The 57671-nt window shown below is 48.1% G+C and carries 54 protein-coding genes and 1 tRNA gene (1 of these 55 running past the window's edge); 26 read left to right on the top strand and 29 right to left on the bottom strand.

The window, feature by feature from the left end:
* From M3080_RS06740 to M3080_RS06695, 10 genes are all read left to right on the top strand, one after another.
* On the top strand, positions 1–222 hold the 3' end of the coding sequence (locus M3080_RS06740; RefSeq protein WP_249092460.1) for a DUF3261 domain-containing protein. It extends 381 nt beyond the left edge of the window; the window shows 222 of its 603 coding nt (coding positions 382–603); the start codon falls outside the window, past its left edge; the stop codon is at positions 220–222.
* The gene (locus M3080_RS06735; protein ID WP_249092437.1) at positions 219–1409 is read left to right on the top strand and encodes a beta-ketoacyl synthase N-terminal-like domain-containing protein; all 1191 of its coding nucleotides are present in this window, start codon (positions 219–221) and stop codon (positions 1407–1409) included. Before M3080_RS06740 ends, M3080_RS06735 begins: the two co-directional genes overlap by 4 nt.
* Complete coding sequence (locus tag M3080_RS06730) at positions 1396–1851, top strand: hotdog family protein (protein ID WP_249092436.1); 456 nt, start codon at positions 1396–1398, stop codon at positions 1849–1851. The genes M3080_RS06735 and M3080_RS06730 overlap by 14 nt, the downstream gene beginning before the upstream one ends.
* Positions 1852–2592 carry a 3-oxoacyl-ACP reductase FabG gene (fabG, locus tag M3080_RS06725; RefSeq protein ID WP_249092435.1) on the top strand — a complete coding sequence of 247 codons (741 nt, stop codon included), beginning with the start codon at positions 1852–1854 and terminating at the stop codon, positions 2590–2592.
* On the top strand, positions 2589–3824 hold the full coding sequence (locus M3080_RS06720) for a beta-ketoacyl-ACP synthase (protein WP_249092434.1): 1236 nt from the start codon (positions 2589–2591) through the stop codon (positions 3822–3824). Before fabG ends, M3080_RS06720 begins: the two co-directional genes overlap by 4 nt.
* Complete coding sequence (locus M3080_RS06715) at positions 3825–4433, top strand: 4'-phosphopantetheinyl transferase family protein (RefSeq protein ID WP_249092433.1); 609 nt, start codon at positions 3825–3827, stop codon at positions 4431–4433.
* Positions 4430–5497, top strand: a complete 1068-nt coding sequence (locus tag M3080_RS06710) for a methyltransferase (RefSeq protein ID WP_249092432.1) — start codon at positions 4430–4432, stop codon at positions 5495–5497. Before M3080_RS06715 ends, M3080_RS06710 begins: the two co-directional genes overlap by 4 nt.
* 138 nt (positions 5498–5635) lie before the next feature.
* Positions 5636–6916, top strand: coding sequence for an amidohydrolase (locus M3080_RS06705; protein WP_249092431.1), 1281 nt, complete (start codon positions 5636–5638; stop codon positions 6914–6916).
* A 58-nt stretch (positions 6917–6974) separates the two neighbouring features.
* A complete protein-coding gene (locus M3080_RS06700; protein ID WP_249092430.1) occupies positions 6975–7358 on the top strand; it encodes an allophanate hydrolase-related protein in 384 nt (127 codons plus the stop codon).
* A 128-nt stretch (positions 7359–7486) separates the two neighbouring features.
* The gene (locus M3080_RS06695) at positions 7487–8671 is read left to right on the top strand and encodes a hypothetical protein (protein ID WP_249092429.1); all 1185 of its coding nucleotides are present in this window, start codon (positions 7487–7489) and stop codon (positions 8669–8671) included.
* 393 nt (positions 8672–9064) lie between these two features.
* On the opposite strand, the gene M3080_RS06690 is transcribed toward M3080_RS06695, so the two are convergent.
* Entirely contained in the window at positions 9065–9529 is a 465-nt protein-coding gene (locus M3080_RS06690) for a hypothetical protein (RefSeq protein ID WP_022473357.1), read from the bottom strand.
* A gap of 147 nt (positions 9530–9676) precedes the next feature.
* On the opposite strand from M3080_RS06690, the gene M3080_RS06685 reads away from it, so the two are divergent.
* Positions 9677–10129, top strand: a complete 453-nt coding sequence (locus M3080_RS06685; RefSeq protein ID WP_249092428.1) for a hypothetical protein — start codon at positions 9677–9679, stop codon at positions 10127–10129.
* Positions 10130–10143: 14 nt separating this feature from the next.
* A complete protein-coding gene (locus tag M3080_RS06680) occupies positions 10144–11175 on the top strand; it encodes a tetratricopeptide repeat protein (RefSeq protein ID WP_249092427.1) in 1032 nt (343 codons plus the stop codon).
* Positions 11176–11233: 58 nt separating this feature from the next.
* Here M3080_RS06680 and rlmB read toward each other — a convergent pair whose 3' ends face one another.
* Complete coding sequence (gene rlmB / locus M3080_RS06675; RefSeq protein WP_249092426.1) at positions 11234–11986, bottom strand: 23S rRNA (guanosine(2251)-2'-O)-methyltransferase RlmB; 753 nt, start codon at positions 11984–11986, stop codon at positions 11234–11236.
* A gap of 43 nt (positions 11987–12029) precedes the next feature.
* Positions 12030–14444: a ribonuclease R family protein gene (locus tag M3080_RS06670; RefSeq protein ID WP_249092425.1), complete on the bottom strand. Its 2415-nt coding sequence runs from the start codon at positions 14442–14444 to the stop codon at positions 12030–12032.
* A gap of 16 nt (positions 14445–14460) precedes the next feature.
* Here M3080_RS06670 and M3080_RS06665 point away from each other — a divergent pair.
* Positions 14461–14545, top strand: a tRNA-Leu gene (locus tag M3080_RS06665).
* A 288-nt stretch (positions 14546–14833) separates the two neighbouring features.
* Here M3080_RS06665 and M3080_RS06660 read toward each other — a convergent pair.
* On the bottom strand, positions 14834–15796 hold the full coding sequence (locus M3080_RS06660; protein WP_249092424.1) for a DMT family transporter: 963 nt from the start codon (positions 15794–15796) through the stop codon (positions 14834–14836).
* A 190-nt stretch (positions 15797–15986) separates the two neighbouring features.
* Here M3080_RS06660 and M3080_RS06655 point away from each other — a divergent pair, with 190 nt between their 5' ends.
* The 11 genes from M3080_RS06655 (at position 15987) to M3080_RS06605 (ending at position 30523) form a co-directional block, all read left to right on the top strand.
* Entirely contained in the window at positions 15987–16883 is an 897-nt protein-coding gene (locus tag M3080_RS06655; protein WP_249092423.1) for a DMT family transporter, read from the top strand.
* 27 nt (positions 16884–16910) lie between these two features.
* Complete coding sequence (locus M3080_RS06650; protein ID WP_249092422.1) at positions 16911–17249, top strand: hypothetical protein; 339 nt, start codon at positions 16911–16913, stop codon at positions 17247–17249.
* A 218-nt stretch (positions 17250–17467) separates the two neighbouring features.
* On the top strand, positions 17468–18670 hold the full coding sequence (locus M3080_RS06645) for an amino acid aminotransferase (RefSeq protein ID WP_249092421.1): 1203 nt from the start codon (positions 17468–17470) through the stop codon (positions 18668–18670).
* 258 nt (positions 18671–18928) lie between these two features.
* The gene (locus M3080_RS06640; protein WP_249092420.1) at positions 18929–21058 is read left to right on the top strand and encodes an autotransporter outer membrane beta-barrel domain-containing protein; all 2130 of its coding nucleotides are present in this window, start codon (positions 18929–18931) and stop codon (positions 21056–21058) included.
* Positions 21059–21436: 378 nt separating this feature from the next.
* The gene (locus tag M3080_RS06635; RefSeq protein ID WP_249092419.1) at positions 21437–21784 is read left to right on the top strand and encodes an autotransporter outer membrane beta-barrel domain-containing protein; all 348 of its coding nucleotides are present in this window, start codon (positions 21437–21439) and stop codon (positions 21782–21784) included.
* A 219-nt stretch (positions 21785–22003) separates the two neighbouring features.
* Entirely contained in the window at positions 22004–23257 is a 1254-nt protein-coding gene (locus tag M3080_RS06630; RefSeq protein WP_249092418.1) for an MFS transporter, read from the top strand.
* Between the two features lie 95 nt (positions 23258–23352).
* Positions 23353–24255, top strand: coding sequence for a 50S ribosomal protein L3 N(5)-glutamine methyltransferase (gene prmB / locus M3080_RS06625; RefSeq protein WP_249092417.1), 903 nt, complete (start codon positions 23353–23355; stop codon positions 24253–24255).
* Complete coding sequence (locus tag M3080_RS06620) at positions 24255–26153, top strand: ABC-F family ATP-binding cassette domain-containing protein (protein WP_249092416.1); 1899 nt, start codon at positions 24255–24257, stop codon at positions 26151–26153. The genes prmB and M3080_RS06620 overlap by 1 nt, the downstream gene beginning before the upstream one ends.
* Positions 26154–26187: 34 nt before the next feature.
* Positions 26188–26988: an LTA synthase family protein gene (locus tag M3080_RS06615; RefSeq protein WP_249092415.1), complete on the top strand. Its 801-nt coding sequence runs from the start codon at positions 26188–26190 to the stop codon at positions 26986–26988.
* An 87-nt stretch (positions 26989–27075) separates the two neighbouring features.
* Complete coding sequence (locus M3080_RS06610; RefSeq protein ID WP_249092414.1) at positions 27076–29145, top strand: LTA synthase family protein; 2070 nt, start codon at positions 27076–27078, stop codon at positions 29143–29145.
* Positions 29146–29245: 100 nt separating this feature from the next.
* Positions 29246–30523 carry a M20/M25/M40 family metallo-hydrolase gene (locus M3080_RS06605; RefSeq protein ID WP_249092413.1) on the top strand — a complete coding sequence of 426 codons (1278 nt, stop codon included), beginning with the start codon at positions 29246–29248 and terminating at the stop codon, positions 30521–30523.
* 48 nt (positions 30524–30571) lie between these two features.
* On the opposite strand, the gene M3080_RS06600 is transcribed toward M3080_RS06605, so the two are convergent.
* From M3080_RS06600 to rpsB, 19 genes are all read right to left on the bottom strand, one after another.
* Positions 30572–30784, bottom strand: a complete 213-nt coding sequence (locus M3080_RS06600; protein WP_249092412.1) for a hypothetical protein — start codon at positions 30782–30784, stop codon at positions 30572–30574.
* 3 nt (positions 30785–30787) lie between these two features.
* Positions 30788–31285: a hypothetical protein gene (locus M3080_RS06595; protein WP_249092411.1), complete on the bottom strand. Its 498-nt coding sequence runs from the start codon at positions 31283–31285 to the stop codon at positions 30788–30790.
* 17 nt (positions 31286–31302) lie between these two features.
* A complete protein-coding gene (locus M3080_RS06590; RefSeq protein WP_249092410.1) occupies positions 31303–31731 on the bottom strand; it encodes a DUF1178 family protein in 429 nt (142 codons plus the stop codon).
* Positions 31732–31759: 28 nt separating this feature from the next.
* Positions 31760–32569 (bottom strand): TrmH family RNA methyltransferase, encoded by an 810-nt coding sequence (locus tag M3080_RS06585; RefSeq protein WP_249092409.1) that lies wholly within the window; start codon positions 32567–32569, stop codon positions 31760–31762.
* Entirely contained in the window at positions 32544–33167 is a 624-nt protein-coding gene (gene rnhB / locus M3080_RS06580; protein ID WP_249092408.1) for a ribonuclease HII, read from the bottom strand. The genes M3080_RS06585 and rnhB overlap by 26 nt, the downstream gene beginning before the upstream one ends.
* Before the next feature lie 3 nt (positions 33168–33170).
* Entirely contained in the window at positions 33171–34310 is a 1140-nt protein-coding gene (lpxB, locus tag M3080_RS06575; protein ID WP_249092407.1) for a lipid-A-disaccharide synthase, read from the bottom strand.
* Between the two features lie 7 nt (positions 34311–34317).
* On the bottom strand, positions 34318–35115 hold the full coding sequence (lpxA, locus tag M3080_RS06570) for an acyl-ACP--UDP-N-acetylglucosamine O-acyltransferase (protein WP_022473335.1): 798 nt from the start codon (positions 35113–35115) through the stop codon (positions 34318–34320).
* 83 nt (positions 35116–35198) lie between these two features.
* A complete protein-coding gene (gene fabZ, locus M3080_RS06565; RefSeq protein WP_022473334.1) occupies positions 35199–35648 on the bottom strand; it encodes a 3-hydroxyacyl-ACP dehydratase FabZ in 450 nt (149 codons plus the stop codon).
* A gap of 4 nt (positions 35649–35652) precedes the next feature.
* Positions 35653–36750, bottom strand: coding sequence for a UDP-3-O-(3-hydroxymyristoyl)glucosamine N-acyltransferase (lpxD, locus tag M3080_RS06560; protein ID WP_022473333.1), 1098 nt, complete (start codon positions 36748–36750; stop codon positions 35653–35655).
* A 3-nt stretch (positions 36751–36753) separates the two neighbouring features.
* Positions 36754–37248: an OmpH/Skp family outer membrane protein gene (locus M3080_RS06555; protein ID WP_249092406.1), complete on the bottom strand. Its 495-nt coding sequence runs from the start codon at positions 37246–37248 to the stop codon at positions 36754–36756.
* Between the two features lie 97 nt (positions 37249–37345).
* The gene (gene bamA / locus M3080_RS06550) at positions 37346–39676 is read right to left on the bottom strand and encodes an outer membrane protein assembly factor BamA (protein WP_249092405.1); all 2331 of its coding nucleotides are present in this window, start codon (positions 39674–39676) and stop codon (positions 37346–37348) included.
* A 26-nt stretch (positions 39677–39702) separates the two neighbouring features.
* Positions 39703–41055, bottom strand: a complete 1353-nt coding sequence (gene rseP / locus M3080_RS06545) for an RIP metalloprotease RseP (protein ID WP_249092404.1) — start codon at positions 41053–41055, stop codon at positions 39703–39705.
* Positions 41049–42212, bottom strand: a complete 1164-nt coding sequence (locus tag M3080_RS06540; protein WP_249092403.1) for a 1-deoxy-D-xylulose-5-phosphate reductoisomerase — start codon at positions 42210–42212, stop codon at positions 41049–41051. Before M3080_RS06540 ends, rseP begins: the two co-directional genes overlap by 7 nt.
* Before the next feature lie 27 nt (positions 42213–42239).
* A complete protein-coding gene (locus M3080_RS06535) occupies positions 42240–43139 on the bottom strand; it encodes a phosphatidate cytidylyltransferase (protein ID WP_249092402.1) in 900 nt (299 codons plus the stop codon).
* 2 nt (positions 43140–43141) lie between these two features.
* Entirely contained in the window at positions 43142–43897 is a 756-nt protein-coding gene (uppS, locus tag M3080_RS06530; RefSeq protein WP_249092401.1) for a polyprenyl diphosphate synthase, read from the bottom strand.
* A gap of 15 nt (positions 43898–43912) precedes the next feature.
* Complete coding sequence (gene frr, locus M3080_RS06525) at positions 43913–44473, bottom strand: ribosome recycling factor (RefSeq protein ID WP_249092400.1); 561 nt, start codon at positions 44471–44473, stop codon at positions 43913–43915.
* Positions 44474–44506: 33 nt separating this feature from the next.
* Entirely contained in the window at positions 44507–45235 is a 729-nt protein-coding gene (gene pyrH, locus M3080_RS06520; protein WP_249092399.1) for a UMP kinase, read from the bottom strand.
* A gap of 250 nt (positions 45236–45485) precedes the next feature.
* Positions 45486–46376, bottom strand: a complete 891-nt coding sequence (gene tsf, locus M3080_RS06515) for a translation elongation factor Ts (RefSeq protein WP_249092398.1) — start codon at positions 46374–46376, stop codon at positions 45486–45488.
* Between the two features lie 96 nt (positions 46377–46472).
* Positions 46473–47213, bottom strand: a complete 741-nt coding sequence (rpsB, locus tag M3080_RS06510; protein ID WP_022472493.1) for a 30S ribosomal protein S2 — start codon at positions 47211–47213, stop codon at positions 46473–46475.
* A gap of 289 nt (positions 47214–47502) precedes the next feature.
* Here rpsB and map point away from each other — a divergent pair, with 289 nt between their 5' ends.
* The gene (map, locus tag M3080_RS06505; protein WP_249092397.1) at positions 47503–48306 is read left to right on the top strand and encodes a type I methionyl aminopeptidase; all 804 of its coding nucleotides are present in this window, start codon (positions 47503–47505) and stop codon (positions 48304–48306) included.
* Positions 48307–48375: 69 nt separating this feature from the next.
* Here the strand turns inward: map and fabF are convergent, their stop codons facing one another.
* Positions 48376–49605 (bottom strand): beta-ketoacyl-ACP synthase II, encoded by a 1230-nt coding sequence (gene fabF, locus M3080_RS06500; RefSeq protein ID WP_022472491.1) that lies wholly within the window; start codon positions 49603–49605, stop codon positions 48376–48378.
* Between the two features lie 159 nt (positions 49606–49764).
* Between fabF and M3080_RS06495 the strand changes: the two genes are divergently transcribed.
* Positions 49765–52314, top strand: coding sequence for a [protein-PII] uridylyltransferase (locus M3080_RS06495; protein ID WP_249092396.1), 2550 nt, complete (start codon positions 49765–49767; stop codon positions 52312–52314).
* A gap of 39 nt (positions 52315–52353) precedes the next feature.
* On the opposite strand, the gene M3080_RS06490 is transcribed toward M3080_RS06495, so the two are convergent.
* The 5 genes from M3080_RS06490 to M3080_RS06470 all read right to left on the bottom strand — a co-directional run.
* Positions 52354–52752, bottom strand: coding sequence for a PepSY-like domain-containing protein (locus M3080_RS06490; RefSeq protein WP_249092395.1), 399 nt, complete (start codon positions 52750–52752; stop codon positions 52354–52356).
* Positions 52753–52782: 30 nt separating this feature from the next.
* Positions 52783–53514 carry an S-methyl-5'-thioinosine phosphorylase gene (locus tag M3080_RS06485; protein WP_249092394.1) on the bottom strand — a complete coding sequence of 244 codons (732 nt, stop codon included), beginning with the start codon at positions 53512–53514 and terminating at the stop codon, positions 52783–52785.
* A gap of 2 nt (positions 53515–53516) precedes the next feature.
* Positions 53517–55607, bottom strand: coding sequence for an NAD-dependent DNA ligase LigA (ligA, locus tag M3080_RS06480; protein ID WP_428982293.1), 2091 nt, complete (start codon positions 55605–55607; stop codon positions 53517–53519).
* 47 nt (positions 55608–55654) lie between these two features.
* Positions 55655–56974, bottom strand: a complete 1320-nt coding sequence (locus tag M3080_RS06475) for a hypothetical protein (RefSeq protein ID WP_249092392.1) — start codon at positions 56972–56974, stop codon at positions 55655–55657.
* A 131-nt stretch (positions 56975–57105) separates the two neighbouring features.
* The coding region (locus M3080_RS06470; RefSeq protein ID WP_249092391.1) for a YczE/YyaS/YitT family protein at positions 57106–57671 on the bottom strand (566 nt) is incomplete at its 5' end.

The raw sequence follows: 57671 nt of genomic DNA, 5'->3' as shown, positions 1-57671 counted from the left end.
TTGGCTTATTGGCCCAGTCGTGATCTCAAAGCTCAATTGAAAGACTGGATTTTGATCGAGAACGAGCAGACACGATTAATCTACGCGCCCGGAGAAGAAAAACCGATCATATCCATTGAGTATCGTAAAGGCGCTGCCCCCTTGTCTGCAGACGGGGAAGTCATTTTTGAAAATCACCTTCACCACTATCGGCTCACGATTCAATCCAGTCGCTTGAAATGACAACAAAAGTTTACATCCACCAATTTTCAAGTTTAAGCGCTGCCGGTGACAACGCCGGCTACCGCGAGTCGATCTTTGCTGAAAAAAGACCGGCTTTGACATGGATTGACGATTTTGCGGGCAACCGTATTCGCTTCGGTCAGATTGACGAGCACTATCTGATTTCAGAAAAAACGATTAAAGAGCGCTTTCCCCACGTTTTAAATGACACTACTCTTCGATGGGGGCGCGGCAATCGCCTGGCCGCCTCTCTTGCCTCCCCTTTGCTTGAAAACGTCAATCAACTAATTGAAAAATATGGGGCCGACAGAGTTGCTTTGGTCATCGGAGCCTCCGTTGCCGGTATGACCGAGACGGAAAGATTCTTTTTTGAGGGCAAAAATGATCCCGCGTATCGGGACACGGACCTTGAAATGTACAACCCGGCCCGTGCCCTTAAAGCCATTTTTAAACTGAAAGGACCGGTATACACCATTTCAACGGCCTGCACGTCTTCGACAAAGGCCATGATCAGCGCCGCGCGCCTTATTCAGTCCGGAGCGGTTGACGCGGCTATCTGCGGCGGCTTGGACGCAAAAAGCCTTTTTACGATCGCGGGTTTTGAATCCTTAGGCGCCGTCTCCTCTGACCTTACTCAACCTTTCGGTGAACATCGCGATGGAATCAATTTAGGCGAAGGCGGCGCTCTTTTCATTTTGGATAAAGACTCCTCGCCTTATGAATTAGCCGGATGGGGTGAGTCCAGTGACGCTTATCACATCTCTTCTCCCGAGCCCGAAGCCAATGCGGTTCAAAAAGCGATTAAACACGCGCTTCAAATGAGTGAAATGATGGCACCTGACTTTGTTTGCGCTCACGGCACCGGCACGCGCAAAAACGATGAAATGGAAGCTTTAGCCATTCACAATCTGATGCCCAACACTTCTGTCTGCTCAACCAAAACGATAACCGGTCATACCCTGGGAGGCGCCGGAGCGCTTTGTGCGGTCGCAGCCCTTTTGGCTCTTGACGCACAAAAGTTTCCCGGACACCTTATCGAAGACAATGTCGACCCGCTTATCGCTACAATTAAGCTCAATGCGAAAGCAACAACAGGTGCTGTCACAAGCGTTTTGTGCAACAGCTTTGCTTTCGGCGGCAACAACGCTGTCATCGTCATTAAGAAGAAAACCAATGCAGACCATTGACCTCTTAGCCAGTGAATTGCTCCCCCATCGAGCAGGGATGCTCTTTTTAGATCGTGCACTTGAAGGCGACGACAACTGTATTACGGCTTGCGCGCAGATTAAAGAAAATCATCTCTTTGCCCAAGACGGAAGAGTCGGCAGTTGGGTCTTATTGGAATACATGGCTCAGACAATGGCGATGTGGACTAGTTGGAACGCCCGTAAAAAAGGCCTTCCAGTCCCAGTCGGCTTTCTGTTGGGCACGCGGCAAATGAAGCTGTACGTTGATTCAATCCCGGTAGGGACTGAACTTTACTGTAAAGCAAACCGCATTTACGTGAGCGAAACCGACGGCGTTGCCCAATTTCAATGTGAGGTCTACGCCGATGGGCAACTTCTGGGCGAAGCGGCACTAAACGCATTTGAACCGAAAAATCCGGAAACTTTTTTGGCTGAACATTAAATGTCTATCCATCCATCCAAATCCGTCTTTATCTCAGGATCTTCAAGAGGAATCGGCAGAGCCTGTGCCCTATACCTGGCAGGCCAAGGCTACGACATCGTTCTTCATGGCAAAAGCCCGAGCCAAGCACTTGAGCAAACAATTGCCGATGTTAAGGCAATGGGGGTCAACGTACGGGCATTGAGTTTTGACGTATGCGATCGTGAGGCGGCTCGCCAAGCGCTTTTAAAAGATATTGAAGAAAACGGCATGTACTGGGGCATAGTGGCCAACGCCGGCATATCTCGGGATGTCACCTTTGCGGGAATGGAGCCACAGGTTTGGGACTCGGTGCTTAAAACTAATCTTGATGGTTTTTATAACGTGGTTCAGCCGCTTGTGATGCCGATGGTGCACACAAGACGCGGTGGCCGCATTGTGGTTATCGCCTCGATTTCGGGGGTTATGGGAAATCGCGGACAGGTGAATTACTCGGCTGCTAAAGCCGGTCTGATCGGAGCGGCCAAAGCCTTGGCTTTGGAGTTAGCCAGTCGGAAAATCACGGTCAACGCGGTGGCGCCCGGTTTGATTGAAACCGATATGGTTGATGAAAGTGTCACCGAGCGCGCTTTACCTTTTATACCGATGAAACGAGTCGGAAAACCCGAAGAAGTGGCCGCCACCGTCGGCTTTTTAATCTCCGACGATGCCGCCTACATCACCCGATCAGTTATTGAAATTGATGGAGGACTGCACGGATGAGTCATCGTGTCGTAGTTACCGGTATGGCTGGCATCAGCCCTCTCGGGTGTGACTGGCCCACCGTCCTGGCGAAACTGAAAAGCTATCGCAATGCTGTGCAGGTTATGCCCGGTTGGGAGCAATTGGATGGCCTAAATTCCCTATTGGCTTGTCCTGCCGCCCCCTTTGAGTTAGGTGAACGCTTCACACGAAGGGCCACGCGAAGCATGTCGCGCAATAGCCTCATGGCCTGCTGCGCCACACAGTGGGCGCTTGAAGATGCGGGACTGATTGATTGCGACTGGATTCATGAGGGCGGCATGGGAATTGCCTACGGCTCTTGCGCCGGCGACCCGCATTCACTCATGGAAATTGCCGCGCTTGGGGTAGAAAAGACAACTCGTAAATTAAACGCCACGACTTATGTCCGGTTTATGGCCCACACCTGCGCGGTCAATATCGGCGTCTTTTTCTCCATTACCGGTCGTGTCATTACGACCACCAGTGCCTGCACATCGGGCAGCCAGGCTATAGGCTACGCCTACGAAACCATCAAAAACGGCTACCAAAGGGCAATGATCGCCGGCGGCGCAGAAGAATGTTCCGTGGCCAACACGGCTATTTTTGACACCCTTTTTGCCACTTCAACCCAATTTAACGATAAGCCCCAACTGACTCCCCGCCCCTTTGATGCGCAAAGGGATGGACTGGTTCTGGGTGAAGGCGCCTGCACACTGATTCTGGAAAGTCTTGACAGCGCCCTCGAGCGCGACGCGCCGATTTACGCAGAAGTTGTCGGTTTTTCCACCAATTCAGACGGCAAGCACATCACCAATCCCGATTCGCTCAAAATGGCCGAAGTCATGACAGAAGCGTTGCGCGATGCAAACTTAAAACCTGAAGATATCGGTTACATCAACGCCCACGGCACGGCCACGTTATCGGGAGACAGGGCTGAAAGCCTTGCCACCGCAACTGTATTCGGTGACAAGACCCCGGTTTCAACGCTCAAAAGCTACATGGGGCATACTCTGGGCGCCTGCGGCGCGCTCGAAGCCTGGATGAGCATTGAAATGATGCGTGAAGGATGGTTTGCCCCGACAATCAATCTCACCGAACCCGACCCGAACTGCGCTGCGCTTGACTACATTATGGGCGAAGGCAGAAACATTTCGTGCGAGGCTGTTATGAGCAATAACTTTGCCTTCGGTGGCATTAACACCTCTTTAATTTTTAAGCGTTTTAGAGCCTAAATGCTTATCTGGTTCTGTGAGATTGCCCTTGAAAATAACAATGAGAGTCTGATTCATCAGCTCTCAACGCGGCAGCTTACCCGTTATCGACGTTTCTGCCGCCCTATCCGAGCCACACAGTACCTCTACTCGCGCCTTTTCTATAAAAGAGTTTTAGCGGCCTTAAAGGCCGACGGGCACTTCGATGATTTCCCGATAGGTCAACCCCATCCCCCTATCGATACAGAGTACGGTCGTTTTTATACGAGTTTGACCCACAGCGGTCGGTATTTCGCTCTCTCCTTTTCTCATTTCCCCCATGCAGTCGATGCTGAAGTGATGGTTCAGAGAGACTTCTTGCAACTAGCCGATTGGTTTGGCAATGAGCTAACAATCTCAACGATTAAGGAAAGTTCTGACAGAACCCTAGAGTTTTACCGCTTTTGGTGCCGTCACGAGTGTCAGATTAAAGTGGGCAATAGCCATCTCAATGATTATGGATTTACTGAAGAAGTGATAAATAAAGATAGCCTGCCCGTCATGCTGAGTTGTTTGCACCGAAAAGCGGACAATCCGACAATCCGACATATCCGCGACGTTCTGAGAGACCCCTTGGAGCTTAGATTATGACCTTAAATGAACACAAAAAAGAACTTCTGAGTGCATACGAAGATGCTCAGAAAATCGCTTTTGCTCCATTTATTTTTCAGGCGACGGCAGCCGCCAAAGAAACCGGCTTACTGGACGCTTTGGGACAAAGCGACACGGGCCTCAATATTGAAGAGTTGGCGAAAAAAAGCGGTCTTACCCTTTACGCAGTCAAAATTTTGACCGATATTCTGCTTACAGCCAAAGTTATAAAAAAAGAAAATCAAAAGTACAGCTTAAGTTTGGTTGGTCAATGCTTAATTTATGACCGTATGACGGAAGTTAATTTTGATTTTACCCATCATGTCAATTACAAAGCGCTAAGTCATACCAAAGAAGCTTTAAAAACAGGGCGCCCTTGTGGACTTCAGGAATTTGATCGCTCTTGGAGCACCATTTACCCACATTTAAAAGACTTGCCCGAAGAGGTTCAGAAAGCCTGGTTTGCCTTTGATCATTTTCATTCAGACAGCGCCGATCAGGCCGCCATCGATCTTTTGAAGAACAGAGAAATCCGATATTTTTTGGATATCGGCGGCAACACCGGACGATTTATCCATAAAGCTCTCTTGAATTGGACCAAGGCTCGCGCCTGTTTGGTCGATTTGCCTCAACAAATTAGCTTAATGCGCGCCAACACGGAACTGAAAGCGTTTCAGGACCGAATCGATGATTACCCGATTGACTGGCTTAATGATGAAGCTTCCCTTCACATTGATACCGATATTGATTTGATTTGGATGAGTCAGTTTTTGGATTGTTTCAGTCATTCGCAAGCCGTCAGCATTCTCAAGCGTGTCCGCTTATTATCGAGAAAGTATGCTTGCCCTATCGCTATTTTGGAACCAATAGTTGACAAGCAGCGAAACGCCGCGGCGACTTTGAGCGTCGCAAGCTGCTCGCTTTATTTCAGTTGCCTAGCCAACGGTAACTCTAAATTTTTCTCTTCTGACGAATTAAAAAGCATTATTGACGAAGCGGGACTCATAATCGACTCGGTTCACGAACCGCTTGGTGTTGGGCATTCTTTGTACTTATGCAGATAACTTATTGAAAAATTAGTGAATTGACTACTTTAATTAGCCATGCATTTTGCATGGTTTTCCATTCTTATGTTTACTTATTTTTACGGTCGCAATAAGTGTCATAATTTCCTTAATGTCTGATCGCTAAGGAGAAGTGTCATGAATGATCTATCGGCTTATATTCCTGAAATGATTGAAACACGGCGTTATCTACATCGGATCCCGGAAATTGCCTGGACCGAATTTTTAACGTCGGAATTGGTGATTAAGCGTGTACGAGAATTAGGCTTTAAGACTATTATCGGCAAAGCATTGTTTAACGAAGAATACGCCTATGGCCGAGAAGATGATGTCATTGAAAAGGCTCAAAAAAGGGCCTTGTCAATGGGTATGGATCCTAAGCTTTTAGAAGAAATGCAAGGCTATACCGGGTGTATGGCGATTTGGGAGACCGGACGCGATGGTCCTGTAACGGCTTTTCGATTTGACATGGATTGCATTGCCGTTGAAGAAAATCATGACGAAACAAACGAAGCTTATGTGGGAGGATTCGATTCAACATTCCCCGGCCTGATGCATGCCTGCGGACATGATGGTCATACAGCCATGGGGCTGGCCTTTGCCCGTTGGATTAAAGACCATGCCGATAGTCTCAAGGGAACGATTAAATTGGTTTTTCAGCCCGCCGAAGAAGGAACAAAAGGCGCAAGCGGTATTGCTGAATCCGGTCTTTTGGATGATGTGGATTACTTTATTGGCGGGCACGTCGGTATGGACCCCAAACTGCACGAATTGGGCATTATTACTAAAGGCTTCCTTTCGACAACCAAGATTAATGTTGGCTTTACCGGTAAACCCGCTCACGCCGGCGCTGCCGGTCAGGAAGGACGCAATGCCTTGATGGCCGCCTGCTCAGCCTCTATGCAAATCATGGGAATTGCCCGTCATGGTCAAGGAAACACAGCTGTCAATATCGGCACTCTGCATGCCGGCGAAGGACGAAATGTTGTGCCTGTGCATGCAAAGATGGAGTTAGAAGTACGCGGTGCCAATGACGAAATCTGCAAGTACATGCAAGAGCGTGCCTTAAAAATGATTAAAGGCAGCGCCGAGAGTTACGAAGTCGGATGTGATATCAAGATTATGGGACGCGCGACCAACGTCGTGTCTGATCCTGAAATGTGTGACCTTATCCGAGAAGTTGCAACAGCAGTGCCGGGAATTAATCGTGTGTTTGACTACGACACAATCACCTCCAGCGAAGACTGTTCGCTTTTAATTCAAAAAGTCCAGTCCCATGGCGGCAAGGCCGTTTTCTTCTATTATGGATGCAACCACAACGGTCACCACAAATCAGACTTTGAAATCCAGGACACGGAAAGTTTGCCGTTAGGATTGGCTGTGTTTGTGGGAGCCCTGAAAAAGACAAACGGTCAATAATGCTGTTATAAACCCGAAGGCGCAACCTTCGGGTTTTAATTAACGTAGGGAAAAAAGAATGGACAAGAAAATCCTTTTAGCTGTGAACGGGACGCTCATGAGAGGCCTAAAACTTAACGGCAACATGATTGAAGCGGGCGCAGAGTTTGTGAAAGAGGCTAAAACGGAAAAACATTATCGTTGCTGGAGTATCGAGGATGACCACCCAGTGATGATTAAAACGGTTGAAAACGGCGCTGAGATTGAACTAGAGGTTTGGGCGGTTCCAGCCGAGGGATTGGCCTCAATTTTATTAAAAGAACCCGCCGGCCTTTGCATCGGCAAAGTTAAGCTCGATGATGGTTCCGAGGTTTTGGGAGTGTTGGGAGAACCTTGGTCTGTTGTTGGACAAAAAGAAATTACTCAATACGGTGGGTGGCGAAAATACATCGCTAGCAAGTAGTGACTATTGCTCCATTGTTTAAACCTACTACAGCTTTCAATCGGAGCCTTATAAGAAGGACATATTCAAGCTTTCTTAGAAACTATAATCAGGCCTAAAACATCTTCTCTTTAAAACTGAGGTCCACCATGCCCGCTTTACCGCGATTGTCAGTTATTTCCGCCGCTTTAATTTGCGCCGTCATGCTTTCCGGATGCTCCGAAGAAAGCAAAATGATCGATTTAGTTAAAAATTCAAGATCGCAATTGGATGGCTTGGAAATGGGACCCATGTTAGAAAACACAAAAGTCTGCTCAAAACCCAAGTGGAGTTATCAAGAAACCAAACGCGGTGAACAATATGTCCTATTTGAATGCACTCCGAACGCTGATTTATCCGTTATCAGCAAAAAAGTTAAGAGCTTAAACGATCAGAGTCAGAATGAATGTTTAGCCAGTATCAAACGGTACGAGGAAAGTATTGCAAAGTATCAGAAAGAAGTCGATACCATTTCTGGAAAACTACAGGAACTCAATACAAAGTTTGAAGCGTTTAAAAAGACAGACTTTACGAATTCCATGCCTATTTTCTATTACACACGTATGGAAGGCGGACAAAATAAGATCCTGTTTATCTTAACGTTATTTAATCTTTCTCCCGATCAATGGAATGATGTTTTTCAAAACGTTAAAAATTATCGCTACGATTACCAGAAGCTCTTTGATTACGTCCAAGAACTACGCAAAACGAACTCCATTTACGCTATGTCGGTAGAGTCAAGCTGGGATAGTGAGGAAATTGACGCTTATGAAACTTTATTTGATCTTCCAAAAGATCAATGTTTTGATGCATGGAAAAATCAAGTTTTACCCAAGTTGCAGCAATATCGTTTGGTCGAACCAGCGTTACGTTCGACCTATCGGGAGTTAACGGCTAATTTTGAAAAGGCAATTGATCGCTATAAATGGGATTTAGAAAAACCGCTACGAGAGGTCGAAAAATTCAATCAGTACCTTGATAAGGAAAAGAAAAATTTAGCTAACCTGAAAAATACCCATTGGACTCAATTAAAAGACGCTACCTTATACGTCAGGTTTAACGTCAACCCGGACAAAGAAGAAATTATTAAACCGAACGGCTCGCGCAGCGGATATGTTTTAAGATGGAAAGACGGAACGGAAATTAACCAATACAGTTTCTACACTATGGTTCCGATGAATCTTGAAAGAGCCGCTGAACAAGATGATGTGAGAAGCCTGCAGTATTGGATGGAAGGACTTTCCAACCCCATGACATTAAAAACCTTCTATCAGCAAGGGATTAAATCGGAATAACCTATTCAAAATTAGGCTTTCCGGACCACTCCATTCCCCATCCCCCAAAAAAAAGCCCACTGCGACGATCAGATCACAGTGGGCAGTTAAATTGGAAAGGTAGCTAGGCTCGTCGCCTGCGCTTTCCCCGAACGAAACCGATCTCCCTCAAACGATTCCGTCCACCCGATGAAACGGATGCGACCAGCGCATCCCCCTCGTTTCACCCGGCTCGAGCACCCGTAAGCGAAGAACCAAGCGCTCGGTGAGCATCAAAACCACAATTCCGTTCCGATCCTCACGCCTTTATTGTCATCCTTTTTCATGACAATGAGAACTAGGACTTTCCTTACCCCTAAAGAGGCATTAAATCCAATAGATTAAATAACAAACTGATTTTCTAGTGAAAGAATATTACCGCCAAGGTATATCTCCGGGGAATAATCGATCCACGAGTTCACGAAATTCAACCGATGCGTCGTCAACCTTATCTAAAAGCGTTGGTTTCCCACTACGTTCGTCCCATTGAACAGTGTAGACATTATTGTGGCGGCCGACTTCAGTTAATTCCAACTTGGCATAACGAAGAGATGAATGACTCCAGGATGAGCCGTAGACAGCTTCGTAACGAAGCGTTTGCGGGCAGGATAGAAGCGTTTTCGTATCATCGCTTTTAACGCGAATAACTTTTAAACCCTTATCCATCAAGGCTCGTCTCAAAGTCAAAAAAGCTTGAGGACGTACGGAAGGATTGTCCACTAAGCAAAGACTTTTCTGACCGGCCCCGTGCCAATCGTCAGAGGCGGGCGTTCCCGCACAACCTGAAAGAGTCAGAACTGCAACGCCCATACAGGCCGCGAACAACAAAGACAAACGCATGATGGTTACCTTAAATATTTGCCCTGATTTTACTAGTCATCCGAGAAAAAACAATAGAGTTAGACACTTAGTCATAAAGCTGTAAGGAATAATTAATCTATCGGTCATACAATGCGAAGATTCGATTGAGAACTGTGTGCAAAAAAGATGTCTGAAAAAAATACCCCTTCTCCCGCGCCTGCTCTTTGGAATCCAATGTGGGCCATCTTGTTGAGTTTTATTTTCACACCGGTCTTCGGCGGCATCGTCTGCGGGATGAATTGGCGCGCAATGGGCAAAGAAGAAATGAGTGTGCGCTCATTTAGCTTTATGCGTTCGACCATTTTCATCATGGTTCTCTATATTTTCGCCGAACCGATGCTTCGTGGCATCCCCTACACACAATACGTGCTGCTTGCTCTGATGGTTGGTCTGTGGTTGGTTTGGACCTTTATGGACGGACTCAAGCAGTTACGCTACGTCAACGACACCTACGGCGAAGATTACGAACATAAATTCTGGGCCAAATGCATCACCTGGGGTGTGGGCGGCTGGGTGGCCTACTATGCCTTGGCCATTACTTACGTTATCGGCCTGCACCTTTTAGGCACCGCCGTTTAGAATCCGACGACACCATGGCTGCACGAGCAAAAAAAGCTGAAGTCAACCGAAACGCCAGAGCCAACTATGTGCTCGGGCTTTTGGGCGGCGTTGCGCTCTCCCCGCCTCAAGCTTCCAAAGAAGCCATGCAGTACTACGCTCGCGCTGCCGCTGAAGGCAACCCTGACGCTCAGTACCAACTCGCCAAATTACTGGTGGAAGGCCAAACGCTCTCAACCAACAACCGTGCGGCCTTAAAGTGGCTCAAAAAAGCCGTTGAAAAAGACCATGCGGCCAGTCAACATCTTTTGGGCGTTATGTACTTAAAAGGCCAAGGCGTCACGCGAGATGCCCAGCGCGCATTGGAACTCTTTCGTCAAGCGGCCATTTCCGGCAACGCAGAAGCTGAATACGATCTGGGTTGCGCCTTAATGGATGGCATTGCAGGCGAAAAAGATGACTACCAAGCTTTGCGCTGGTTTAGGCTTGCCGGAGCCCAAGGTCATGTTAAAAGTCAATACCGGGTGGGATACACGCTGGCTCACGGCGCCGGCTGCCAGATTGATCTTCAGCAGGCTTCCACGTGGCTCAGAAAAGCGGCGGTAAACGGAGATCCCAAAGGACAGTACGAATTCGGACTTTTATTTATCCATCCGGACTACCCTAAGCGAAACGAAGAGGAAGCCTTTCGGTGGATCAGACTTTCAGCCATCGCCGGTTTTGCGCCCGCTCAGTACCAGCTTGCGCTTTTTTATCAGGCTGGAGAAGGGACACTTGCCTCTTACGAAGAAGCCTTCACTTGGGCAAGACGCGCGGCCGCCCAAGGCGAAGAAAAAGCCCTCTTGCTTTTAGCCAGTCTCTACCGTTTTGGCGCAGGCACTTCTGCCAACATCACAGCCGCCTACGCGATTGCTTCTTATCTTTCAGGCACTGAAAACCCCAATGCCACGGCGCTTTTACAGACGCTTGAACCTCAAATTGCGGCCGGTGACCGTGCTCGAGTTCAGAAAATGCTCTCTTCAACAAAAAGCGCTCTAGAGCTTATCGAAAATATCTCTACACTTTAGGCAAATAAAAAGGCAAGCTCCTCAACCAGAACTTGCCCTCTCACTGAAAACGGAAAAATTATCGACCGTTTTTCAAATAACGTTGACGCACGCTTTCAAAAAGACAGATACCCGTGGCAACGGAGACATTCAGACTTTCCACTGAACCCGTTAAAGGGATCTTAGCCAAATCGTCACAGCGTTTACGTGTTAACTGACGCAAGCCCGGGCCTTCGGCGCCCATCACCCAGGCAAAGGCACCGGTCTGATCAAAGTCATAAATCGTCTTCGTGGCTTCGCCTGCAGCCCCCACCACCGTCACGCCGGCATCGCGCAATTCAACAATGGCGCTGGCCAAATTCGTCAGGGTTACAACAGGGACCGTTTCAGCTGCTCCTGCCGCAGCCTTGGCCGCCGCCGGCGTAACAGTTGCCGAGCGGTCTTTCGGAATAATCACAGCGTGAACGCCTGCCGCATCCGCAGAGCGCAAACAAGCTCCGAAATTCCTCGGGTCGGTAATGCCATCGAGAATTAAGAATAGAGAGTCCGAACGAATCTCATCCATCAATTCATCAAATGTCAGGCTCACTTCCAAAGGTTTGGCCATGGCCACAATACCCTGATGGGGAATGTCTCCGGAAACCATACCGTTTAAGCGGTCGTGTCCGGCTTGCATGACACGCACGCCCAAACTTTCCAGTTCAGCGCGCATCTGACTCATGCGCTTGTCACGCCTTTGCGGATCAACATACACACATACGATTGAATCCGGATCTTTTCTCAGGCGGGCTCCCACAGCGTGAAAACCTGCCAAAATAATGTTCTTTGCCATACAAAAATTAAATTACTTTATTAATCAAACCTGCTCATTGTAATCAATGACGCGACCGACTGATACGAAAATCAATCCGTCTGCGATCTTCATCGACTTCAATCAAACTCACCGTTACCACGTCACCCACGGCATACACCTCACCGAACGATTGTCCCAGCAGGGTACCTTCGGGTGTGTAGACATAGTAGTCAAAACCAATATTGGAAATATGCACAAAGCCTTCAACAAAGATTTCCTGAAGCTGCACATAAAGACCAAATGAAGTAATCGCCGTAATTCGGGCTTTAAATTTTTGCTTATCCGAAGCAATAGTCTTCATGTAGCGGCACTTGAGCCAAGCGGTGACATCGCGACTCGCATCATCGGCCCGTCGTTCACAGGCGCTCGTGATCTTGCCGAGTTCCACCCAGGCACCGCGAGACGGATCCGTTGCTCCCGCCGCCTCTGTTTTTTCAGGCTGCGGCATCGCCAATAGTGTGCGCTTAAGGTTCATGCCGCTTAAGCTATTGAGCACCGAGGTACTGCCCGGATAGACAGTCGGTCTGTAGGTACGCCTTGAGAGAATGCCTCGAATCGTTCGATGAACCAAAAGGTCCGGATAGCGACGAATGGGTGAGGTAAAGTGCGTGTAGCCTTCGTAACCCAAGCCATAGTGGCCGATATTGTCCGGGGAATAAACAGCGCGCTGCATCGAACGCAAAAGCGCCGTTTGAATGACGTCACTATAGGGTTTGCCTTCAACCGCTTCGACGACTTTTTCATAATCGGCTGCCGTCGGCTTATTGCCTCCCAATAGCGTTAGGCCGAAGCCAGAGAGCGTACGGCGCAATTCCAAAAGCTTATCCACCGAGGGTGAATCATGCACACGGTACAAACTGAGCTTTTTATGGCGACTGATAAAGTCCGCGGCGCAGGTATTAGCTGCCAACATACACTCTTCGATCAGTCGGTGCGCATCGTTTGATTCGCGAGCCACGATGGCAATAATGTCACCCTTTTCATCGGTCTTAACCAATGTCTCTTGTGTTGCAAAATCAATGGCCCCACGGATACTGCGAGCCCGTCGAAGAACTTTATAGAGATCATATAAAGTATCAAGACCCGTTCTCACCGCCTGCGGCACTTTTTCATCCGTTACAGCTTCGTTAGAAAGGTACTTCCAGGCATTGGTGTAGGTCAAACGGGCGTGAGAATGGATAACGGCCGGATAGAACTGATAAGCCTTCACCGTTCCGAGCGAATCAATCACCATATCGCAAACCATGGATAAGCGATCAACGCCGGGATTTAATGAGCAAAGACCATTACAGAGCTTTTCGGGCAACATCGGAATCACTCGGCGCGGGAAATAAACCGAAGTGCTTCTGAGCTGAGCATCACGGTCAATGTCCGAATTGGGTTTGACGTAATAGCTCACATCGGCAATGGCCACGAGCAACCGATAGGCACCTTTCCCTTCGGGTTGAGCGTATACCGCATCGTCAAAGTCTCTCGCGTCTTCACCGTCAATAGTGCAAAACGGAACGTCACGCAAATCCACCCGGCGCGCTCTGTCTTTGGCCAATACCTTATTGGGGAGTTTTTCAGCTTCCAGAACCGTTGCCGGTGAAAACTCATGCGGAAGGTTAAATTGACGAACGGCCAACTCAATTTCCAAATCGGCATCGCTATCCACATCAAGTTCGCGATCCATGCGAACGTAGACTCGCGGATCATCTTTAGAGGGGTAACGATCAATGACGGCAATCGCCTTCTTATCAACCCAAGACTCTAAAACCGTGTCAGGATCTAAGAACTTCACACTTAAATTGCACAGTCTCGGATCGTATTTCTTGAAGTGATACGTCACCTTGCCGTGTTTAGAGGTTGTTTTCTTAACTTCACCGACAATTTCCGAGATGGAATGCTCGACCACCTCAGTGACATTAGCGTAAAGATAAGGATCATCCCAAGGCTCGGAAGAATGTGCGGAGCGGAAAATAACCGCATCACCGGGCAAATAAAGTTTGGCTGATTCCTGAGCGATAGAAAAACGCTCACCGGTATCATCATCGACTACATAAGGCGTGCTTTGCGCGGGCGATACAACAATCCCTGTGTGTTCCTTTTTAACCTTATGAGTAAAACACTTTTTCTGGGAATCAAACCGCACACGGCTATCTCCCATCAAGCGATCCAACACTTGAGCAAAAAGCCCTTCATTTAATTTTCTGTATTGACGGGATAAAAGCACATAGAGTTCTGACGTATCCAGATCCGCTGCTGATTGATTAAGAATATCAACAGCCTTTTGGACAAGCTCGGTTATGACGTAATTTTTTACTCGTCCCTGAGAGCCCTTGGATTTCTTGGATGACGCTCTTTTTTCTTTAACAATTTTAGGACGCGGGGTTTTCTTTAAATTTGGCAACTTCGTTTCTCTTTCGTATATAATTGCGATTCTTGTTTCAGGCATTATGCCTGATCCATAAGCCCGGGTGGCGAAATTGGTAGACGCACCAGCTTCAGGTGCTGGCGTTGCGAGACGTATCGGTTCGAGTCCGATCCCGGGCACCAAAAACGCTTAAATAATCATGACAAATGGTTATTTAAGCGTTTTTCTTTTTGTCCCTTCAATCACGCCTGTTATATTTTCTCTACCTGCTTTTCCTAGTATATCGGAGAATTGTGACAGGTCAACAATATATTCTTAACTGGAAGAAAACAGGTGACTTTCGGTTCTCTTTCAAGTGTTTTTTTACTAATACGTTGGACTCAATTCAATTGTCTTCGATTTCGTTACTGACAAACTACCTTAATGTATTAATAGAATTGTTTTAATATTAAATTAATATCATTTCAAATTTATTTTAATTGGCGTTTTTGTAAAACTTCCAATTGCTTCTTCTGAATTGCCGCCTGTTCTTTCGCACTCACACTATGCGTAACCAAATAAACACCGACAAAAATAAAGACAACGGCAAACGCCTTTGACCATGACAGAGAATCCAGTCCCATCGCAACAGCGGCTAAGCACCCTACAACAGGCTGTACATAGTTATACATGGCTGCAACGGTAGGCTTTAGATTTCGCTGGCCGACGACAATCAAGAGGTAAGAGAAAAAGGTACCGCCGACGACCACATAGGCGACACTTAGCCATTCGTTTAGGCTAAGAGAAAACCAAGGAGTCGAGGTTAATGATGAAAATGAAAACGGAAAAATACAAAGTGAAGCGAATGTAAACATCCACTTCATCGTTGTAAATAGGTTGTAGCGAGTCACCAAATCTTTAAAGCGCACAACGTAAAAAGCAAAACTCAATTGGGCGCTGGCTACGAGCAAATCGCCCCAAATATTACTTTCGATGGCGGGATTAGCCGCGACATCCGTTTTGGACATAATAAGCGTCAAAGCACCGACAGCTCCCATCAGAATGCCAACGAGCTTTTTCAAAGTGATTGGATCTTTTAAAACAATCGCGGCGAGCACCATCGCCCACAAGGGCATCGTCGAAGTCAGAATGGTGGCGTTACCCGGTGTCGTCAGACCAACGCCAAAAACATAACTGCCCTGATTAAAAATAATGGCGAAAAGGCTAGCCAGAAAAAGTCTGAATAAGTCCGCTTTAGCCACCTTTTCATACGGTGCAAAAAAGGACGCAAGCCAAAACAAAACCGCCGCCCCGAAAATTCTTAAGTCGGTTAAAACAAGTGGCGTCACCAGGCCGCCGACCATCACCACTTTGGCAATCGGCGCCATCATGCCCCAAATAATATTGGCGCCTGCCGCACAGCTGTGTCCTAAAAGAGCCGACTGTCTGATCATGAAAGACCTGCCTTTCTTTTTGCTTTATTTTTGAAGAAGCCAAAATTATAGAGAGGCAATCCAGTGCTGAAAGAAGAAATCAGTCTAAAACTAATTAAAACATCCGAGCAAACACTACCTTTCGGTAAAGACATAACAGGCATACAATGTCAGGACTTAACTGCGCAAAAAAGAAAAGGATTCTTTATTTATGATGAAACAATCGCTTTGGGCGCTGGCGGCGGCCGCCTGTTTTTCCTTTATGGCGGTTTTTGTAAAACTCTGCAGCGGCCATTTCGGATCCCTTGAACTCGTGTTCTACCGGTCGCTCATTGGCATTGTCACCATTTCCATGTTTGTGCGCTCACAGGGCCTGTCGCTTCGTACGGAACATTTTGGCGGACACATCAAACGCGCAGTCTTAGGCACTATTTCTGTCGGTCTGTGGTTCTTCACCATCGGCGAAATGCCGCTTGGTACCAACATGACCTTGATCTACACCACCCCGCTATTTATGGCGGCCAATTTCATCATTCTGGCTTTTATTAAAAAGGAATCAGCCCCCTGGGGTGTTATTCTGGCTATCCTTTTTGGCTTTGCGGGTGTTTCCACCGTGCTTCAGCCCACGTTTGATGAAGGCTACCTCATCCCCGCATTGATTTGTCTTTTTGTTGCCTTCATTGACTTGGTTGTTTACTGGCAAATTAAAGAATTGGGCAATCTCAAGGAGCCTTCCTGGCGCATCGTGTTTTACTTTTCCATGTTCGGTGCGGTTTTCGGCGTATTGGGAAGTTATATTTTTGAAGACGGCATGCATATGCCGACGCTGGAGTCCGGTGCCTACTTGGTCGGCATGGGCATCTGCGCTACCCTGGGCCAAATTTGTACCACCCGCTCTTACGCTTACGGCAACATGCTCTTGAGTTCTTGCCTTGGCTTTTCCGCCATTCCCTTCTCGGCCCTGGTCAGTTTCGCCCTCTTTAGTGAAACGGTCACCATGTTGGGCTTAGTCGGCATGGCCATGATTATTATTTCCGGCGTTTGCGCTACTATTTACACTAAACGGACGGAAGCGGCGAACAAAGCTCGCAAGGCCGCTGCTTCTTAAACTTTTCTATCAATCATGAGGTTAAAAATGGATAAGAAAGAACCCCAAAAGGAACAAACCGTCCAACAACAGGAACCGAATGTTTGGGTTTGTGACGCTGTGGCCGTCACGCACTGTGACGTGAGCGACAAGGGTGTGGTTTACACAGTGACCTGGACGGACTTCATGGGCCTGCAACACTCCGCCAAGGTTAAGCGCGAAGATTGCTATTTTGACTTTGCGAATGTTTTAAAGACGCTGGTCAAGGGCGGCTATCGCTACAACACCATGATTGCCCAAGCTCCGGCTATCATTCAACAACGCCTCACGGCTTTCCGTCCGACACAAGAAAGCGTGAAAAAAGCCATAGAAGCGATGAAGAAATAATCTCAAAACCTCTTAACGTTTTGTGCCCGGGCGAAGTCATCACGGCTTCGCCATTTTTGTAAATGAAGAATTCAATCCTTACCTTTATTTAGTGAAAAGCACGTAGATGGCGGTAAATTTTCAACCTTAATTACCGCTTTTTACTTAGAAAATTCAATCACGCACTTCACAAGCCTGATTTATATTGGAGAAAGTAAACTTTTGTGAAAGGAATGCCGATGAATGAATCCATTTTTTCTACTGTGAGTGCGGTTCCCGATGATCCCATCTTAAGTCTTACAGGTAAATTTCTTGCCGATCCCCGCGACTGTAAGGTCAATCTTGGTGTCGGAATGTATTTGGATGAAAACGGCGTCACGCCGGTTCTTGATGTCGTCCGTGAAGCTGAACTAGCCATTGCCGCAGAACACCGCCCCCACACTTATATTCCTCAAACAGGTCTTCCCCTCTACGACCGATTGGTTCAGGAACTGATTTTCGGGAAAGATAGTGAGATCGTTTCCTCCAAACGCGCCTGCACCGTGCAAACGCTCGGTGGCACAGGAGCCCTTAAACTCGGTGTTGATTTAATGCATTGGGCCTGCGGTCTTAATGTCGGAGCGACTTCAAAGCCCACTTGGACCAATCACAATGACATTCTTCGGCTTGCCGGCTATTCCGTGACGGGTTACCGCTATTACGATGCATCAAGCAACAGCGTGGACTTTTGCGCAATGGCACAAGACTTAAAGGCATTGCCTGAAAAAACACTCGTTATTTTGCACGCCTGCTGCCACAACCCGACGGGCTATGACTTGTCCGTTGATCAATGGATGGAAGTCATAGACATTTGCCGCGCCCGTCACCTGATCCCGTTTTTGGACATGGCCTATCAGGGATTTAAAAAAGGCTTGGACGAGGATGCTCAAACCATCCGCCTTTTTGCAGACTCAGGACTTAATTTCCTGGCGGCTTCCTCATTTTCCAAATCGTTTAATCTCTATGGAGAAAGAATCGGCGCTTTGACAGTCGTGACGCAATCTGAAGATGAAGCCCTACGGGTCACCACTCATCTAAAAACCTGCGCACGGGCCAATTACTCCAATCCGCCGACGTTCGGAGGCCGCATTGTAGAAAGCGTCTTAGCGGATCCTGAAAAATTTAAGCGTTGGGAATCGGAATTGGCCGACATGAGAAACCGCATTCTTTCGATGCGACAAGCTCTAGCCGATGAAATGAAAGCCATTGGTGCTAAGCGGGATTTTTCATTTGTGACACAACAAGCCGGTATGTTCTCGTTTACGGGACTAACGCCTGAGCAAGTTGATCGTCTCGCCACTGAATTTGGAATTTATGCGGTGAGAAATGGACGGATCTGCGTTTGCGGATTAAATGAAAAGAATGTGAAGTACGTGGCAAGTAGTTTTGCTTCTGTTCTCTAAATAGTCATCATTCAGTCATTTTTTCAAATCGGCGATTTTCGGTTGAAAGTCGCCGATTTTGCGTTTGATCAAAATTTAAAATTGTCGACTTTTTTTTATAAATAACTTTTTCGTTTTTTTATAGAAGAATCAAAATGTTATTGATTGGTAATGCAAAATTATTAAGGGTTAATACTAAATACCGATTTTCTTGATGGTTATTTTTTGTTTTGAGAAAATTCCAAGTCACAATTTTTTAAGTTAAAGATAGGGATAATTATGCGATATACCCCCCCCCAATTTTTAAGTCCTAAATATCCACTGACCATAGCTGTGCTAGCGTGTTTTGCGGTAACAAGTGATGCTCAAGACTTTAACTATATCGGAGATGTTAATATACACGGCAACCCCAATCAGGGTATTTCTAACGGTACTTATGACAACATAAACGTTCAAATCACAGGTGTTTCAAGTGGTTACTATACAGATACGACTGAAGCCGTAGTTATTCAAAAAAATACCTTAACGGCCACAAAAACGGTTTCTATTGTAAACACAGCTCAACACGACAACATAGACAATAATGGTGCTGTTTACGCAAGAGACAGTGCCACCATCAACTTTAAGGATCTTGACTCTATTTACATTGCCTCAATTGGAGGACAAGAAGGTCGAAACGACAGCACAGCAATCAGCGCTAAAACGCCATATAAAGGAGGAATATCGGGTTTATTTGATACATATACTCAGAATAATAATGTAACAATATCAGGTAAATCCGTTCAGATAATTGGTTCAATAGATGTCACAACCACCATGTTCCATAAAGGAACTAATAAGGTAACGGTTGAACTTTCAAACAAGGATTCATTTTGGTTTGGCAGTGCGATTGGAGAAGGTAATGATTCAATTGTTGACTTGACACTCAAAAATGGTGCCACATGGATTTTTAATGCTTCTGGTTCACTACTCAGCGGTAATGGTAAATTAAGCAATTTAACACTTGAAGATGGCGTCGTAATGCTTGCAGATGATCAGATCTGGAAGACTTACGAAGAAACAATTATCAAAAATACGAATTACAACCTTTCCAACTATAGAAATAAAGATGCTGTTTACGCTACAGTTAAACTGGATAATCTCAAGGGTAGTGGTGGAACTTTTGTAATGGACTTAAATTGGCTCTCTAATCAAGGGCAGAAAACGTACGCTAACGACGGAACCAGTGACTTCATTCAGATCGGTTCTGCTGAAAATGGTTCTAGGCAAGTCGTTCAATTCGATGCTTCCAAAGCTCATCTTGATGAAATGAACTTAGGGGATAAACTTTACTTCGCAAGTGTTGAAAAAGGAGATACTACCTTCACAACAAATGCCGATGGAGAAGTAAATAACTCTAGTGAGTTGTATACGCTCAATTACAGTACAAAAAGCGAAACTGACTTAGAAAACGATAAGACCTATTGGTACTTAACCAAATCACTGGGTCATACCAATGAAAATATTAATTTTTTACACAACGCAACTCTGGCTTCCTACTCTTTGGTTACGGATCTAGATCGTTTCCATGAACGCAGAGGAGAAACCCGTCATAAAGGAACGAATACAGATGGCCTTTGGGTTCGTTACCGTTTCTCCAATATTGGATACACTAACGAGTTTGACACGGATAAACATATGATTCAAATAGGCTACGACAAAGACGTTTCTACGACTGGGAGTCGGAAAATCGTTGGAGTAGCTTTCGACTACACTCAGGCTGATACTGATTTAAATGGTATTTCTGGAAGCGGAAACAATGACGTATATGGTTTGAATTTTTACTACTCTGTTCTGAGCGATTGTGGTGGATATGCAGACTTTAATGCAAAGATTGGTCGAATCGGTAGTGATTATGATTTAAACAACAACCAGAATGCAAGTATTGGAAGTTCATTCTGGCAAACCTATTACGGTTTAAGTGCTGAAGTAGGATACAAGTACCAACTCAACAATAATCTTTTTATTGAACCTCAAACCCAACTGCAGATCGTACGCATTGAAGGCAATAATTTCACAACTGATGGGGGTATTAAAGCAAATATCGGTGATATCAATAGCATCATTGGTAGGCTTGGATTCCGAAGTGGAATGACCATTAACTCCGGAGAAAATTCTTCTAATGGTTCAATCTACATCATGGGAGACGTTATGCATGAATTCAAGGGAGATTACTCTTTTGATGCCATCGGTCGTACCACTGCCTATCGAAATGAAAACTCAGGATCCGATACCTGGTATGACTTAGGTATCGGCACTGACATAACTTTAAGCGAAAATTCCAAAATATGGCTCAGTTCAAAGTGTATTTTCGGTGGAGAATTTGACAATAGTTGGCAACTCAATGCTGGAATAAGATATTCCTTCTAGCAACTTTTATAAAACCTTTCCAAAGTGCTAATTGCCCATTAGTTAGCCTACTTTGGGAAGGTCAATGGTTTGTTTCAAGAACAAAATTAAAAAAATTACAGTGTTAATCATAATAAACCCAATTATCCATTAGACCTAAAACGGACTTTTAAAGTACCTTTTACCTAATGGGATTCTATTAAGGTTAAATCTTTTAACCTATTGATATTACAATAAGATTTTTTTTTAAAGTGCCTGCAGATGCTATAAATAACCACTTCAGGCTATCAAAATTAGCTTTTCCAACGCTGACATAGGGTAGTTTGACTCTTTGGACACAATTTCTTGAGGCTATTCACTTGAGAAATCCGCTGACTTGATGTTCCTTATCGCACTTCATTGAACCCTACCGTCCCGAAGGTTGATGCCGATAGCGACATTAGCGTGATCGGTCGAGTCGGTCTCAGAGCAGGTAAGGCATTTGAGTCCTCCGATTATGTCGGTGAACTCTACGCCCGCGCCGATGTCTTGCATCAGTTCACGGATGGTCAAGATGCTCAGTTTAGCGACCTCAGCAACAAGGTGGGCGTCACCTGGGGTGACAAAGACACCTGGTCGACATTCGGTGTCGGTGGCTACTTGAACTGGAAAGACAACATGTCCTTCCAAGTCGATATTGAAAGAACGGCCGGCGGCGAAACAATTGACACATGGCTTGTGTCCGGACGTGTCAATTACCTCTTCTAGTCGTTTCACTTCTTAACCACCAATCGGCAAGCCTAAAAACTTGCCGATTGTGTTTTGAAGAATGCTTTTCATTCACACTCTCGATTATTAGTTTAACTTCTCAAACCAATCTCAATACCAATTGAATGTGACATAATTCGCTGTCACATCATGGCTCGATGATAAACCGTCGGCTTTTCTCTTTTATCGTGTTGATTTGATTGCTAATCGTGATTATCCATGGCCATCGAATTTGAAAAGAAATCACTTGCGCATCCGGAGGGCGACGCCATTAAAAGGCGTGGCTTTTCTTTTTTCGTGGCCGCCTTTTGTTTAATCACCTGTTTTGTCACTGCCGCAACCGCCATTCCGATGATGGCCTACTGGGTGCAAGACCTCAAGCTTTCCTCTTCCGAAGTGGCCATGAGCGTTGTCAGTTACTTCGCGGGCTGCGTTCTCACGCTTATTCTTTTTGCGCGTCTTTCTAACTTTTTAGGCAGAAAGCCCGTTGTCATCGCTGCACTTGCGTTTGGCGCCATTGCCTGTTACTTATTTTCTGTCGGACAATCAGCAAGCGATCTTTATATTGGACGCTTTCTTCAGGGACTGTCTTGTGGCCTGGCAACCAGCGCCTGCATGTCCTGGGTCGTTGATACGGCACCGCCTGCCCGAGCTTGGCTAGGCACAGCCATGACGTCGGCCGGGCCCAACATTGGCCTATCGCTTGGAACGCTTCTCACGGGACTTATCATTGAGTACAACGTCCTCAACCCAGCACTTCTCTTTGATGCCTGCGTGGCGCTGCTTATTTTCTGCATTGTCTTGGCTGTCTTAGGCACCGAAACCATGAGACTAGGAACCGAAAGTATCGGTCAAGTACTCATTCCTAAAATCGCCATCCCCGCTCGTTTAAGACGCCTCTTTATTTTGAGCATCACCGCTTTTATCGGTACGTGGGGCGTAAGCAGTTTCTTTCAAGGCTTCTCCGCTCAATTTGCTCAAATCGTATTTGGAGAAAGCAGTGTTTTACTTGCAGCGATCACGTACTTGCTTTTGATTATTCCGATCGCCGTTTTCGGATTGATAAGCAGGCGCTTTAATCCGAGTAAAACACTTTTGCTCATGAGCACAGGTTTTCTCTTTGGGGCGGGAGGTGTTTTCCTAACGCTTGATATGCAGTCCCCTGCACTATTTATGATTTTTGTCGTTATTTGCGGCGCCGCGCAAGGCGGCACTTGCTGCAGCGGACTAAAACTATTACTCATGGACGCCACGTTGCGTGAACGCGCTGGTCTCATTTCTGCCCTTTATCTAGGAGCCTACGTGGGATCCGGCATTCCCAATTTCTCCATCGGTCAATTGGCCAAAGACGTTTCCATGACAACCATTGCAAACGGATTTTGTCTTTGGATTGTCGTCATGTGGCTCATCATCGTGCTGACTTTTGTCTTGATAAAAAGAAAGCCCAGCGAAACTGAAAAGAAACGCTTCTGATTTGGGTACCTTTCTGACCTTTTACACTCCCCTCTACAAGTGTTCTGGGTTAAAATAGCACCCTGTTTTGAAGCTTGATTTTTAAAAGAATTTTTATGATTACCGATAACGACGTTCATCAATGCCGACTGCAGACCATCCGTGATGTCATCCGTTATGCGATGACGCAGTTTGAGATCAATAATATTTTCTGCGGTCATGGCTGCGCTGACACATACGAAGAAGCTTACTTCTTAGTATTGCGCTCTTTAAAGCTTAACTTCGAGGACTCGGATCGTTTCTGGGACGCCCGCGTTTCCAATGCCGAACTCAAGATGCTTTTAGAGCGCATCGAAAAGCGTGCTGTTGAAAAAATCCCGACACCTTACCTTTTGCAGGAAGCTTGGTTAATTGACCATCCCTTCTTTTGCGATGAACGCGTGATTATTCCCCGCTCATACATTGCCGAACTCTTAAAAGACGAGTTGGCACCGTGGGTTTCTAATCCAGAAAACGTCACGCGCGTGCTTGATTTATGCACGGGCTCGGGTTGCCTGGGCATTATCGCAGCCGAAGTCTTCCCCAATGCGAAGGTTGACTGCGTGGATATCAGCCAGGATGCACTCGATGTTGCCAAAATCAATGTTGAACGCTACGGCATGCAGGATCGAATCGAACTCATTAAGAGTGATCTTTTCAATGAATTGGATGACCGTCAGTACGATGTGATCATTAGCAATCCTCCCTATGTCACTCAAGAAGCAATGGATAACCTCCCCGGTGAATACCGTCACGAACCGGCTTTAGCTTTAGGGGCTGGAGACGACGGCCTGGATATCGTGCGCCGCCTGATGACGGATTCAAAAGCTCATCTCACGAACCGCGGTGTCATGGTGGTTGAAGTGGGTGATGGAAAAGACGCCTGTGAAGCGGCTTATCCCAAAGTGCCCTTTACATGGTTAGCCACTGAAAACGAAGATGCAATGGTCTATCTTTTGCGAAAGGATGAACTTCCGTAATGCTTAGACTTCAAGACGTCAGTCTCATGCGAGGCGTGCGAGTGCTGTATTCGCACGCCACACTTTTGGCCAATCCCGGCGAAAGAATCGGACTCGTGGGCGAAAACGGCTGTGGAAAATCAAGTCTGCTCGCTGCGATTTTAGGCGAAGTCCCCCTTGAAGCCGGTGAGATCAGCGCCCCGGCTCTTGAAAACATCGGTCACGTTGCTCAAGACATTGACACGGTCGATGAAGTCGCTATTGACTGGGTGCTCTCAGGCCACGCTCCCCTCATGGCAGCCCAAAAAGCCTTGGCTGAAGCTAAAGACGATATGAGTGTTGCCAGCGCGCACGCAACCTTGGCCGAACTCAACGAAGGCGCGATCACGGCGCAGGCCAAGATCATCCTGCACGGTTTGGGTTTTACCGAAGAGATGACCACCCATCACGTCAAGGATTTCTCAGGCGGCTGGCGAAACCGTTTGGCTTTGGCGCGCGCGCTCATGTGTCCTGCAGAGCTCCTGCTACTTGACGAACCGACCAACCACCTGGACTTAGATAGCGTCATTTGGCTTGAAGCGTGGTTAAAACGCCAGCATGCGACCACGGTTATCATCAGCCACGACCGTGAGTTCCTGGATCGCTCCGTTAACACCATTTGGAGCATTGAAGACAATACGATTCGCCGCTATGCGGGTAACTACAGCGCCTTTGAAGCTTTGCGGGTAGAAAGACTTCGCGCTCAGGACGCTGCCGCTAAAGCCTATGAGCGCGAAAGCGCCCACCTTCAAAGTTTTATTGACCGATTCCGATATAAAGCAACGAAAGCCCGCCAAGCGCAATCCCGCATCAAAATGCTTGAGCGCTTAAAGGCGGTCGAACCGGTGCGCGCCACCCGTGAATGGCGTTTTGAATTCTTAAAGCCTGAACGCCTGCCGGAGCATTTGGTAGAAGCTCAATCCGTCGCCTTGGGATATGGAGAGAAGGAAATTTTGCATGACGTGAAATTTTCCATCCGTGCCGGTGAGCGAATCGGTGTATTGGGTGTCAATGGAGCCGGCAAATCCACCTTGATTAAAGGGATTTGCAAGGAACTCACCCCCATGGCGGGTGAATTCCGATTCGGACAAGGTCTTCAAATCGGCTACTTTGCCCAGCATCAGCTTGAACAATTGCGAGGCGATGAAACTCCCCTTCAACATCTTCGCCGCAAAGCACCCGATGAACGAGAACAGGTACTGCGCGACTTCCTTGGACGGTTTAAATTCAGCGGTGAGATGGTCAACGCACTGGTTAAACCGTTTTCGGGCGGAGAAAAAGCTCGTCTGGCCTTGGCCCTTTTGGCTTGGGATAAACCGAATCTGATTGTGCTTGACGAACCCACCAATCACTTGGATATGCAAACGCGTGAAGCGTTAACGATGGCGCTTTCCTCCTTTGAGGGCTCAGTCCTACTTGTTTCCCACGACAGACACCTTTTAGCCGCCACAACTGAACGGCTGATGCTCGTTCATGAGGGTAAAGTCAGTGAGTTTGACGGGGACCTTGATGATTACGCCAAGCTCGTTCTCGAAACACGCAAAGCTTCCCTTTCTGCTGAAAAAGCCAAAAGTGAAACGACATCCTCCTCGCCCAACAAGCGGGAAACCAGACAACAGGCCGCGCTTGAGCGTCAACGCATTGCCAATTTAAAGAAACCTTTACAAAAAGAACTGGCACAAGTTGAAAAGAAGTTGGAGCCGCTTTCATCAGAACTTAAAGCTTTGGATGCAAAGCTTGCCGACAGTGGCTTTTACACTCAAGGCGATCAGGATGAAGTGGCCGCCGCGCTCAAGCGCCGCGGAGAGTTAAGCGTTGAGGTCGAGGCACTTGAAGCCCGATGGCTTGAACTATCCGAGGCTATTGAAGCAGTGGTTTAACAAATTCCCTATTTATTTAATTTTGCATAAAAAAATGAAACAACAACGTACGATCAAGGCTCTTGCTCCCGTTCAATGTCCGGAGCATCCCTTCGCGCGCGTGCTCGTGCTTTTCATGAGTCTGGCTGTTTTTGCCTTACTGATTTGCGCACTCAATTTTGTTTTCCGCGAACTTTACATGGATGTCTTTATCACTCAAACCGCTTTGGATAAAGTAGTGGTTAAAGATGAATACATCGATATTTGGATGGTCGGACTTCGATATGACGCGAAGCTTGCTTACTATCTGATGCTGCCGGGTATTGTTGTCTCGCTTTTGGGAGCCTTGGGACCGGCCTTTTTCAGATTATGCTTAAAGATCATTGGTGTTTGGGTAACGTTGAGCGCTGCTTGGCTGATGGCAAGCACCTGCGCCAATATCCATGTTTTAGGTGCAACCGGATTGCCGCTTAACGCGGCCCAAGTCGATCTCTTTTTCAACGCTCCGTTTGCCAACCTTGCGGCTTATTCAAATTCCTACCCGATTTTCTTTGATACCGTCATGACGCTCTTTGTCACAGGTTTGTTTTTAGGCCTTTGGCATCGACTGACGACGATTTTCAGCACCTCGGGATTGTGGAGTCACGTGAACATAATTAATTGGCTCATTTGCCTGTGTTGCTTTTTCGGTTTGGTGTGGACTTCCGCTCAAACGAGCGTCACCTCCATGGATCCTCTCACAGCGGCTCAAGCCAAAATCAGCAAAATCCCGATGGTGAACTATATTGTGATGAATGCTCCGATGAGTATCCATTATTCAGATTCTCACGCAATGCTGGGCGACACTGCCAAATAATCACCTTTTAACGGCGCCGTAAAAATCACGGCGCCTTCTTGTAACCAAGCTTTGATAATCCCTCGTCTAAAAGGCCTTTTCGCTAAAATGTCGAAAACAATAGACTTTGACCGAAAAATGAGCTTTGTCCCAAAAATACATCGTCCAGACTCTCCTCTAGGACGATTTTTATTGCTTTTATGTCAATGTTTTGTCTTGGTGGGCCTTGCCATTGTTTTTATGGCGGCCATCCGAGAACTTTACTTCTGGCTGATCGTCGTCAGGGAAGTCCCCGCAGAGATGATCCAAAGTGATGATGTTTGGAGAATGCGGTATTTAGGCTTGCGATTTGATGCCCGAAGCGGGGCCATTTTGGCCATTATTCCCCTTCTGGCTTGCCTCTTTCTTTTCTACTTCAAGGCAACCTGGAAGCTTTTAATTAAGTTTTTGACGGTCTGGAGCATCTTTGCCTTTTTCGCTGTCGTTTTGCTCTCGGTCTGTAACTTTCACTACATCCAGACATTTCAAACCGCTATCGACATCTTCGTTTTCAACTTCCTACACGAAGAGCCTCAGGCTGTCATGACCACGGTGTGGCAGGATTATCCGATCATCTCAAATTCATTGGGTGTCATCGCGGTAACCGTTTCCCTTTTCTGGTTATGGAAAAAAATCTTTGTTCGATTAAGTGCTTGCGCGCTTTGGGATACGCTCTCAACCATTAAAGCCATTGCGCTTATCGTGGTCGGTGTCATTGCTTTTGTCTTTCTTGCCCGTGGGTCTCTTACTTCACGCTATCCTTTAAGACGCAATAATGCGCAGGTCTCGGTTGTCAAACAAATCAATGAGTTGGTTTTAAACGCTCCGATGGCGCTTTACTACGCGGCGCAGGACCGTAAACACTCTATGAAATTTGAACCGGCCTCACTCAAGCGCGGTGAAAAACTTATGCAGGCCGCTCAGATCAGTTCCCTGACTCAATCAACACCGGTTAACACTCAATTGGCCCAGATCAAGCCTCACGTTGCTTTCTTCATCATGGAAAGCATGGGTTTTAACATGATGAGTTATGACGAGCCAGGCAAAGTGGATTTGATGGGTGCCCTTCGTCCTCATTTTAAGTCTGACTACGTTTTTGAACGTTTTACGTCAGCCGATCTGCACACCATTCAATCGGTCGCTCAGCTCCTATTCTTAAGTCCGGTCTCTCAGGTGAGCACTTCCTCAATTCGAAATGTTCCCCTGCCCGGCACGCCTTTTGAGGTTTATAAAAAAGCGGGCTACCGAACTGTTTTTGTCACATCCGGTACAACAGCATGGGAAAACATGGACGAGTATCTGCCCCTGCAGCATGTTGATGAAGTCTATGATCAAACCCACCTGATGGACGCCTTCGGTTTATCCTCAACAACCGAGTGGGGCGTAGCCGACCACTATGCTTTCAAGTTCGCTGAGGATTTGATAAAGAAATCCGATAAGCCCGTTTTCATGGTGGTGCTTTCCACCTCCAACCATCCGCCCTACCATGTTCCAGAAGGCTATACTCCCAAACCCATCACGGTGCCAGAAGTGATTAATCGTCATTACAACCACGACGATTACGCGCAATCGCTTCTGACCATCATGCAAACGTATCAGTCGAGTGCCGATGCATTGGGGCAAACCATTTCCGCTCTTAAATCCATCAAAAATCGAGCGATGGTGATTGGAGCCACGGCCGACCATCGGATGCTCGGCATGAAGCCCATTGTGACCGATGGCCCCTTTAAGGACGTCGCCGTCCCCTTCTATGTGTGGGCATCAGACGATGTTAAAAAGGCCGTTGACATTCATTTCGATCAAAAACGCGTAGGATCACACAAAGACATTTTCCCGACGCTCTACGCCTTAAGTCTTTCGGATGCCACGTATCGCACCGTGGGTGGGCGAAACCTCTTGGCCGCCGTTGACGATCCTCAAAGGGCATTCGGCTACAACATCTCTTTGTGGATAAATGAAAAAGGTGTCTACAGTCTGAAAGGACCCATCCTGTTTTACCCATGGGCTGATGACAAAACTGACTTTTTAACCGACTACACAAAGATGCGTCAAGCCACTGAGGCGGAGAAAAAGCGGATCGAAGCCTACCGCCAGCTCGATATGTGGCAGCTCAATGAGCGGGCTTGCGGAACAAAATAAAAGAAAATCACAGGTTGATGCCTAAACAAAGCATCAATCTGTTTCTTTTTTAGCGACGGTGCTAAATTAGCAACATCAACAATTTCCTCAAGGAACGATCATGTCCGACAGTCTTCATCCTGACATTCCTGCCATTGACCAAAATGTTTTCTCTGCCATGCAAAGCCTAAAAGAGCTTTCAAAGATTCAAAAAGCTTTGGATATTGCCCAAAAACAAACGGATCAGGCAATGGCAGAGCAAGTGGAGATTTGTGAAATTCCATCGCCGACCTTCCACGAAGAAAAAAGAGCCCAAGAGATCGCCCGCCGCATGAAAGCATACGGTTTAACGGATGTCTCCATTGACGCCATCGGCAACGTGGTCGGTGTGCGCAAAGGCAACGGCCACGGCCCGGTGTTAGTGATCGATGCTCACATGGATACTGTCTTTCCAGAAGGCACGGATGTCACGGTTCGTCGCGAAGATGATACGTACTACGCTCCGGGTATCGGAGACAACACCAGCGGTGTTCGTGCCTTGCTGCAGTTGATCCGCTGCTTTAACGAAGCCGATATTCAAACACAAGGCGACATCATTTTTGTAGGCACCGTGGGAGAAGAAGGCAACGGCGATATTCGTGGAGCCAAATTTATTTGCAATGGCGACAGACACATTGACGGCTATATGGCCATCGATTCCTTTACGGCCGGCGTCGTTGTGATGGGCGGCGTAGGCTGCCACCGTTGGCGCGTTGGCATTAGCGGTCCCGGCGGTCACAGTTTCATGGACTTTGGAAAAATCCCGAGCGCCATTCATGCCATGTGCCACGCAGGCCACCTGATTGATCAGTTAACGCCGCCGAGCGAGCCCTACACCACCTTCAATATCGGAACAATTAAAGGCGGCACGTCTGTGAATACTATTGCCCCGTACTGTGAAGTTGATGTTGATATCAGAAGTATTTCTAATGATGAACTCTTAAAACTTGAAGCTCAGATCTTCCAAGCTTTTGAAGAAGGCGTGGCTAAAGAAAACAAACGCTGGAGCATTACCGATCCCGAAAGAATGCTCAAGCTCACTAAAACACAAATCGGCGATCGACCGGCCGGAGCCCGTCCCGATGATTGCCCCGTTATACAAACGGCTCTTTGCGCACAAAAACTTTTGGGGATTGAATTGACGCAATTTTGCCCGTCAGCGACCGATGCCAATGCCCCCATCAGCAAAAATATTCCTTCAGCCTGTTTGGGTTCGGGCGGATTATCCGAAAAATTCCACTCGTTGGATGAATACTTTGTGGCTCAAGACATCCTTCAAGGGCCGCAGTTAGTCTTATTGGCCGCTTGCGCATTAGTGGGAGCGGAAGATCAAGAACCTTTATTGCCAATTATTAAATAACCAAAAGCGGGGACCTGTCCCCGCTTTCAGCTTATATTGCCGATTTTTTTATTGCTTGGAAGCTTCTGCTTTAAGATCGGGCTCTGCCTGAGCAGGAGCTTGAGCCGGCTCTTCTTTTTCTTCGACCCATTCCGGAAACCAAGCGTCCGGATCATCCACTTCTTTACCCCAGCCCATAATAATCGCGGCGGCCACCACAATGACAAAAAGAATGTTTAAGAATAAACGGATACCCTTTTTTACCTTGGTCATATCGGCCATGATTTATTCCTCATCCTCAAGATTGTCAACGGGAGGGGTTTCATCGGGGGCAAGGCCAGCAAAATAGTGCGCCCAACCGCTCATAAATGCATAGTATTCTTTGCGTGAAATGCTTTCACGGCCTTCTTGCGGTGCACGCGCATGCTCCAAGAAAGCACGTAAAAAACGCTGAAGGGCAAATTCAATCACATCCCCTTCAACATTGACTTCATGACGCGATAAATGTTCTCGAATGGGATCGCCCGCCCAATGCACTTTGCGGTTAACACGTTTATCACGTACTTTGCCTTGGAAAATACCTAAGAGGTCAGAGTAAACATCTTGGGCTTGATCATGAAGATCAGCTGCTTCGGGATGATAGGGTTCATTGGCTTTAATCCATTCGCTTGTCGATACCGTAATGGCGAGCTCTTCAAGAAGCTCCATTACAATATCAGGATTACTCACATCAATGAGCGGCAACTCCTTTGCCGGTTTTGTCAGCTGACCGAATAAAGCCATTTTTAAGACGTCCTCAATTAATTATTTTCGTGCACGACACCTTCGGGCAAAGGCAAAACATTAATGCCTTCATCCAGAAGTTCCTCGGCATCTTCAAGCGTACAGCGACCGTGAATCGTACGCATAGGGGCCTTGCCCTGATGAACAGCCCGAGCTTCCTGCGCAAAGCGCTCACCCACATTTTCACTCCCCTTTAAGAGCTTACGGGCGGCGGTGTACATTTTGCTGCGAATTTCAGCCTCAAGCTCTTTTTCGGATATTTGGGTCTTCGCTTTATCTCTTGAAGCTAAAACATAGGAAGCTGTCGGAACGCGCTTGACGTTCGTCGTATCACAATAGGGGCAAGCCACGAGATGAGCCTTGATTTGTTCGTCCAAACTCTCGACCGAATCAAACCAACCCTCAAATTGATGACCGAATTCACAAACGCAATTAAAAACTTTCACAGCTATTGAGTGCACGGTTTAAACCGCACTATTTTAACGATTTCAAAGAAAGTCGGCGCCGTCTTAATTCAAAGAGACAGACAGCGGCGGCCGCGCCCACATTCAGCGACTCACAATCGTGTTCAATCGGAATATAAAGGCGCTGATCGGCGCAGGTAAGGGCTTCTTCGCTTAACCCCGGTCCCTCAGCCCCCATCATCCAGACGACATTTCCCTTTTCCCAATCGGCTGTCGCATAGAGATCAGATCCGCCTCGAGCATCAGCCGCTAAACGCTTGGCATCAAATGCACCGGCAAGCTCCCGCGGCTCAACATTTTCATAGATAGCCGCTGCAAAATGAGCACCCATGCCGGCGCGAAGCGCCTTGGGTGACCATAAGGCTGCCGTTTCACGATTGGCCACAATGGTTTTAACTCCTGCTGCGACGGCACTGCGAATAAGCGTACCGACGTTTCCCGGATCCTGCACGCCGTCCAAATAGAGCACATCCGTTTTTTGTGAAACGGGAAGCTCACGCTCAACAATAGCCACTTCAGCCATGATTCCCGCCCCGTGCTCCACAGGCGAAATCATGTCATAGAGACGGTTATCCAACACATAGCAGGGAACGCCTCCTCTGGCGTAGTTCTCAACAACATCACCCACTTCGTCACTGATGCCGCCGCTTCTTAGCAAAAGAGCTGCGGGCGTAATCCCTCTTTCTGCCATCGTCAGAAGAAGGTGAGCACCTTCAGCAAGTGTTGCCTTTTCCTTTTTTATGAAACGAGCGTTTTCGGCTAATTTTCGCCAACGCTTAAATTTCGGATTGGAATCACTTTGAATCAGTCGATAGTCCATCAATGACCTCTCTGACAGGAGCAAACGTTTTTCTATGAATGGGCGTAGGCCCATAAGCCTTCAGCGCTTTAATGTGTTCAGCTGTACCGTAACCCACATGATGCTCAAAGCCATATTGCGGATAAAGCTCGGCAATTTTGCACATATAACCATCACGGGTTGTTTTGGCAATAATGGAAGCCGCGGAAATCCACTCCACTTTATCATCGCCTTTGACTACCGCTTCAGACAGCCACTTCCACTTAGGCAACTTGTTTCCATCCACCTGAACAAAATCAGGTTCAACAGGAAGCTTTTCCACAGCCGACTTCATCGCTTCCAAGGTAGCCTGCAGGATATTGATTTTATCAATCACCTCAGGCCCCATCGCCGCCACAGACCAAGCCAGAGCCTTTTCTTTGATCTCTTCGGCGAGTTCATCACGCTTTTTCGCAGAAAGCTTTTTACTATCCCGCAATCCCTTAATCGGACGATTAGGATCTAAAATCACGGCTGCCGCGACAACGGGGCCTGCCAAACAGCCTCGCCCCACTTCATCAACGCCCGCAATCCTTGAGAATTGCTCCGGGGCAAATAAATCAAGATCGGATTCAGACATGGTTTAAGAACCGCAAACAGATGCAATGGCATCGCAAGCTAATTTCGGCGTATCACGCAATAAAGACTCATGCATAGCCGTAAAGCGATCCATCAGCCGACTGTCATCGCGTCTTTCATACTCATGCCACAGTGCATAAGCCAGTGTCTCAGCGCGGCAATAGTATTGAAGAATTTCAGGAACCAATCGTTCACCAGCCAAAATATTGGGCAGGCTCACAAAATCAATGATGCCTTTCTTTTGCATCAAAATACCGGTGATGCCGGGCATCGCATAACCCACCACCATCGGTCGTTTAAAGAGCGCCGCTTCTAGCGTAGCCGTACCGGAAGCAACCAAAATCGCATCGCTTGCCTGCATCACCGTATGGCTGTCAGAGCGGATAATCCGAGTGGCGGCTTTAGCTTTAGGGAAATTATTCAGAACGGCTTTAATCTGCTCTTCACGAGCTACATCAGCGGCCGGCACCAAGAAAATGGATCGTTTGTCAAATTGAAGAACTTTTTCACAGGCTCCGAAAAAATGAGGTCCACACCAAGCCACTTCTGCTTGCCGCGAGCCGGGTAAAACAGCAAATACCGGCCCCAAGGCGTCCACACCCAGTTTTTCTCTCGCAGCATCTTTGTCGGGGTGCATCGGAATTTCCCGAGCCAAGGGATGACCGATATAGGTCGATTCAATCCCCGCTTCATCCATCAACTTCTTCTCAAAGGGAAAGATGAGCAGCATATGATCAACTGCCCGCTTAATCTGATGGATTCTTTCAGGACGCCAAGCCCAAATGGAAGGACAAACAAAATGAATGGTTTTGAGTCCTTCGGCCCTTAAATACTCTTCAATAGACAAGTTAAAGTCGGGCGCGTCCACGCCAATAAAGGCGCGTGGAGAAAGTTGAGCGACGCGGCGCTTCATCTCGCGCCTGAGCTTTAAAAGGGAAGGAAGCTTTTTGAGAACCTCGACGTAGCCTCTCACCGAAAGGACACTGCTGTGATGCCAAGGCTCAAGACCGGCGGCAATCATACGATCGCCCCCGATTCCCAGCATGTGCTCACCCGGGTAAAGAGAAGCCACCTGAGGCAGAACCAATGAGGCGATGAAGTCGCCGGAGGTTTCTCCGGCGAGCCAAACAATGTCTTTAGCCATCAGTGCATTAAGCCTTCGGGCGAATAATGCCGCGTTCACTCGTGGCGATGAAGTCACGCATGAGCTGAAGTTCACGGGCGACTTGCGGATTATTGGTAATCAACACGTCGAGCACTTTAATGGCTTCAGGAATGCGAAGACCGTCACGGTAAATGGTCTTATAGGCTGCCTTAAACGCATTAAGCGCTTTCAGGTCGTAACCCGCACGGCGCAGACCCACAACATTCAAACCATGGGGCTCGGCAGGATTGCCGTTACAGATCACAAAAGGCGGAACGTCCATCACCAAGATGGAACCGCCGCCCACCATGGCTCCTTCGCCGATACGGCAGAATTGGTGCACACCGGCTTGACCACCGATAATGGCACGGCTTGCCACAATGGAGTGACCGGCTAAACCGACGTTATTGGCCAAAATCGTATCGTCACCCACGATACAGTCGTGGGCAACGTGGACATTAGCCATAAAGAGATTGCGGTTGCCGACCACGGTAATGCCGTGATCCTGAACGGTCCCTGTGGCGATCGTCACGTGTTCACGAATCACGTTGTCATCGCCAATCACCAAACGAGTATCTTCGCCTTTGTACTTTTTATCCTGGGGCTCACAGCCGATACTGGCATTGGGGAAAATGCGGTTGCGTTCCCCGATTTCTGTATTTCCCGTGATATTGACATGGGAAATCAGTACCGTACCCGCACCGATCTTCACCTTCGGTCCGACAACGCAAAACGGTCCGACAACAACGTCATCGGCCAATTGAGCGGCAGGATCGACTAAAGAGAAATGATGAATTTTTGCCATGATGGCTCGCCTCTATTCAGTTAATCGTTACCGGTCAGAGTAATGCTTGAGACCGGCGTTTGACGTCATGCGTCAAAGAAACATTAATCCATCTTGCGGCGGGCGCACATCATCGTGGCCACACATGCAACTTGGTCATCAACCATGGCCGTCGCTTCAAACTTACCGATACCGGCGCGGTCCTTCAAGAAGTGGCAATGAATCTTCAATTGATCGCCGGGCTGTACGACTTTCTTAAAACGGGCATTATCGATGCCGGCAAAGAAGTAAAGCGAGCCGTCATTGCGCTGCTCTTCAGTCAAACGGGCCAAGGCCAACACGGCGCAGGCTTGAGCCATGGATTCAATAATCAAAACACCGGGCATGACCGGACATTCCGGGAAATGGCCTTGGAATTGCGGTTCATTGGCCGTGATGTTTTTGATGACAACAGCCGTCGTCAAGTCGTCCGACACACTTTCCACACGGTCAATCAACAAAAACGGATAACGGTGCGGAAGATATTTCATAATATCTTGAATGTTGTATTTCATTTTCTTATTTTTCCTTTTGGTTGTCTTCTAATTTTGCCAAAGCCGCTTCAAGCGCTCTCAAGCGCTTACGCATCTCAGGCAAATGTTTAATCATTACAGCTGAGCGTTCAAACTCACGATTGGGCATCGCAGGGAAAAAGCCCATCATAAGTTTCGTATCATCCGGATAAGAAATCACGGTCGTTGCCGGCCCGATGGTCGCTCCGCTCGGAATCTTGATATGGCCGTTGATATTGGCTGCGCCACCGACAGTAACATGGTCACCCAACGTGGTGGATCCTGCCATGCTGGCAGCGCCTGCCATCACACAGTGTTCGCCCAAGCGGCAGTTGTGCGCGATCTGAATTAAGTTATCAACTTTGCTGCCTTTGCCGATCACCGTGTCATCAAGCGCACCACGATCGACAGCGGTATTGGCACCGATTTCCACGTCATCTTCAATTCGAACACTACCGATTTGCGGAATCTTCACCCACTCGCCTTCAAAGGGAGCAAAACCAAAACCGTCGCCACCGATCACGCAACCCGACTGCAGCACACAACGCGCCCCGATCGTGCAGTGATGATCAACGGTGACATTGGGATGCAGGCGCGTATCGTCCCCGATGACAGAGCCGACTCCTACCACACTGTTGGCGCCAATCCAAGCGCGCGCTCCAACCACTGCGTGATCTTCGATAACAGCACCGGCATCCACACGGGCTGTCGGATCAACTTTAGCCGTCACGGCAACGGAGGCATGAGGATGAATGCCACTTGCAAATTGATTTTGAAGTTTTTCGACGACTTGCAAGGCAAAAGCAAACCAGGCATAAGGATTGGGGGTGATGACCATCGCGCGCGGCGTTTCATCACCGTAAATAGCTTCCTTATCTTCTTTGCGAAGCACAATGACGCCAGCCTGGCAGTCTTTGACTTCATGAATAAATTTCGGATTAGCCAAAAATGCCACTTCGTCGGGTTTGGCGTGGCTTAATGCGCCGATACTTCTGACAGCCACCCCTTCATAAGGGCCGACCAATTCTTGAGCAAGGCGTCCAGCGCATTGCTGGCGCACCGCTTCCACGAGAACAGCAATCGGATAAGCAGTTCTTTGTGTCATAACTTATTTCCCCAAAGCTTTAATGACCTGATCGGTGATATCCACGTTCGGACCGACATAAACGGCCTCTTGAACGATCAAGTCATATTTTCCCTTGCGGGCGATGTCGCGGATAATTTCATTGCTTCGCATCAAAATTGACTGCAATTCTTCATTTCTGCGACGGTTTAAGTCTTCACGCAATTCACGTTCACGACGTTGCAGCGACCGTTCACGATCAGCCAACTTACGCTCTTCGGCCATCCGCTCGGTGTTACTCATTTTAGAGGCGCGCTTTTGATATTTTTCAACGTCAGCCTTAAGCGCTTTGGCCGATACAGATAATGACTTTTCTCGGGAAGCGAACTCCTTTTCAAGTTTCACTTGAGCCGACTGCGCCGCGGCACTTTCTCGAAGAATACGATCCGGATTCACCACCCCTATCTTAGTATCAGCTAGTGCCGATTGGGCCATCATCGCCAATGAAAGAATCGAGGCAAGAGCCAATTTTTTCAGCATATTTTCATGTACTCCATGTACGCTCAAGGGAAAGGCGGTCTTTAAACCCCTTTCCCCAGTATTTTGCGAACCCTTCCGTAAAGGTGATCAGGCTATGTTAGAAGCCCGTACCGATTTGGAATTGGAAGCGTTCGACTTCGTCGCCATCCTTGTCGTTGAGCGGCGCCGCGATACTGAACTTCAACGGGCCTAACGGCGAAATCCAGGCTACACCGACACCGACTGAATAACGCAAGTCAGACAGAGAAATATTCATCTTGTCTTCAACACGACCATTCTGTCCATAAGAATCGCCCCAAACCCAACCGCCATCGAGGAAGGTAAACCAACGAAGCGTGCGGTCGGCACCCGGCAATGGCATCAACATTTCAATGGAGAAGTTCAAAGAAGCATTACCACCAGCGCTATCACCCTCTCCACCAGATGAATTATCCTTCGGACCTAAGCTGGAATTTTCGTAGCCACGGACACTGCCGATACCACCAGCATAGAAGTTCTTAAAGAACGGGTATTCTTTACCGCCCCAGCTATCCCCGTAGCCGATTTCACCGTTAAACGCCAAGGTTAAATCACGCGTGACCGGCCAGTAATGTTGTAACTGGTAGCTAGCACGATAGTATCGAAGATCAAGTACTGGAAGCGTGACTTCACCAGAAATTCGTTGATAGGTACCGCGGGTCGGTGCCAAAGCGTTATCACGGCTATCACGAGACCAACCGATCGTGGCCGCTACAGCGTGAGGCGAATCTCCGAAATCTTCTACATACTGACTATATCGTCTCGGGGCTCCTGTGCCTGCGTCAACGATCGTATTTTCCCACTTGGCGCCCAAGAACACACGGTCGTATTCGGTAAACGGAATACCCCAGCTCACAGCCGCACCGCGAGTTTCGTATTCAAGGTCATCGGCCAAATCGAGCTCATCCATATCGACTCGACGATCGTACAAGTCAATTGAGCGCGAGATGCCTTCCGGTGTCACGTACGGTTCAGTCAAAGAAACAGCATAAGTACGGGAGCTATCTGACGTATTGACTTCAGCACTTAACGCTTTACCGGTACCGAAAATGTTGTTTTGAGCAAAACCGGCCGACAAAATCACACCGTCACTTGTGGAGAAACCCGCACCCAAGCTAATGGAGCCTGTCGGACGTTCTTTCACAACCACTTCCAAATCAACCTGGTCACGTGTACCCGGAACCGGTTTCGGATCGACGGTCACCGAATCAAAGAAACCTAAACGGTCAATACGGTCACGGGAAAGCTTCACCTTGTCGCTGTCAAACCAGGCCGCTTCATACTGACGCACTTCACGACGAATCACTTCGTCTTGCGTCTTGCTGTTGCCGGAAATATTGACGTGACGGACATAAGCCCGACGACCCGGGTCAATCGTGTAGACAATCTTTGCTTCATTGTCACCGGTAACGACAGGATTCGGACGAGCCGAAGCAAACGCGTAGCCGATGCTCGAGAGCTTATCGGTAATGGCCGTAGAGGTACGGTTAATGACTTCAGCGTTGTAAATGGAGCCTGTCTCAACTTCAATTAATTGTTGAAGTTCGTCTTGCAGACCCAACATATCACCGGTCAACTCGACACCGGAGACGTGATACTGCTCGCCTTCGGTGACGTTGATCGTGATAAAGATATCTTGTTTATTCGGGGCGATGGAAACCTGGACGCTGTCAACTTTAAAGTCCAGATAACCGTTATTGAGGTAGTACGAGCGAATCGATTCAATGTCAGCGGCAAGTTTTTCACGTGAATAGAGGTTGCTCTTCGTGTACCAGCTCATCCAACCCGATGGCGTGAGCTGCATCTGTTCCTGCAACTCTTCGTCATCCATCACACGGTTGCCGACAAAGCGGATGGATTCAATACTGGCCGCCTCACCTTCATCGACCACAATGGACAGTCTCACGCGGTTGCGATCCAGAGGCGTCACCGTTGTCTTAACGTCCACCCCATAGTAGCCGCGGGCCAAATACTGGCGGCGCATTTCTTGGTCAGCTCGATCCAAAGTCGCATGGTCAAAAATTCGACCTTCAGCTAAACCGACATCCCGCAAGCTCTGTTCAATGGCGGAATGGTCAAAAGCGCGAATACCCTGAGTGCTGATGGATGCAACTGCCGGACGTTCCTGAACTTGAACAACCAACACATTGCCATCGCGCTGCAAGCGCACATCACGGAATAGACCTGATCCATATAACGCATGAATGGCCGTATTGCCTTTAGCGTCTGTGAATTCATCGCCCACCTGAAATGGCAAGTGCGAGAGCACCGTGCCGGGCTCAGTACGGGCGATACCTTCAATGCGGATATCTTTAATGACAAAATCAGAGGCTGCCGCAAAAGCGACACCTGCAATCGACATGAGCGCCGTCACCACCGAGGCGCGCAATAGGGAAGATTTCAAATGCATTTTTTATAACGATTTGCTCGGATGGCCTATTGTATCAGCCTTATAAAGTCATTGGAAAGGGCTAAAGCCCCCAATGCCAAAACAATCAACAGTCCCACTTTCTGGCCAGCCTGCATCGCCCACTCGGGCAAAGGCCGGCCTCTCAGAATTTCAACCAAATAATACAGGAGGTGTCCCCCGTCTAACAACGGTATCGGCAGTAAATTCAAAAGGCCCAAACTGACCGAAATCATAGCCAAAAAGGATAAATAAACGCGCCAGCCCATCTGGGCGGTTTTACCCGCATAATCGGCGATGGTCACGGGACCGGTGAGGTTTTTCGTGCTGGCCTCTCCTGTGATCATTTGAACCACAGCCTTATACGTTGTCTTTGTAATTGAAATGGTACGGTCAACGCCAGCCATTAACCCATCAACGGGACCTTTGGAGATCCAAATCAAATTGGGCTTAATTCCAACGTTCACGCCAATAACCGGGCGCTCAACGAGATTACCCTTGCCATCGTCAACGGCGCGAACCTCCGGTCGAACAATCACCTCACGAGCTTGCCCCTTTTCATTTTGAAGTACCAAACGAATAGGGGTTTGGTCTTTATCCTTGATGTAATTGACTAGCTCCTGCACGGACAAACCGTAACGGCCGTCCGCACTCAAGACAACATCGCCATCCTTAATGCCAGCCTGAGCCGCCGGAGAATCCTTTTGAATATTAAAAAGGACTGGATAACCGTACCAAAGATTAATGCCCAGCTGAGTAAAGGGACTGGTGCTGTCTTCATCAATTTTGATATCTTTTAAATCAAAATCAACGGTAAAACGGGTACCTCCCCGATCCAGAACCAAGGGAACATTGGATTCACCGATATGTTCCAAAATCGCCCAGTTGAAATCTTCCAAGCCTTCGATTTTCTTGTCACCGAAACTGACCACTTGGTCAAGACGCTGAATTTGAAGTTGCGCGGCTTGTGATTGAGCAACCGGCGTATCCATGACCGGACGAATTTCCGGCTGACCGCTCCAAGCCATAATGGCATAAAAAATAATGGCCAAAAGAATATTGGCTATGGGACCGGCCGCAACGATGGCAAAACGCTTATAAACGGATTGACGATTAAAAGCTCGGTGAGCTTCCGCAGGATCTACCACCATCCCCTCTTGGCGCTCGTCCAACATCGAAACGTAGCCACCCAAGGGTAACGCAGAAATGCACCACTCGGTTTTGTCTCTGCCCAAACGTTTACTGAAAAGCTTGGGACCGAAACCAAAACTAAAAGTAAGAACTTTTACACCGCACAGTCTCGCAACAAGATAGTGGCCGAGTTCGTGAAATGTAATCAAAATGCCGAGCGCAACGGCAAAGGCTAAAAGGGCCGTTACCATTGAGCGATCACCTCACGGGTTTTGATTCTGGCTTCACGGTCTGCTGCCAAAACTTCTTCCAAAGACTTTGGAGCCGTAAGAACCATACTGTCCATCATTTGACGGCAGCTTCGCGCGATATCAAGGAAACGAATTCTGCGATCCAAGAATGCCTCAACGGCAATTTCATTGGCAGCATTTAAAACGATACTCGCCGCCCCGCCCATGCGCAAAGCTTCATAGGCGTATCCCAATTGGGGAAAGCGTTGGATATCGGGCGCTTCAAAAGTCACACTGCCCAAAGCGGCGAAATCCACTCGCTTGGCAAAACCATCGAGACGCTCCGGCCACCCTAACGAGTAGGCAATGGGCGTACGCATATCGGGCGCCCCCATTTGTGCAAGGATGCAGCCGTCAGCATATTGAACCATTGAATGAATCAAACTTTGCGGATGAATCACCACATCAATGCGATCGGGCGGAAAACCAAAGAGCCAGGACGCTTCAATCACTTCCAGTCCCTTATTCATCAACGTGGCGCTGTCAACACTGATCTTGCGCCCCATATTCCAAGTCGGATGGGCAACAGCATCTTCGGGTGTCACCTCGGTTAAATCCATGCGCTTTCTAAAAGGGCCGCCCGAAGCCGTCAGAATAAGCCGCGCGTTTTTTCTGTCTTCGTCACTGGCCGAAGTCAAGCACTGAAAGATCGCATTGTGTTCACTGTCAACAGGTAACAGTTCTGCACCATGCTCTTTGATGCTCTTCATCAAAAGCGCTCCGCCGCACACAACACTTTCTTTATTGGCTAACAGCAAACGTTTCCCGGCTCGCGCAGCCGAAAAAGTCGGCGCTAATCCCGCCGCTCCGACAATGGCTAAAACCGCAACATCGACTTCAGGCAAAGCAGCCAATCGCACCAAATCCGATTCCCCTGCCCATACTTCAATGTCGGTCAGTCCTCGAGTTTTAAGCGAAGAGGCTAAAACATCTTTTTTAGACTCATCGGCCACAAGAGCGATTCGGGGGTGATGTGATTCACAAAGACGGACCAATTCCTCCACTCGGCTATTGGCTGTTAAAGCGAAAACTCGATAACGATCTTTATAGTGCGACAAGACATCAAGGGTCGATCCCCCGATCGACCCCGTTGCACCGAAAATGGCAATATTCTGCATAACGGTTATTTAATCCAATCTACTCAATTAGCCGATTGTTCCCGAGAGAATCAATACGGTCAAAAGAAAACCGGCCGGAAGTGTCGGCATCATGGCATCAAGACGGTCATAAAAGCCGCCGTGACCCGGTAATAAATTACTGGAATCTTTGATGCCTGCCTGACGCTTCAAAGCACTTTCAAACAAATCCCCCACAATCGAAAGGGAGACCAAAATGAAAGCGGCAACAATCCAGGCCACAACCCCCATGGACTCAACGATCACACCGGGAATAGTATTCATCCAAGAGAAGAACCAGGCAAAGATAAGCCCTAAAATCATCACGCTCAACATGCCTCCCGCAACACCTTCCCAACTCTTTTTGGGGCTGATAGCCGGAGACATGCGGTGTTTACCGAAAGCCATGCCGGTGAAGTAGGCCATGATGTCAGCCACCCAAACAATGGCCAAAAGTGAAATCACCATGGTGATGCCAAAAGAGGCGTACATGGCCACAAAAGCCAACCAAGCCGCTGGAGGAAAGAATACGCCAGTTACACCGACCACCACTTTATTGACGGGCAAACCGGTATTTCTGGCAAAGAAAACGCGGATGGAGATACCGACCCAAAGCAACGTGATGACGGCAAGGTACATCACAAAAATGCCCGAAAGGTTGGCATAGAGCATTTGGTACTCACGGGCAGCCTGATCGATCATCTGCAAATCGAGATAAGCCAGATAAGTGAGCCCTGAAATAGATCCGCCGACAAGAATAGCGATGACTGCGGAGACGGCTGAACTTAAACCTGCCAGTTTCAGCCACTCCCACTGAGCGAGGATAAATGCGACGGCCATCACTCCGGCAAATTCAACAGGTCCTAACCAGTATGAGCCGATCAAAATCAGCAGTAAAACAATAGCCGTAATCACACGTTGCTTCAGCATCGTCACTCTCCGTGGCCGAGGGCTTTAATTTGTTCTCCGGTCATGCCAAACCGACGTTCACGGCCGGCATACCAATCAAGGGCCTCTTTGAGATCATTCTCATCAAAGTCAGGCCATAAACGAGGCGAGGCGTAGAGCTCAGCATAAGCCGCCTGCCACAAAATAAAATTACTAATGCGCTGCTCGCCCCCTGTGCGGATCATCAAATCCACGGGCGGCGCCCAATCGAAAGCTAAATTAGCATCCACCAATGCCTCGGTCACCCGTTCAGGTTCTTGGGCAATGGAAGGATCCTTGCGCAAAATATTTCGGAAAGCTTCCACGATATCCCAGCGGCCGCCATAGTTGGCGCAAATGGTCAGTGTCATGGTCTCACCATGAGCGGTCATGGCTTCACTTTCTTTAATGCTTTCTTGAATGTCTTTGGAAAATGCAGAAAGGTCCCCTGCGACACGAAGCTTAACGCCGTTTTCCCGCATTGCCTGAGCTTCTTTTTTAAGAGCTGTGGCAAACAGTCCCATTAAAGCATTGACTTCGTCGGCAGGACGTTTCCAATTTTCGCTGCTGAAAGCAAAAAGGGACAGATACCGCACGCCGCTTTGGGCGGCAGCTTCGATAACGCGGCGTACACTTCGCACACCACGCCGGTGACCTTCTGCACGGGGCAGAAAACGGCGCTGAGCCCAGCGGCCGTTTCCATCCATAATAATGGCGACGTGGCAAGGTGCCCCGCCGCCTTTTTGATTAGTTTGACTCATCGGGGCGGTTGCTGATTAAACCGTCATCACTTCTTTTTCTTTTTCGGCCACGCACTTATCGATGGCAACCACAAAGTTATCCGTCAACTTTTGGATTTCTTTTTCGGCGCGGGATTCATCATCCTCAGAAATTTCCTTAGCCTTCGTCAACTTCTTGATCTGTTCGTTTGCGTCACGGCGCAAGTTGCGCACAGCCACCTTGGCTTCTTCACCCAAATGACGAACGACCTTCGTCAATTCGCGACGACGTTCTTCAGTAAGCGGAGGAAGCGGTACACGGATCAGCATGCCAGAAGTTGCCGGATTCAAACCCAAATCAGACGAACGGATAGCCTTTTCAATCGGAGCCACCATCGTCTTTTCCCAGGGCTGAACCGTCAGCGTGCGAGCATCGGCAACGCCTACTTGAGCAACTTGATTAATCGGGGTCATCGTACCGTAATAGTCGACCATCACGTGATCGAGCAAACCGGTAGATGCACGGCCCGTACGGATCTTGATGAAATCTTCACGCAAGGTTTCCACCGTACGATTCATCTTATATTCGGTTTGTTTTTGAATTTCACTGATTGACATAAAAATCACTCCGTTGACGATTAGCGTCTCTGGTTAAGGGTTGTAGACCAAGGTACCTTCTTCTTCACCGCGGCAAACTCGGGCAATAGAGCCCTTCTTGCGGATATTAAAGACCTTGATCGGCAGATTCTGTTCGCGGCACAAAGCGAAAGCCGTAGCATCCATCACTTTAAGATCACGCTTGATCACTTCATCGAACGTGATGGTCTTATAGAACGTAGCATCGGGCACTTTCTTCGGATCAGCCGAATAAATACCGTCCACCATCGTTGCCTTAAGCACAATGTCAGCGCCGATTTCAGCACCGCGCAAAGCGGCTGTTGTATCGGTAGTGAAGTAAGGATTGCCGGTACCGGCCGCAAAAATCACAATACGGCCCTTTTCTAAATGACGCAACGCTTTGCCACGAATATAGGATTCTGCGATTCGCTCGATATTCAAAGCGCTTTGTACTCGAGCTTCAACGCCATTTTTACGCAATGCATCCTGAAGAGCCAACGCATTCATCAACGTGGCGAGCATCCCCATGTGGTCGCCTTGGGTGCGCTCCATACCGGTTGAACCTAAAGCCACGCCGCGGAAAATGTTACCGCCGCCCACGACGATGCCGATCTGCACTCCCATGTCGTAAGCTTCTTTAATATCTTCAACCGTTGATTGAATCGTCTCACGATTGATACCGAAGGCATCCGGTCCCATTAAAGATTCACCGGAGAGCTTCAAAAGCACTCGCTTGTACTTTACAGGCGTTTGTTCCGTCATTTATAGAACTCCTGAAAATAATTGCTCAGTCATAAGCGCACAACAAAGTGCGCTTGCGACTTCATGGCCGCAGGCGCATCGTTACCTACGCGTTAGTGCCATTTTAATGAAAAGCCTTACGCTTGGCATGAATAAACGCAAGAAAAAGGTATTCTTTTCAAAAAAAATGACAAAAAAAGACTCCCGACTGATTTACCCCAATCAAGGGAAGCGGGAGTCTTTTATTTTTGTTCAAAAGTGCCCTAAATAATTAGGCCTTTTGAGCAGCAGCCATTTGTTCAGCCACTTCAGCAGCAAAGTCGGTTTGCTTCTTTTCAATGCCTTCGCCGACAACGAAGAGCACGAAGGAGGCAATGGAAGCACCGTTTTGCTTGAGCAATTCGGCAACGCTCATCTTATCGTTCTTAACGAACGGTTGAGACAAGAGCGTGACTTCCTTCAAATACTTTTGAACCGTACCTTCGGCGATGCGTTCGAGCATGGCTTCAGGCTTACCGGCTTCGCGAGCCTTTTCAACAGCCACGCGACGTTCAGTGGCCAAGAGTTCCGGATCAACACCGTTGGCGTCCAAGGCCTTCGGCTTCAAAGCGGCGATGTGCATGGCGATGTCGTGACCGACTTCGTCATTGCCGCCGATCATATCAACGAGCACACCGATCTTGGAGCCGCCGTGCACGTATTGATGAAGCTTGCCTTGAGCTTCAATGCGCTTGAAGCGACGGAAGGTCATGTTTTCACCGATCTTACCGACCAAGCCCGTGCGGATGGCTTCCAACGTTTGACCGTTGACTTCCAAAGCGCCCAAAGCAGCGATGTCAGCCGGGTTCTTTTCAGCAACCAAGCGAGCAGCGTCAGCAGCCATTTGTTGGAATTCAGGATTCTTGGCAACGAAGTCCGTTTCGGAGTTCACTTCGAAAATGGAACCGAGCTTGCCGTCTTCAGCAATGTAGATGCTCACGACACCTTCAGCAGCGATACGGGCGGCAGCCTTGCTAGCCTTGTTGCCAAGCTTGACGCGAAGAATTTCTTCTGCACGAGCCATGTCACCATCGGCTTCGGTCAAGGCCTTCTTGCATTCCATCATCGGAGCGTCGGTCTTGACGCGCAATTCTTTAACCATAGCGGCAGTAATAACGGCCATGTATTTCTCCAGTAGAGTTTGGTTTGTGAATTTCAAAAAGGGGCGAGGCATTGACTCAACTCCTCGCCCCGAAAAAGAAAACGCTATTGAAGTTTATTAGGCTTCTTCAGCAACTTCAACGAATTCTTCTTCACCGGCGACTTCCTTCAAGCCTTCTTCGCTATCTTGACGGCCGGACAAAATGGCGTCAGCCATTCCGGAGGCGTAGATGGAAACGGCCTTGGCCGAATCATCGTTGCCAGGGATAACATAGTCGATGCCGAGCGGGCTGCAGTTCGTATCCACAACACCGATCACGGGGATGCCCAACTTGTTGGCTTCTTGAACGGCAATCTTGTGATAGCCGACGTCAACGATGAACAAAGCATCGGGCAAGCTTGTCATATCCTTGATACCACCGATGGAGCGGTTCAATTTTTCAACTTCACGGGTGAAGTCGAGAGCTTCCTTCTTGGTCATCTTTTCCAAGCCGCCGTTGGCGATGGTTTCTTCCATGTCCTTCAAACGCTTGATCGTGAGCTTCACGGTCTTGAAGTTGGTGAGCGTGCCGCCCAGCCAGCGTTGATCAACATAGCAGCAACCGGCGCGTTGAGCTTCGGCAACGATCGTGTCACGACCGCCGCGCTTGGTGTCAACGAACAGGACCTTACCGCCCTTGGCAGAGAGTTCGCGAGCGAACTTAAGGGCTTCTTCAAACTTCACAACCGTCTTTTCGAGGTTGATGATGTGAATCTTGTTGCGGGCGCCGAAAATGTATTGACCCATCTTCGGATTCCAGAAGCGAGTTTGGTGACCGAAGTGGCAACCGGCTTCGAGCATTTCGCGCATGCTAACCATGATAATTTTTTCCTTCTAAGGTTTCATTCTGACAACGCGCCGCTATTTTGCGGACCGATCATCTGTTCAGACAATTGCGGCCAAATGGCAAAACAACCGTTAGATGACGCGTTGCGCTATTAGAGCTTCCCGAAAATAAAAAAGCCGAGCAAGCGGACGGAAAGCCAAAAAACCGCTTCTCGACACGAAAAAAATTAGCTTTTTTCGCACAGCTCGCTATTATATGCGAAATCGGCTTGAAAAAAGCAAAAAATTCTCAATATTTTTAATAAGTAAGAAAAGATTCACCATGGCTATTGTCATTAAAACCGCTGAGGAAATCGAAGGCATGCGCAAGGCCTGCCGATTAGCCAGCGAAGTTCTTGATTTTATTGAACCATTTGTCGTCCCCGGTGCAAAGACAATCGACCTTGATCAACGCATGAACGACTTCATGCTCGCTCACGGTGCAAAGTCGGCCTGCTTAGGGTACGCCCCCAAAGGCTTCACACCCTACCCGGGTTCGACCTGCATTTCCGTCAACCATGTTGTCTGTCACGGTATTCCCTCAGAAAAAACACTGAAAAAGGGCGACATTGTCAATATTGACGTAACCGTTATTCTGGACGGCTTTTACGGTGATACGAGCCGCATGTTTATGGTGGGCAATAAAATTTCCGTCTCTGCACGCCACCTGGTTGAAGCCACTTATGAGTGTATGTGGCGAGGAATCGCAGCGATTGCTCCGGGGCGTCCTTTAAACGATGTCGGCATTGCCTGTGAAAAAGTGGCTCGCGCCGAAGGCTTGTCTGTTGTTCATGAATACGGTGGTCACGGTGTGGGACGCAACTTCCACGAAGACCCCTTTGTTTGCCACTACAACACTCAGGACAACCGTGTCATTATGAAACCGGGCATGATTTTCACGGTCGAACCAATGCTCAACGCCGGTCGCCGCCAAATCTCCGAACTCAATGACGGCTGGACCGTGGTGACGGCTGACCGCAGTCTTTCCGCTCAGTGGGAGCACACGGTATTAGTCACGGAAACGGGGTACGAAGTACTCACCCTTTCCGATGGATATCCTCCGATCCCCGACTACATTAAGCGCTAATCGTATAACAAACCGGCCGCCCGAAATAATCCGAGCGGCCGATTTGTTTGGGGGGTGACTCCTTTTTGCTTAATCCAATTTCTTAAAGATAAGACTTCCGTTTGTGCCGCCAAAGCCAAATGAATTCTTCATGGCGTAACGAATTGTCTTTTCACGAGCCTCATTAGCGCAGTAATCTAAATCACATTCAGGATCCGGATTTTCAAGGTTAATAGTCGGCGGAATAACTTGATTGTGCAGTGCCAAAACCGTTAAAACCGATTCCATGCCGCCCGCTCCGCCAAAAAGGTGACCGATCATTGATTTCGAAGAGCTGATCACAAGTTCTTTAGCGTGTTCACCAAATACTTCTTTAACGGCTTTTGTTTCGTTAGCGTCACCCAAAACCGTTGAAGTACCGTGAGCATTCAAATAATCAATATCCTCAGGACGAATACCGGCCTGATTAATGGCCATTTGCATGCAATAGGAAGGACCTTCGGTATTGGGCGTGGTGATGTGATGCGCATCGGCGGTCAAGCCGTAGCCCACCAATTCAGCATAAATCTTCGCGCCGCGAGCCACGGCATGGTCATAGTCTTCAAGAACCAAGACGCCCGCGCCTTCGCCGAAAACAAAACCATCACGGTCTTTATCAAAAGGACGGGAAGCGTGAGCGGGATCATCATTGCGGCGAGACATGGCATGCATGCTGTCGAAACCGGCCATCGACAAGGCGCAAATCGGAGCATCGGTGCCGCCCGCAATCATCACGTCGGCATCGCCGCGCTTAATCATCCACGCGGCTTCGCCGATACTGTGTAAACCCGTCGAACAAGCGCTCACATGAGCCATGTTCGGACCTTTAAAGCCAGTCATGATGGCAAGCTGTCCGGACACCATGTTAATGATGCAGCCGGGAATCAAGAAGGGAGAGACTCGGCGAGGACCGCGATCCAAAAGCGTCTTGTGATTGTCGGTAATCATCGGAATGCCGCCGATGCCGGATCCGACCGCACAACCTATACGGCGAAGATTTTCATGTTCACAATCCAAACCGCTGTCACGAATGGCTTGAAAAGCCGCCGCAATCCCAAAATGAATGAAACGGTCAAAACGTCTGGCTTCCTTGATAGGCATATAGGGAGAGACATCAAAATCTTTTACTTCTGCAGCAATTTGGCAGCCAAACTGAGAGGCATCGAAACGAGTCACCGGCCCAACGCCGCTTGTCCCCTTAAGAGCGTTTTCCCAAATTGTTTGGACATCATTGCCGATTGGGCACACTGCCCCCAATCCTGTTACAACAACCCGACGCATAAAACATTTCCCATCATAAAAATTAAATACACAAGCGATCGTCGGCCTCCGATACAGCCAACGAACCTAAATCGCATTGATGGTAACAAAACAAAAGTCTGTTGGGGATCACCTATTTTGGCTAAACTTCAAGGATAAAAGTCTATTTCAGGCACCCTCATGACAAATTGCATTGAAAACTTTAAAAACCTCTCTGCTCAATTAGGTCAGCGTTTTTTACAAGATGGCCGGGTCAGCAACTATCTAAGAGGACACACGGCCGCTGCCGACGAGTGCATTAAACAACTCGCACAATCAGAAGGCATTTTTGGCCGCGTTGCTCTGGTTGCCTTGGGCGGGTACGGTCGGCGGGAGCTCTTTCCCTATTCCGATCTGGATGTCATGGTTTTGCTGGAACAAAATCCCGATCAAGAAACGGCCGAGAAAATCGAGCGTTTTCTGATGAAGCTTTGGGATATGGGACTTACGGTCGGCAGCAGTGTCCGAACCATTGAAAGTGCTCTTGAGGAAAGCGCTAAAGATATCACTGTGCAAACCGCTCTTTTGGAGGCCCGCCTGATAGAAGGCGATCTTCTTTTATTTGCGCGGCTACAGAAAGAATTTTTCAGTCAAATGGATGCGGCGGGCTTTTTCAGAGCTAAAGCGCTTGAATTGCGCCAACGCCATCAAAAGCATGAAGACACCCCCTACTCACTTGAACCCAACGTCAAGGAAAGCCCGGGCGGACTGCGCGATCTGCATATGCTTTTTTGGTGTTCGCACGCCGCCGGCATGGGCGCAACGCCCGAAGAAATGCTTGCCGCGGGCACTATTTCAAATCAAGAGGCCGATAAATTAAAAGAAGTCCATCACGCGCTCAAATCGTTCCGAATTTACCTTCATTTAATTGCCGGGCGCCATGAAGACAGATTGATTTTCGATTTGCAAACGGCACTGGCTCAAGCAGCTGGCTATAAAGACACCGAACATCAGCTTGCAAGCGAAGCATTGATGAAACGCTACTATTTGACCGCTAAATCGGTTCGTCAATTAACTGACATCTTCATGCAGATGTTTGAGGACAAGTTCTATGACGAAGGCTATGTTCAAGAAACGGTCATTGACAGAACCTTTATCGCACGAGGCTATACTCTGGACATCACTCACGAGGGCGCTTTCAGAGATGATCCCAATGCCATTCTCAGAGCCTTTTACCTACTGGAGAGTTCCGCGCCGCTCAAACGCTTGAGCGTTTCACTTTTACGAGAATTAATGAGCGCTCGTGAATTAATTGATGAACGATTCCGGGATGATCCTGCCAATAAGGCCATGTTTATGCAGATTCTTAAAATGCCTCATGGCGTCAGTCATGCGCTGCAGGATCTTAATCAATGGGGCATATTAGGACTGTTTTTACCGGAATTTCAGCACATCGTCGGTCAAATGCAGCATGACCTCTTTCATACCTACACGGTTGATCAACACACCATGCGTGTTGTGCGAAATATCCGCTACTTTACCCGAAGCGAATACGCTCACGAGTACCCCATTTGCACACGTTTAATGCAAGGCATGAAAGACAATTGGCGTTTGGTTTTAGCCGCTCTTTTCCACGATATCGGCAAAGGGTTGGGAGGGCATCACGAAAAGGCCGGGGCGAAAATTCTCCAAGCCTTTTGCGATCGTTTCAGTATTGATCAAGAAACCACGGATTATTTGGTTTTTCTTGTTCGTGAACACTTAACAATGAGTCTTGTTGCTCAAAAGCAAGATCTCTCTGACCCGGATGTTATTAAGCGCTTTGCTCAAATTGTCCAAACAGAAGATCGTTTAAACGGACTGTTTCTGCTCACCGTCTGCGATATTCGCGCCACCGGCCCCAAAGTCTGGACACAATGGAAGAGCCAACTGCTTCAAGACCTCTATTGGCAAACCTTACCGCTTGTCCGCCAAGGCGGTGCCCCGGACAGAGAATCGCTTTTGCTTCAAAGACAAAAAGAAGCCGGTGAAATGATCGTTAAGGCTGGGGTGACGCCAAAGAAAATCGAAGCCATCTGGAAAACGCTCACGCTTCAGTACTACCTCCGGCATACTGCCGAAGGCATTGCCTGGCAAACCATTTCGTTAGCCAAAGTGTTTCCGACTGATGAGCCTTTCGTGGCCACGCGCATACTGCCTCAAAACGCCGGTATCGAAATTCTTGTCTACACCCCTGACCGAACCGGCCTTTTTGCCAGTATTTTGGGATTCTTGCAAAAGAAACGTTTCTCGGTTTTGGATGCAAGAATTTACACAACACTGGATCATAAAGCCTTTAATACGTTTGTCGTCAGCGATAACGGAGGCAGAGACATCGGCGAACTCAATGAAAAATTAGCCGACGAACTCACCGAATGGTTGTCGAATCCTCGTGAGCTGCCAAAAACAAAACCCGGAAAACTTTCCCGCCGCTCGCGCCATTTTCCGCTTCAGCCTCTCGTTAATATCGAGGCCGATGAATCGGGTAAAAATTATCTGCTCTCTATCACTTGCATGGACCGAATCGGATTGTTATTTGATATTGCAACAATATTAAATAAATATCATGTTAATCTTCAAACTGCGAAAATTATGACGATGGGCGAACGTGTGGAGGACGTCTTTTTGATTGATGGCGAAGCGCTCAAGGATATCCCTACCACGGTTGCCATTGAAAAGGATTTATTGGAGGTGCTGACACCCGAGTTATGAGTAAAGAGGCTGGAGAAAACTTCCAGCCTCAATTCAGACTTATTCGTGTATTTCCACGTTGTGATAACGATTTCTGAATTTCAATCCCACATCCCAGACAACACCTTTGGGAGTGGTAATTTTGTTAGCCCCTAAAACTTCAGCTCTAGCCCACTTTTCGTGGATTTGTTTTAAAACAGGAGCCGGGATTTTATCGGCTGAGACATCCTCCTTGGAAGAAATCAATTGCCCGTTTTCCCGATAAAGCGCTTTGATTTCCGCTTGTCCCAATCTGGCTTCAACCTCATAGGCATTCTCATCGTCCTCAAAATCCCATTCCATAACTTGTGCTGAAGGATACTGTTGGGCAAATGCGGTTTTCACTTCGGCCGGAACCATTGAAGCGGAAATACTTCCGGCCCAAGCGCAGGAAACACCGAGACCTAAAATTAAAGCCATAGAAAAATTTCTTAATTTCATTTTCGCCTCTCAGAAATTATTGGCTGAAACCAAGACGCCGAGCAAATTCACAAGTGACTTCACAGAGTGATTCATATTGGCCTTAATAGCTTCAAAATCCAAAGCCCCTTCAACCAAACCGGCCGCCCAATTGACACTAAAGCAAACCATCGCGTAACGAAGCCCAAGCTCTCTGGCCAAGGCGGCTTCAGGCATCGCCGTCATCCCAACCATGTCGCAGCCGTCCATGATCATCCGTCTGACTTCTGCCGCTGTTTCAAGGCGCGGGCCCTGCGTGCAAGCATAAGTTCCACGATTGTGAACAAAGATCTTGGCACTTTGGGCCGCACCCAAAATAGCCTGACGCACGGATTCATCAAACGGATTGGTGAAATCAATATGCGTCATCGGCATACCGGCTTCACCCCAATACGAGCTTTCCCGACCAAAGGTGTAATCAACAATCTGATCAGGAACCGTAAAGTGCCCGGGGGCATTTTCCGCCGCCATTCCACCAACCGATCCCACGGCAACAACCGTCTTTACACCGAGTTCCTTCAAAGCCCACATTTGAGCGCGATATGGAATTTGGTGCGGAGCCAAATGGTGGTCTTTCCCATGACGATGCAAAAGAGCAACTTCTTTGTTTTCCATCAGACCAACGTCTAATTCGACTTCACCAAACGGTGTCTCGACAGTCTTTGTTTTGACATCAACGAGTTCGAAATGTTCAAAACCGCTACCAACGATCAAACCTAACATGATTATTGTCCTTTCAGCAGCTCAAGCATCTGCGCTTCATCAATTATGGTTACACCCAAAGCTTGAGCCTTTTCTAATTTACTGCCGACCTCAGCCCCCGCAACGACATAGTCGGTTTTCTTGCTGACACTGGAAGCAACCTTGGCGCCTTGTGCTAATAGAAGCGCTTTGGCTTCTTCACGTCCCATGTTGGGAAGCGTACCGGTGAGCACAAAAGTCTTACCTGAGACTTTTTCATTGACCGCAACCGCTTCAGGCGTTGGCCAATGCACACCCTCGGCAAGCAATTCACCGATGACTTCTCGATTATGTGACTCTTCAAAAAAGTGAATAATGGACTGCGCGATAACCTCTCCAACATCATTGACTTGTAAAAGAGCATCCGCGTCAGCCTGCATTAATTTATCGAGGCTTCTGAAATGCGAAGCCAAGTCTCTTGCCGTACTTTCACCGACATGGCGAATTCCCAAAGCGTAGATAAAACGAGCAAGCGTTGTCTCTTTACTTTTTTCTAAGGCTGCCAATAAGTTAGCCGCGCTCTTTTTACCGAAACGATCCAGTGACAACAGCTTTTCGTCAGTGAGCTTATAAAGATCGGCGGGCGTTTTTATGAGTTCGGCCTCAAGCAGTTGATCAATGACCTTTTCTCCCAAGCCGTCAATGTTAAGCGCCAAACGTGAGGCAAAATGAACCAACGACTCTCTTCTCTGAGCCGGGCAGAAAAGACCGCCCGTGCATCGGGTATCTTTTTCCTCTTCATCCCGGAAGGTTTCCGAGCCACATACGGGACAATGATCGGGCATCACAAAATCACGTTCTTTTCCTGTGCGTCTGTCGGATAACACGCGAACCACTTCAGGAATGACGTCGCCAGCCCGTCTGACAACCACCGTATCGCCGATCTTAAGTCCTAGTTCGGCAATAAAATCTTCGTTATGAAGTGTGGCATTTGAAATCGTCACGCCACCGACAAAAACAGGCTTAAGCCGTGCAACCGGCGTTAGCTTCCCGGTGCGCCCCACCTGCACATCAATATCTTCGACGCTTGTCATCGCCTCTTCAGGAGGGTATTTGTGGGCACACGCCCAACGCGGCTCGCGAGAAATAAAACCCAATTCATTCTGCTGAGCCAAATCATTGACTTTATACACGACCCCATCGATCTCAAAAGGCAGGCTCTGACGAATCGACTTCACCCAATCGTGAAATTCAGCCAGTGCCTTCCAGCCCTTAACGACACGGCGCTCTTTAGCAACAGGGAAACCCCATTTTTCGAGCTTATCCAAAATGCCGCTATGGGTAAGGGCAACGGCGGCGCTCACTTCTCCCAAACCGTAGGCGTAAAACGAAAGTTTCCGTTTAGCGGTTACTTTGGGATCCAATTGACGAAGGCAGCCGGCCGCGGCATTTCTGGGATTCACGAACGGTTTCAAGCCGTCAAGCCGCTGCTCGTCATTGAGACGCTCAAAGTCGGCCTTATGCATGATGACTTCACCACGCACCTCAAGGATATCCGGCACCCCCTCTGGCAAATGAAGCGGAATCGTTCGAATGGTTTTAACGTTGGCCGTGACATCTTCACCGACAAGCCCATCTCCGCGTGTAGCGGCCGAGACCAAAATCCCTTTTTCATAGCGAAGATTCATGGCTAAACCGTCAAACTTCAGTTCGACATCGTAGGCCACATCATCGTCTGTCTCACCTAATCCCAAGCCCTTTCTTACCCGCTCATCAAAGGCTTGCGCTCCCTGCGCTTCAAAGTCCGTTTCGGTGTGAATTGAGAGCATAGGAACCGCGTGACGAACTTTAGCCAAATCACTGCGCGCTTCTCCGCCCACTCGTTGAGTCGGCGAGGCAGGCGACTTTAAATCCGGGAATTGCTTTTCAAGTTCAGAAAGCTCTCTGAAAGCTTTGTCGTATTCACTATCAGGAACGCTTGGTGCATCGAGCACATAGTACTCATAGTTCCAACGTTCCAGATCTTTTTCGAGCGCACGCACACGAGCGGCCGCAGCCTGATGATCTAGCTTATCGTCGTTTTCCGGAAAATCGTCAAATAAACTCAAAGTGGCGTTTGATTGTTTTTCAGTCATAAGAGCGAAAAGAGCGACCTTCAAGGCCGCTCCCTTTCTTAAGTGTGTTAATCACGAGTAAAGAGCACTCGGGCGCGGGGGCTACCCGGTTCAATGTTGGCTTTGATCATTTCACCGTAGTACTTCTTTAACTGATGATTGATGGATTGGGCCGACTCGGTATTGATCGCACGGTCACGCGAGTCTTGAAGCTGCAGATTCAAGCGGGCGCACAAATCGTTGGCAACGCTAAAAAGAGTGCGAAGCGGATTGGAATCGGGTTGCGCCAACGGTGCATCCAAAGCGAGCGTCAAATAGCGGCGGTCAAAATCGTCGTGCGTAAGGAAAATGGTGGCCGAAGCGATGTCTCGAACACTGCCCAAGAAATAGCGCACAGGATTAAGTTGTGTGAAGCCGGCAAGGCGCGCGGCTTCAGCCACATCGTTGGGATTGAGCGGTTCTTTAGAGGCCATCACAAAATTCAATTGCACGTCCAAACGCAGCACATCGTTATAAAGTTTCTGAGCCCGTTTGACGATCTCGTGCGTGGCTTCCGTATCGCTATCGGCTTCAAGCGCAATACCGATTTGCTGAACCGTAATCACAAAACGACTTGCATCCATTTCATTGATGCAACCTTGACGGTTTGCCAACAAAAGCACAACCGCCAATTCATTGTAACGACCAACGGCGCTCGGCTGATACCAGCGCTTATTGTCCACTCGACGAACATAAATGCGAAGAGCCAGCCCCAACTTTTGAAGGGTTGCCACCATTTCCATCATCTTGGCCCCTTCAATCGGACGAACCGACTGAACCATGCCGACCGTTTCGGTTACTTCATCGTACTTAAACCGTGCCAAGCCTTCTTTCGGGAAAGCCGTCGGCGCAACAACGGGTTCTTCTTTATCTTTCTCTGTTGGTTTAAGCTCTTCTGCTGGCTTGGCGGGCGAGTCGAAATTAAGAGATTCTTGAGTCGCTTCATGCGTGTCTTTGGGAGACTCTTCCTTAGCCGATGCTTTCGGAGCAGCCGTTGAAACCATCGGTGTCACAACAGCAGCAGCGTTAGACACTGGGGTTTGATTTTGAGCGGGTTTGAGCTGAATTTCTGAGGCAGCCGGCACATCATGATCTTTGACATCAACGACATCAAAAGAGCTTTCCGACAGCGCTTCGTCCCCTTTTAGCTGTGAGACAAGATCTTTCTGATTGTTCTCGCGCATCGGCGGTCGGATTTGGGTCATCCGCTGATATATTTCATCTCTGGATTCTTTACTTAAACCGACTTTGCTTTGGTCATTTTTCTTGGCTTCCATTCTGGACCATAAAAACAAGCCCACTAAGATCACGGCCGCGCCGATCACCAGAAAAAGAACTGTTTCATTCATAAAAAACCTCAAAAGCGCAACGCTCGCGCGAAAGCGTTCCCGAAAAAAACTCTTCGGAAAAATCTGTCAATACAGTCTGTTATTTTAGAACAAGGTACCTGTTCTTTTCAGCTTTAATGCGAATAAATTTTTTAGTCAATCGGACGATGCTTCGGAAAAAGTCTTCCCCAGACTTTCAGAAACTGTTTGGCGATCGGACCGGAACAAACCGCAGTAATCAAAGTCCCTTCGCGAATACCCAAAATGGTTCCAAAAACCAAAAGCGAGAGAATGGCCGCGCTTGCGAGCAAAAATAAATCAACCGTCATGCGAAGTGTTCCAAAAGAGCCACCCCATCGATTCATAACAGCCAACACAAATCCTTCCGGCGGCAAAATGGCCAAACGGGCAAACACCATGGATGCGATACCAAGGCCGGTTAAGGCACTGCCCGCAAAAGCCATTAAAACTTGCTTAATATAGTTTTGCGGAACAACATGAGCGCTAATCCATAAAGCCACATCAAAAATCATCCCGAACACAAAACAAATCGGCAACTGACGCAACGCTTTTTGAAAAATATTTTTGTGATCAACGGCTACTTGAAGGATAAAGAAAAAGACATTGCTAAACAACTCCCCTCTGAAGAGGGAAGGTTTCTTTTGACCAAGTGCAAGCTCTTTTACCCGCTCCCATTGAGAATCTCTTCTCAATGGGA

The sequence above is a fragment of the Parasutterella secunda genome (assembly GCF_023336895.1).
Lineage (GTDB): Bacteria > Pseudomonadota > Gammaproteobacteria > Burkholderiales > Burkholderiaceae_F > Aphodousia > Aphodousia faecalis.
The sequence above is the reverse complement of the archived record's forward strand: the minus strand, read 5'-3'. Positions and strand labels throughout refer to the sequence as shown.

Coding starts and splice junctions, on each gene's coding strand:
- fabG (WP_249092435.1), top strand. CDS start 1,852: ATGTCTATCCATCCATCCAAATCCGTCTTTATCTCAGGATCTTCAAGA.
- M3080_RS06620 (WP_249092416.1), top strand. CDS start 24,255: ATGCTTAGACTTCAAGACGTCAGTCTCATGCGAGGCGTGCGAGTGCTG.
- M3080_RS06720 (WP_249092434.1), top strand. CDS start 2,589: ATGAGTCATCGTGTCGTAGTTACCGGTATGGCTGGCATCAGCCCTCTC.
- pyrH (WP_249092399.1), bottom strand. CDS start 45,235: ATGACGGAACAAACGCCTGTAAAGTACAAGCGAGTGCTTTTGAAGCTC.
- M3080_RS06600 (WP_249092412.1), bottom strand. CDS start 30,784: ATGGCCGATATGACCAAGGTAAAAAAGGGTATCCGTTTATTCTTAAAC.
- M3080_RS06585 (WP_249092409.1), bottom strand. CDS start 32,569: ATGGACTATCGACTGATTCAAAGTGATTCCAATCCGAAATTTAAGCGT.
- M3080_RS06735 (WP_249092437.1), top strand. CDS start 219: ATGACAACAAAAGTTTACATCCACCAATTTTCAAGTTTAAGCGCTGCC.
- M3080_RS06540 (WP_249092403.1), bottom strand. CDS start 42,212: ATGCAGAATATTGCCATTTTCGGTGCAACGGGGTCGATCGGGGGATCG.
- M3080_RS06475 (WP_249092392.1), bottom strand. CDS start 56,974: ATGAATGAAACAGTTCTTTTTCTGGTGATCGGCGCGGCCGTGATCTTA.
- M3080_RS06680 (WP_249092427.1), top strand. CDS start 10,144: ATGGCTGCACGAGCAAAAAAAGCTGAAGTCAACCGAAACGCCAGAGCC.
- M3080_RS06640 (WP_249092420.1), top strand. CDS start 18,929: ATGCGATATACCCCCCCCCAATTTTTAAGTCCTAAATATCCACTGACC.
- prmB (WP_249092417.1), top strand. CDS start 23,353: ATGATTACCGATAACGACGTTCATCAATGCCGACTGCAGACCATCCGT.
- lpxD (WP_022473333.1), bottom strand. CDS start 36,750: ATGACACAAAGAACTGCTTATCCGATTGCTGTTCTCGTGGAAGCGGTG.
- M3080_RS06645 (WP_249092421.1), top strand. CDS start 17,468: ATGAATGAATCCATTTTTTCTACTGTGAGTGCGGTTCCCGATGATCCC.
- M3080_RS06650 (WP_249092422.1), top strand. CDS start 16,911: ATGGATAAGAAAGAACCCCAAAAGGAACAAACCGTCCAACAACAGGAA.
- M3080_RS06610 (WP_249092414.1), top strand. CDS start 27,076: ATGTCGAAAACAATAGACTTTGACCGAAAAATGAGCTTTGTCCCAAAA.
- M3080_RS06555 (WP_249092406.1), bottom strand. CDS start 37,248: ATGCTGAAAAAATTGGCTCTTGCCTCGATTCTTTCATTGGCGATGATG.
- ligA (WP_428982293.1), bottom strand. CDS start 55,607: ATGACTGAAAAACAATCAAACGCCACTTTGAGTTTATTTGACGATTTT.
- rseP (WP_249092404.1), bottom strand. CDS start 41,055: ATGGTAACGGCCCTTTTAGCCTTTGCCGTTGCGCTCGGCATTTTGATT.
- map (WP_249092397.1), top strand. CDS start 47,503: ATGGCTATTGTCATTAAAACCGCTGAGGAAATCGAAGGCATGCGCAAG.
- M3080_RS06605 (WP_249092413.1), top strand. CDS start 29,246: ATGTCCGACAGTCTTCATCCTGACATTCCTGCCATTGACCAAAATGTT.
- uppS (WP_249092401.1), bottom strand. CDS start 43,897: ATGAGTCAAACTAATCAAAAAGGCGGCGGGGCACCTTGCCACGTCGCC.
- lpxB (WP_249092407.1), bottom strand. CDS start 34,310: ATGGCTAAAGACATTGTTTGGCTCGCCGGAGAAACCTCCGGCGACTTC.
- M3080_RS06655 (WP_249092423.1), top strand. CDS start 15,987: ATGATGAAACAATCGCTTTGGGCGCTGGCGGCGGCCGCCTGTTTTTCC.
- M3080_RS06490 (WP_249092395.1), bottom strand. CDS start 52,752: ATGGCTTTAATTTTAGGTCTCGGTGTTTCCTGCGCTTGGGCCGGAAGT.
- M3080_RS06715 (WP_249092433.1), top strand. CDS start 3,825: ATGCTTATCTGGTTCTGTGAGATTGCCCTTGAAAATAACAATGAGAGT.
- M3080_RS06705 (WP_249092431.1), top strand. CDS start 5,636: ATGAATGATCTATCGGCTTATATTCCTGAAATGATTGAAACACGGCGT.
- fabZ (WP_022473334.1), bottom strand. CDS start 35,648: ATGAAATACAACATTCAAGATATTATGAAATATCTTCCGCACCGTTAT.
- M3080_RS06630 (WP_249092418.1), top strand. CDS start 22,004: ATGGCCATCGAATTTGAAAAGAAATCACTTGCGCATCCGGAGGGCGAC.
- M3080_RS06695 (WP_249092429.1), top strand. CDS start 7,487: ATGCCCGCTTTACCGCGATTGTCAGTTATTTCCGCCGCTTTAATTTGC.
- M3080_RS06730 (WP_249092436.1), top strand. CDS start 1,396: ATGCAGACCATTGACCTCTTAGCCAGTGAATTGCTCCCCCATCGAGCA.
- fabF (WP_022472491.1), bottom strand. CDS start 49,605: ATGCGTCGGGTTGTTGTAACAGGATTGGGGGCAGTGTGCCCAATCGGC.
- M3080_RS06615 (WP_249092415.1), top strand. CDS start 26,188: ATGAAACAACAACGTACGATCAAGGCTCTTGCTCCCGTTCAATGTCCG.
- frr (WP_249092400.1), bottom strand. CDS start 44,473: ATGTCAATCAGTGAAATTCAAAAACAAACCGAATATAAGATGAATCGT.
- M3080_RS06535 (WP_249092402.1), bottom strand. CDS start 43,139: ATGCTGAAGCAACGTGTGATTACGGCTATTGTTTTACTGCTGATTTTG.
- M3080_RS06670 (WP_249092425.1), bottom strand. CDS start 14,444: ATGCCTGAAACAAGAATCGCAATTATATACGAAAGAGAAACGAAGTTG.
- M3080_RS06595 (WP_249092411.1), bottom strand. CDS start 31,285: ATGGCTTTATTCGGTCAGCTGACAAAACCGGCAAAGGAGTTGCCGCTC.
- M3080_RS06685 (WP_249092428.1), top strand. CDS start 9,677: ATGTCTGAAAAAAATACCCCTTCTCCCGCGCCTGCTCTTTGGAATCCA.
- M3080_RS06485 (WP_249092394.1), bottom strand. CDS start 53,514: ATGTTAGGTTTGATCGTTGGTAGCGGTTTTGAACATTTCGAACTCGTT.
- rpsB (WP_022472493.1), bottom strand. CDS start 47,213: ATGGTTAGCATGCGCGAAATGCTCGAAGCCGGTTGCCACTTCGGTCAC.
- rlmB (WP_249092426.1), bottom strand. CDS start 11,986: ATGGCAAAGAACATTATTTTGGCAGGTTTTCACGCTGTGGGAGCCCGC.
- rnhB (WP_249092408.1), bottom strand. CDS start 33,167: ATGTCTGAATCCGATCTTGATTTATTTGCCCCGGAGCAATTCTCAAGG.
- M3080_RS06710 (WP_249092432.1), top strand. CDS start 4,430: ATGACCTTAAATGAACACAAAAAAGAACTTCTGAGTGCATACGAAGAT.
- M3080_RS06690 (WP_022473357.1), bottom strand. CDS start 9,529: ATGCGTTTGTCTTTGTTGTTCGCGGCCTGTATGGGCGTTGCAGTTCTG.
- M3080_RS06660 (WP_249092424.1), bottom strand. CDS start 15,796: ATGATCAGACAGTCGGCTCTTTTAGGACACAGCTGTGCGGCAGGCGCC.
- bamA (WP_249092405.1), bottom strand. CDS start 39,676: ATGCATTTGAAATCTTCCCTATTGCGCGCCTCGGTGGTGACGGCGCTC.
- M3080_RS06495 (WP_249092396.1), top strand. CDS start 49,765: ATGACAAATTGCATTGAAAACTTTAAAAACCTCTCTGCTCAATTAGGT.
- M3080_RS06700 (WP_249092430.1), top strand. CDS start 6,975: ATGGACAAGAAAATCCTTTTAGCTGTGAACGGGACGCTCATGAGAGGC.
- tsf (WP_249092398.1), bottom strand. CDS start 46,376: ATGGCCGTTATTACTGCCGCTATGGTTAAAGAATTGCGCGTCAAGACC.
- lpxA (WP_022473335.1), bottom strand. CDS start 35,115: ATGGCAAAAATTCATCATTTCTCTTTAGTCGATCCTGCCGCTCAATTG.